Here is a 50,456-nt window from a genome sequence, read left to right as displayed (position 1 = left end):
CGAAAGAACCTCCTTTTTTTTATTTTGAAAAAAGATAAACACAACAAAAAAATATCAAAATCCGACAATTAACACGAAAAGAACACAAAACAGAGGGAGTTGTGTGGCATAATGATAAATGTCTTGAAGAACAAGACACTACCCTAATTTATATTTACGAAGTTCCCCCAAAAACTTCGTAATATTCTCTCTTTTCATCCCAATATTTATAAATCATCCCCTGTTTTGAGGTTCGAAAGAACCTCCTTTTTTTATGTCACGGTATTTTGAAATGAAGAAAAACTCGAATTATTACTTGTAAAAAATTAATATTAATGGTATAAATAGGTTGTTAATTTAAATAGACAGTTCATTCAGACCATCCTGTCTTTAAACAAAACTAGGCTCGTATAGATAAGAAACTATGGGCGCCTTTGTGCGCCCTTTTTTATTGCTATCATAGAAATAAAAGCTTCTTTTTGTATGTCTAGTTTTTCATACAAAAAGAAGCTTTTTTAAAATTAAGGGGAGAATGTTATGTTTACACTCAAAAGTGAAATTCAATTTGATATGGCCCATTATTTAAGTGGATATGTTGGGAAATGTAAGAATATCCACGGTCACCGTTATCGATTAGTTGTTAAAGTGTCTAGCCAAACTTTACATGAAAGCGGTCAATTACGCGGAATGGTAGATGATTTTTCGGAAGTAAAAGCTGTGTTAAAAGAAGTTCATGATTTATTTGATCATAAATTAGTCATTGAGGAAAATGAAGAAGGAAAGCGAGTGGTGGAAAAATTAAATGAATCAGGGAAAGTGTTTGAGATTTTATTTGTTCCTTATCGACCAACAGCTGAAGAAATGTCGCGTCATATTTTTAACGAGATTAAAAAACGAGGGGTACGAGTAACAGAGGTTGAGTTATTTGAAACGCCAACGAATAGTTGTATTTATACGGAGGAAGATTAATGTTTAATGTCATTGAAACGTTTGTCTCGATTGATGGGGAAGGGCCCACATCAGGAGAGTTAGCCACGTTTATTCGTTTTTCAAGTTGCAATTTAAAATGTATATGGTGTGATACAACCTATTCGTGGGATGGGACAGCTTGTATCACTAAGATGAGTACGAAAGAAATCTATGAGTTGATTAAAAAAGCAGGAACTAAAAATGTGACTTTGACCGGTGGTGAGCCACTCATTCAGCCAAATATCGAATGGTTATTGGATGCACTAGCTGAGGATGAGGCGCTGAGTATCCATGTTGAAAGTAATGGATCAATCGATATTACGGGGTTAAAGGAAAGGTATAAAAATTCTAATATTCATTTTATTTTGGATTATAAATGTCCTACTAGTAAGATGAGTGCGCAAATGTGTCATCAAAATTTAAATGTCGTTGATCAGCAAGATGTTTATAAGTTTGTCGTTGCTGGTTATGAAGATTTACATATGGCCTTATCGATTATTAAAAGTTATCATTTAACAAAAAAATGTCGCGTCTATTTGAGTCCCGTCACTGAGTTCATTGAACCATCAAAAATCGTTGAATTTATGAAAGAGCATCAATTAAATGACGTTCGTTTGCAATTGCAACTTCATAAATATATTTGGCCAAAAGAAATGAGAGGAGTTTAAGATGAAACGTCAGATTGATATTGAAAAAATTTCGAGTTGCATTAGAGAAATTTTAATCGCCTTAGGGGATGATCCTGACCGTGAGGGATTGAGAGACACTCCGAAGCGTGTGGCTAAAATGTATGAAGAAGTATTTGCCGGAATGACGTTGAGTAACGATGAAATTGCGCAGTTATTTGGAACGACCTTTGATGAAGAGGACATGGTTGAGCAATCATCTAATCGCTGTGTGATCGTTCGTGATATTCCAATTTTTAGTTACTGTGAACATCACCTAGCGTTAATGTACAACATGAAAGTTAGTGTCGCTTATTTACCGAAAGAAAAAATGATTGGATTAAGTAAGATCGCACGTATTGCTGATATGGTCGGACGACGCTTACAACTTCAAGAACGTATTGGTGAGGAAATTGCCGAGATTGTTGAAAAAATAACAGAAAGTGACGCCATCATTGTTATGATTCATGGTGAGCATAGTTGTATGACGTCAAGAGGAATTAAAAAGCCAGGAACGTTAACGACAACGGTGACTTACCGAGGCGAACGAATCAATCAGGATTCAGATTTAAGGCAAGAATTATTAATGTTAATGAAATAGGGAGTGAGAGAAATGAATCAAAAAGCGGTCGTGGTCTTTAGTGGAGGGCAAGATTCGACAACGTGTTTATTTTGGGCGATGAAGCAATTTGAAGAAGTGATTGCTGTTACCTTCGATTATAATCAACGTCACCTGGCGGAGTTAGATTGCGCTAAACGAATTTGTGAAGAGTTCGAAATTGAACATCATCTATTAGATATGTCATTATTAAACCAATTAGCGCCGAATGCGTTGACACGTCAAGATATTGACATTAAGACAGGAGAAAATGGCGGGTTGCCTTCGACGTTTGTTGAAGGGCGAAATTTGTTATTTTTAAGCTTTGCGGGCGTTTTAGCTAAAGTTAAAGGCGCAAAACATATCATCACAGGCGTTTGTGAAACAGATTTTTCTGGTTATCCAGATTGTCGAGATATGTTTATTAAATCATTGAATGTGACGCTTAATTTGAGTATGGATTATGATTTTGTCATTCATACACCGTTGATGTGGTTAGATAAAGCACAGACGTGGGAGCTAGCTGATCAGCTTGGGAAGTTTGAGTATGTTCGTGAGCATACTTTAACATGCTATCGTGGAATTAAAGGAAATGGGTGTGGAACATGTCCAGCTTGTGAACTTAGACAACGAGGACTTGAGACGTATTTAGCACGAAAAGGAGAGGGAAAATAACATGGCAGGACGAACAAAAGAAGAGTTAAAAGACATTACGTTACTAGGGAATCAAGGAACAACTTATCAATATTCGTATGATCCAACTATTTTAGAGGTGTTTGAGAATAAACATCCAAATAACGATTATTTTGTGAAATTTAATTGTCCGGAATTCACAAGTCTTTGTCCAATTACCGGACAGCCTGACTTTGCAACCATCTATATCTCGTATATTCCAGGAGAGAAAATGGTAGAAAGTAAGTCATTAAAGTTATATTTATTTAGTTTCCGTAATCATGGTGATTTTCATGAGGATTGCATGAATATTATCATGAAAGATTTAGTAAAGTTAATGGATCCAAAATATATTGAAGTTTGGGGGAAATTCACTCCACGTGGGGGAATCAGTATCGATCCGTATTGTAACTACGGTCGCCCAGGAACGAAATACGAACAAATGGCAAACTATCGCTTAATGAATCATGATTTATATCCAGAAAAGGTAGATAATCGTTAGTTAAATCTAGTTTAATACTCCTAAAATGTGGTAAGCTATCACGTAGAAGCCTAAAAAAGGAGGAGTATGTCATGAATAAAGAAGAAGCATTAAATTTTTTAAAAGAACAATTAAAAACGATGAATTATCTAGGTTCAACGTTAAGCATCGTATCATGGGATATGGAAGTTATGGCACCTAGTCAGTCCATTGATTATCGAAGTGAAGTGATGGGGTATTTATCGACACAATATCATCAATTAGCAACGGATTCTCGTATTGGAGAGGCTTTAGAGGCGCTTAGTAGTGAAACAAGTCTCACTCAACATGAGACGAAGCTAGTGGAAAACTTTAAAGATTCTTATGAAAAAAATAAAAAAATTCCTGAATCTTTACAGCGTGAACTAACAATTGCGATCTCAAAAGGAAGTCAATATTGGAAAAAAGCAAAAGAACAACAAAATTATGAGATTTTTAAACCGTACTTAAAACAGGTGATTGATCTTGCCGTAAAACAAGCTGAATGTGTAGGGTATGAAGGGCATATTTATAATGCTTTCTTAGATGATTTTGAAAAAGGAATGACGGTAGAAGAGTTAGATCGTATCTTCCCACCACTTCGAGATGGATTAGTAGCGTTGTTAGATAAAATCATGAAAGCGAAGCAAGATGAACCTCATCATCCAAAAGGGGAATTTGATAAAGGTCGTCAGGAGCAGTTATCCCTGATGCTTTTAGATGCGATGGGGTATGATTATAAAGAATCAGGACGTGTGGATGAGACGGAACATCCGTTTACCACATCTTTAGGACCCAAGGATGTTCGTATTACGACACATTATTATGAAGAAAGTATCGAAAGTGCGATTTTTAGTTCAGTTCATGAAGGGGGACACGCGATTTATGATCAAAATATGCCCCATCAGTTAGCGGAGTATGGAATAGATGAAGCACCATCGATGGGGATTCATGAATCGCAGTCTCGATTCTATGAAAATATAATCGGCCGTAGCCTTTCATTTTGGCGTGCGTTTTATCCAAAGTTACAAAAAATCTTCCCTGAGTATCAAGAGATTTCGTTAGAAGACTTTTACCGAATTGTTAATAAAGTGACACCATCACTTGTTCGTACAGAAGCGGATGAAGTGACGTATTCGTTACATGTGATTATTCGTTACGAAATCGAGAAGCTCATGGTTAGTGGTGCAGTAAGTGTAGATGAGTTACCAGCACTTTGGAATCAAAAATACGAAGAGTATTTAGGTATCACACCGCCGAATGATTCAGAAGGGTTAATGCAGGATGTTCATTGGTCGGAAGCTTTAATTGGGTACTTCCCGAGTTACGCTTTAGGGAATTTATATGGTGCTCAATTTTATCATCAAATGAAAAAAGATATTCCAAATGTCACTGAGCAGATTGAAGCGGGGGATTTAACAGAAATCTTTAACTGGTTGAAAACGAATGTTCATGAACAAGGAAATCTCTATACGCCAGCTGAGTTAGTCGAACGTGTGACAGGGGAACCATTGAATCCACAATATTTCCTAGATTATTTAAATGAAAAATATTCAAGAATTTATCATTTCTAATTTAATTAATTGAAGCGGGCAATGTATCATATACTCCAGTGAGGATTTATTTTATCACTGGAGTTTTTTTGATGGATTGGAGTGAGGATATGAAGTTAAAAATTAGAAAGATGAGTGAATTAGATGCCTTTAAAATATTATTTTGGCAGTATTCTCCCCCGTATGATTGGTATAATCTTGAAGGTTGTGAAGAATATTTAGAAGAGTTATTATATGATGAGTATTATTCAGTACTTAATCAGAAAGAACAGCTGATTGGCTTTTTCTGTTTTGGCCAATCGGCTCAAGTGTCAGCTGGAAAGATGGAAGGTTTTTATCGTGATCATGAGTATTTAGATATAGGGCTTGGTATGAATCCTTTATTATGTGGAAAGGGACATGGGGCAAGTTTTGTTCAAGTAGGAATGGCTTACGCTAAAAATCATTTTAAGGCTAAAAAGTTGAGGTTAACTGTGGCCGATTTTAATCAACGTGCCCTCAAGACTTATCAAAAGGTAGGGTTTAAAGAAATTGGGGAGTTTAATAGTCAAAATATTAAATTTAAAGTGATGAGTTATGAGGATTGAGTCGTCCAATAGACGACTTTTTTTGGTAATTAAATAGTGAAAAATTAACTAAAATTTTAATAAAAAAGTTGATAAAATATTAAAAATCTTATAAGATAAAAGGGTACCTAAAACGCTTTTATTAAAAGAAGGACTTTTCAGAGGAAGTGGACGTTTTTGGGGAGTAAGAAAAAGGAGTGTGGATAAAATGTTCATTGAAAAGGAACAGTTATTACAGGGAACAAGTGAAAAGTTACAGCAAGCTCGTGACTATGTAGAATCTAAAAAAGATGAGATTTTATCATTAAAGGAGCGCAATCAGTTTCATCATATGCCCGAAGTAGGATGGATGAATGATCCAAATGGTTTCTCAGTGTATCAAGGCGAGTATCATTTGTTTTATCAATACTTCCCATATGATGTCAAATGGGGACCGATGCATTGGGGCCATGTAAAAAGTCGTGATTTCATTAAGTGGGAGTACTTACCAGTTGCGATGGCGCCTGATCAAGAGTATGAAACAGGTGGATGCTTCTCTGGAAGTGCCTTAGAAGTGGATGGAAAACACGTTTTAATGTATACAGGACATACTAATCCAAATCCTGATGATGAATCTTGGGTCCGTCAAGTTCAGTGCTTAGCTGTTGGGGATGGGGTTAATTATCATAAGTATGTGAATAATCCAGTCATTAAGACCGAAGAAATGCCGGAGCATTCAAGTTTAACTGACTTCCGTGATCCAAAATTATGGGTTAAAGATGGAGTCTACTATTGTGTTTTAGGAAGTAAGAGTGATGAGAACAGTGCACGTGTGTTACTTTATAAATCAGTAGATTTAGTCCATTGGACATATGTTGGAATAGTAGGGGAAAGTAATCATGAATTTGGCTATATGTGGGAATGTCCAGATTTATTCCACTTAGATGGACAAGATGTGTTAATCATGTCACCACAAGGGGTTCCTGTTGAAGAATTTCGCCATAAAAATACGAATACAACGGTTTACTGTTTAGGAGAGTTAAACTATGAAACGGCTCATTTTGAGCGTCGTGTGATGGAAGAAATCGATTATGGATTAGACTTTTATGCTCCACAAACAACAGAGAGCTTAGATGGGCGTCGGATTATGATTGCTTGGATGCAATCATGGCATCAAAATATGCCAACCGATAAATACGGATGGGTGACGTCAATGACGATTCCCCGTGAATTAAGCATTAAAGGCGATGTCATGTATCAATGGCCAGTTCGTGAAATTGAGAAATATCGTAGTGGTCATATTGGTCATGAGTCAGTCATATTTGAAGGAAGTAAAACATTAGTAGGAGTAAAGGGACGTCATTTAGATCTGGAAATGGTCATTGACTTCAAAGAGGCAAAATATTTTGAAATTAAAGTCATGAAAGGTGAAGATCAAGAAACAAATATCGTGTATGACGTGGATCGTCATGTCTTAAGTTTTGATCGTCGTCAAAGTAGAAGTGGTATTGATGGATTAAACTATCGTGAAATGCCAGTTCCATTAGTAGACGGTAAGTTATCACTTCGTTTATTAATGGATACTTATTCAGTTGAGTTATTTGCTCAAGAAGGTGCACATACGATGACTTCAACGGTTTATTCGGACTTATGTGCAGAAGGAATTGAATTTATTGCAGATCGAACAGTAGAAATGACGGTTCATAAGTGGGAATTAAACGTGTAAAGAATCTATTTTATTAACTTAGTAAAATCGACTAAAGTACTTCCCCCTTAGCTTTAGTCGAAGTGCTAGGTTCGGAGATAGAGAGATGAAGATTTATCATGAAAAAATCAGATTTTGATAACTAAACTTTAACGTTAGTTGTCATGTCTTTTTTTAGTCTGTCAAAAAACGTAGAAATGTTTAGTTTGAAAAAGTTGGAATTACAAAATCAAAAATGGTAATATAGGTGTACGCCTAAGGAAACCATGTGAAATGAGGGTGAAGAACTTGGAACTAAATGTCGCATTAATCGCACACGATAAAATGAAAGATCAAATGGTGAATTTTTGTTATGCATATCAACATATCTTAAGAAACTATGGGTTGTATACAACAGGAACAACTGGAAAACGAATTGAAGAAGGGACAGCTTTAAGTGTCCATAAATTAGCATCTGGACCATTAGGTGGAGATCAACAAATCGGAGCGATGATTGTTACAGAAGATATTGATCTTGTCATTTTCTTACGTGATCCATTAACACCACAACCGCATGAGACGGATATTCAAGCTTTAATTCGTTTATGTGATGTTCATTATGTACCGATTGCAACAAATATAGCATCAGCAGAAATTTTTGTAAGAGCACTCGATAATGGCGATTTAGATTGGCGAAAATTAAGAAAAAAACATTCGTAACAAATGTGTTTGATAGGGGGGAAAACATGTTACAGGTCGTAAATATTAAACAAAGTCCTATCGGGACAGAGAAAGCTATTCAATATATTCAAAATGTTTGGAATCATCAAAATCAAGTGTCCCAGTTTTATGATGAAATCTGCCATTTATCACTAGCAGGTGACTCTTTAAATGATTTTTATGTGCTAGTCAATGATGAAAAAATTATTGGATGCTGCGGATTAATTAAAAATGATGTCTTAAAAAAGGCTGATCGATATCCTTGGATTACATCATTATATATCGATGAAGTTTATCGAGGGCGTAATTATGGGCAGTTATTAATGAATCATGTCATTCATCGTGCCCAATTACTAGGGTATCCTAAAGTTTATCTTACAACAGGGAAAACCGATTATTATCGCCGTCATGGATGGCGAGAATTAGAGAGCGACTTAAATGAAAAAACAAATAAGATTTATTACAAAAAATTAACTGAACAACGTTAATTATTTTTTTGAAGTTAACGGTAACCGGTTACTTTAGGTAAAGATCTTATGTTCAAAAATAAAAAGAAACTATGATTTAGAGTCTTCACCAGAAATGGTGCTTGACTAAATAAATGCTTATATTTACCTATAAAAAAAACATCTAAAATCTTGTACTTTAGTAAGTGCGACCAAACCAAAGTTAGGAGATTTTAGATGCACTTACATCATATCAATGATTTAATTCAATTACAAGATGTTACAGTCAGTAACTATTATATTTCAGAAGATCATGTTTTATTTTTAAGCCTGTGTCCAACAAAGAGTAAACAACCTTGTCCTTGTTGCCGTACTCAAGCATTTGTTATTTGTAAAGGTAGCCGTCAAAAACTACGTCAAGTTAGACATTTACGTTGTTTCAATCGTGAAACCATTTTATTGATTCCGATGAAGCGGCTTTTCTGTAAACAGTGTGAAGTTTCCTTTACCTATCAATATGCATTTTTGACAGGTAAAACTCGTTATACAAACGATTATAAACGTGAACTTTCTAAACCGTTAGTCGGTACCACTGTTAAACAACTAACAGATACGTTCAAGGTCCCTTACTCAACCGGTGAACGCTTCATTAAGCAACATCTTGCTCATTTAATTCCGTCTATTCAAAGAAAAGTGATCGCTGCTGCTCAAGGATCAACTCGGCTCATATTAGGCATTGATGATTTTGCGATTCGAAAAGGTCATACTTATAATACAGGATTTCATGACCTAAGAAATGGTAGCCTGTTAACATTAGTCATGGGAAGAACTTATCAAACGTTAATTCAAAATCAAGGCTTAATGAATCAACTCAAAGAATTGAAACCCTACGCTGTTGTGATGGATTTAGCACGTTCTTATCACAAATTTGTCGCTGAAGTTTTTCCTGATGCTATCCGAATTGCTGACCGATTTCATGTGAATCGTTATCTAACAGATGCCTTACAGGCTGTGAGAAGACGGATTAGTTTATCGCTAACACCGGAAAGTCGTAAATATCTGAAACGAAATAAAAACCTTATCGGTAAACGATATGATTCTTTGAGCGAGAAAGAAGAACGAAAATTAGGAAAACTTCTAAACTATTCAAAAGAACTGACGGAAGTGTATGCCATTAAAGAATCACTGATTAATTGGTATGAATTAAGTGATGAAACAAATTCTTATAGACGTTTAATTCAATGGATTGCTCGAGCTAAAGCCCTAAATATTCCTGAATTAACTGAAGCGCTTAAACCTTTTGAAAATTGGACAGAAGAAATTTCTAATTACCATAAGTGTCGTTACACAAATGGTTCAGTAGAAGGACAAAATAATCAAATTAAAACATTAATTCGAAGAAGTTATTTTCTTCCGAATCGAATGATCTATGAGAATAGAATCTTCTTAGAATGTAATGAACGATTTTTTATAGATGAATTAAGTGTCAAGAACCAATTTTGGTGTTGATCCATGATTTAAATCGTTTCTTTTTGATGTTCATCGTAATGGTCTTTTTTGGTATGAGAAAATAGATTAAATAAACAAAGGAGAATAGAAAAAACTACTATAGAGGCAAGCCAACCGCCTAATACATCTCCTACATAATGAACGTTAATGTAAACACGGCTAAATCCGATTAAAAAGGTATAAGCTAACAAGAAGGCACTCAATAAGTAAGCAATGAGCTTACGAGATAAAAAATGAAAAGAGAGATAGCTAAGTAACAGGGCTAGTGCTAAACTAATCATTGAATGACCACTTGGAAAACTGAAACCTGTTTCATGAATTAATGAACCAACGATTGGGCGCTGACGAAGATACAGGTGTTTTAAAAGGGTATTTGTTCCTGCGGTTAAAAGGATGAGTAAGAAGCTAAATAGAGCTTCTTTTTTTTGATGTTTGAAGACGAGAATAAACGTCAATATTAAGGTTAATACACTAATGGGAAATGGATTAGCGGTCTTTGTTAGTATGATCATGAGGGTATTTAAATGTGGGTTACGAAGACGGCTAATAAAGTTAAAGACAGACTGCTGGAAGTTTGTTAAATCTGATGTGAAAATATAGTCTGCCAGGATAAAAAAGCAGCCGCTTGAAATAACGGCGATTAGAAAAGGAATCATAGGATTCAATTGACGTTTCATAATGACGCTCCTTAGTTATGATATAGTTTTAGTATAACAAAAACTATCGAATTCACTCCAATGGATTTATTACATAATTGAATGCAGGATGTCTATACTAATATAGCAATTGATTAAAATCGAGGTGGCCACATGAAAAAGTTATTATATATCACAGTCAATTCCAAGCCAGAGACATTATCGGCAAGTCGAACTGTTGGACGTGCGTTAGTCAATGAGATTACCTCAACCTATCCTGAATTTGAAGTTGAGGAGTTAGATTTATATAAAGTCCATATTCCGAGACTTGAGTATCAATATTTTGCCTCACGTAATTGCATGGTTGAAAAAGAAGCTTTAGAGAAATTACCTCCAAAAGAGCAAGAAGAAGTTCATAAAATTGTAAAGCTATGTGATCAATTTAAAGAGGCTGATGTCGTTGTTATTGCCACTCCAATGTGGAGCTTGTCTTTTCCCGCTCCTTTAAAAGAATATATGGATTGTATTATTCAAGTGGGTAAAACAATCTCTTTTGAGGGAATGATGCCAAAGGGATTACTCGATGATAAACCAAGAACAGTTGTTTATGTTCAATCCTCAGGTGCTAATATCATGTGGATGATGAATCCATTATTTAATAAAGGCCTACATTACATTGAAGATATGATGAAATTCATGGGAATTAAGAAATTTGAAGAATTATTAGTTGATGGAACAGGTGAGACACCGGAAGAAAAAGAAAAAGCAATTGAAAAAGCGAAAAAGAAAATTAAGGCAGTTGTGAAACATCTAGAATTCGAAAAAGAATAAAGGAGGTATTTGAATGCAATTTTGTGTAAGAGATGAAGTTGAACATTTTGAAGAGAGTTTCCACCCTTATTATGATGCTATAAAAATTGATGAGGAGTACTTTGAAGATCGTGAAGGTCACGAGCGTGCAGCTATCACACTCGTTAAACAGTTACAAGAAAGAGTACACTTATATGGGATTATTACGTTTCCAGACGGTGGCGGTTATGATGTAGATTTTGTTTATGAAAATGATAATGCGGTTCCTGGAATCACAAAAAATCACTTTGGTAGCCGTGAAGAACTCTTAGAGGGCTGGAAAAACTTTTTAAGGTTATATAAATAAACGAAGAGGCTATCTCATGGAGGTAGCCTCTTTATCTAGGGAAGGTAGTCAAAAATAGAACTTTCATGATATAATGCTCATACGTATGAAATTTTTATATAGAAATTTTTAAAATATAAAAGTTTTGGAGGTTAACATGAAAATAGGATTTTTTGATTCAGGAATTGGGGGACTAACGGTTTTAAGCGAGGCTTTAAAACGACTTCCCAATCATGAATACTTATATTATGCAGATACAGATCATGCCCCTTATGGACCAAAGCCAAAGGAAGAAGTTCGTGAGTATGTCTTCAAGGCCATTGAGTTTTTAGTAAATGAGGGAGCCCAAATCATTGTGATTGCTTGTAATACGGCAACAAGTATTGCTGTATCCGAGCTACGCCAAAAATATTCTATTCCGATTATTGGAATGGAACCTGCTGTAAAACCCGCCATTGAATCTGTAGAAAACAGTACAAAGCGTGTCTTAGTCACTGCAACACCCCTCACATTAAAAGAAGAAAAGTTAAAACAGTTAATTCAGCGTCTAGATAAACACCATCAAACAGATTTATTGCCATTACCCGATCTTGTTCGTTTTGCAGAGTCGTATGAATTTTCGGATGAAGCGATTCTTCCTTATTTGAAACAATGTTTACAATCCTTTGATATTAGTGAATATGGAGCAGTTGTTCTAGGATGTACACATTTCCCATTATTTGCTCATCATTTTGAAAAAATCTTCTCTAGTGAGGTTCGATTAATTGACGGAAGTAGCGGGACGGTTTCTCACTTAGAAAAATTAATCTTATCACAAAAGGTAGAGCCTTGTTTCAATGCTTCACTTACGTTTTACCGTTCAGGCGAGAAGCTTGAGTCATGTCAAGAGATTGAACCTTTCACAAAAATCTTAAAACAATTAAAGGCAATTTAATTGTCAGAATTTTAATCAACAGTCATATGTCGTTAAACCCTATCATAAAATTGTCTTGAGTTGTCAGATTATTTTATAAAAAATGTGGTGATAACATGGACTTTCAAAACGTAAATCCTGAGTTGTTTATCGTTGTTGGTGAATTACTTGGAAATGTCATTGCAAATGAATTACCGTTTAACGTACAGAATGCTGTTGGCAACTGGCTACAACTTGTTGGACAGGCAATTGAAACTTATAATGCACAACAACAATATTATCAACAAGGGCCGGGGCGTTATTTTACACCTGATAGTTTTAATGTGGATAATCCATTTTGTCAAAATAATGAACAAGGTTCACAAAGTGGATCAACTGTCAGTAGTTCAGGTCAAGCGCCAGAGCAAGAGGAGATTTTACCGAAATCATCACGTGGAGCCGATGATTCACACACCGACATGCGCTCAACAGACGATAAGTTACATATCATAAAGTTACAAGAAACCATTGAAAAGCTCATGATTAGAATGGAACAATTAGAAGAGGAAATAAAAAACTTAAAAGCAATGAATGATAGTGATTAACTCATGTTAAAATGAATTTTTAACATGAGTTTTTTTTCTTTGCACATACTAAGTATGTCGGAGGTGATTATGCATGAAACACTACAGTCATCAAGCTTCTCCTTATAAACATCAGCAACTAGATGTTGAGTTTGGTTCTGACTTTGCCCCATTAGACCATTATTTGGATCAAGAAGCCCAACGTGCCTTTTTATCAGCAAAAGCAGGAGGAATGATTACAAAACGCTTGGTTGAAGTCGGTGAAGAAATGTTAATGAATAACAAAGACAATAAATAAGCTTAAATAGAAAATCATAAAGAACGACTGTTTCTTTATGATTTTTTTATCTTGATAAAAGGAAGAATGATCAGATTTAAAAATGGCTTAAAATTATTAAGCTATTTTAGAGAAAGATCTGTTAACGTCAATTTAATGGTCTCTGAGTGAACAATCTTATCTATCTCTAAAACAGCTAATCAAATGAAACGTGATTGAGTGATGGATTCAAGTTGGCGATTGAAAAATATAGGTCGAGGGATTCGATGCAGAGAACGTAGGTATATTTCGATAGTGAGGGGTGAACTGGCATTGTTCTGAAGTGAGATGAGACAGTTGTCAAAGCGTCATCGGATGATATGATTCTGAATCATGAAAAGACGTTGGGTTGCAGTAGATAACGATGATAAATATTTCAAGTTATATGCAAAGAATAAGCCCTATCTAAACGATAAGGCGTTATTCATTCCGTATTCAACTTCAGTTAAACATTACACAGAATCAAAAGGAATCCCTTATAGTGACTATATGGGTTGATGGATTATTAAGTTCAAAATTGAATACGTTCTGATGAGATGGTGGCATAAGCAGAACGAGAGGTAGTAAGAGTTGAATGATAAGTAATTTTAGCAAATAAAATTGGATCGTGATTAGTTTGTACTGAGAATGAAACTTAATTTAGACAGTGAGCAGCAATAACACTACTCAGTATGTTTTTCAGTTTTGGAATGAGATTTGAAAAAGGGGGAATCTCCCTTATGTTGACAACTGACAATTGAATCATTTTTAACCGTTTCATAACAAAAGATTAAAAAATCAAATTTATTAGCGTGCGCTCCAAAATCAGAGAAAAATTGAGGTTATGTATAGTATAAAATAATAAAAAAGAAATAATTAATTTATAAGAAATAAGATGATTTAATAGAAAGAACATGAATTAGACACATTAAAAACATTAAATAGTCATTAAATAACCATATTTTTTACACTTGAAAGCGATTTTATCACTAAAGACTATTTACTTTTACAAATATTGGAAATATAATACACAATAACATCACAAAAAATAGTGATGAGATTGAAGGAGGGACCAGAAATGAATAAGAAACATTTATGGTTAGCTGGAGCATGTTTACTTGCTGTTGGGGGATGTAGTAATGACAGTGAGACGCCAGCTGACACACCAGAAAACAGTGGAACACCAAATGAAACACCAAAAGAAACAGAAGTTTATCGAAATGATTATAACTATGTCTATAGTGAAGATCCAGATACGTTTGACTATGTATATTCATTCCAAGCTGCTGATAATGAGCACACAGCTAACTTTGTTGACGGGCTTTTAGAACATGATCGTTATGGACAATTAGTTGGAGCGATTGCAGAAAGTTATGAAGTCAATGAAGATGCAACTGTTTTTACTTTCAAGATTCGTGAAGGTGTAAAATGGGTGACAGATGAAGGTGAAGAATATGCTGATGTAACAGCACATGACTTTGTGACTGGATTACGTCACGCAACAGAATTTCAATCACAAACCATGTACTTAGTCCAATATGCAATTAAAAACTTAGATGCTTATGTGAATGGCGAAGTGGAATGGGAAGAAGTTGGAATTAAAGCGTTAGATGATTATACATTAGAGTATACACTTGAAGCCCCAACCCCATATTTCCATACCATTACAACTTATTCAGTTTTAATGCCAGTCAATCAAGAATTTTTAGAAAGTAAAGGTGAGGGATGTAAATTAGGTGCACCGGATCCAGGTAACTGTTCATTCGGAGAAGTTGCAGCGGACGGAATTCTTTATAACGGTGCTTATATCTTATCAAACTATGTATCTAAATCAGTGATTGAGTATACAGCTAATCCAGATTATTGGGATGCAGAACATGTTTATATTCCAAAAGTTAAGTTAGTTTATTATGATGGAAAAGATCCAGATAACTTATTCACAGGATTTGATAATGGTGATTATTCAGCTGCTCCTGTTTATACAGATAATGCAGCGATTTATAAAACGGCTAAAGATAAATATGGAGATTCAATTTATGTTTCAGATTTAAGTTCATCATCATTCTGGATTTCATGGAACTTTGACCGTAATGCTTATTCATCAGTGGCAGATGAAACAGTCGATGCTTCACCACAAACTGATAAACAGCGTCAAGATACTACAGCAGCAAAATTAAATCGTGCCTTCCGTAAAGCGGTTATGTACGGATTAGATGTTTCTAATTTAACTGCGCAAGTCGTTGGAGATGATTTAAAACTTGGACGCTTACGTAATACATTAACTCAACCAGGATTCGTTTTAACAAGCGAAGGGGTACCATATGAAGAGTTAGTATCAGCAGCTTTAACAGAGATTAATCCAACAGAATATCCAGAAGGATTCGATTTATCAGATGGACAATTAGCTTATTATAACTTAGACTTAGCTAAACAATATGCGGATCAAGCAAAAGAAGAATTAAGTGCAGAAGGGGTCGAATTCCCAATTCAATTAGATATTTCAGTGGATGGGACAAGTGAAAAAGGGGTTCGTGTCGCACAAGCCTTTAAAAATACATTAGAAACAAATTTAACTGATTTTGTTGCAGTTAATATCATTGTTTCAGATACAGATACATTAAATGCAGCTAAACAAGCTGAACAAATGAACTGGGATATGTTGATTGGTCGTGGATGGGGTCCAGACTATGGGGATCCAAAAACTTACGTGGATGTCTTTGACCCAGATAGTGGAGACATGTTAGCTTATCAAGGATTAAACTGGACAGGCTCAGAAGTAGGTAACGATGCAGCAGCGAAAGAAGCCATTGGCTTATATGAATTCCAAGCGTTAAAAGATGCAGCAGATGCTGTGGTAGATGATAACGATAAACGCTTTGAATTATATGCCAAAGCAGAAGCATTCTTATTAGATAATGCCATCTTCATCCCATATTGTTCAAATGGTGGAGGATACAGTGTGTCAAAATTAGTTCCACGTAGTGGTTTATATGGGGCTTATGGTTTATCAGATGATAAATACAAATATAAACAAGTGGCCGATGAAGTTGTAACAAAAGCACAACGTGATGAAATCATTGCAGAGTGGCAAGAAGAGTTGAAAAAATAATACAAGTTTAAAAGTATACAAAAAGATTGGGGTGAAACCCTAATCTTTTTGTATATAAAAATAAGGGGGGACAGCCAATGAAGCGTTATATGTTTAAAAGATTTCTAAGATCGTTATTCTCAATTTTCATGGTTTTAACGATTGTTTTTACTTTAATTTACTCAGTTATCCCTCGTGATCGTGTGTTCTTTTCGGATACAAATATTGAAAAGATTCAAAAAAGACCAGACGATTATGCTAACTATAAATATGTTCAATGGGAAAAACTTGGGTACTTAAATTATGATACGATTCAAGATTACTGTAAACAATTATATGGATCAGCTAATGAACAATATTCAAACTGTATCTTACCTGAATCGTCTGAAACAGCAGATTATGTTGCGTTGAAAGAAAAAGAAGGTTGGGACGTTGACTTCTTTGAAGTCTCAAAACAAGCGTATGCAGTCGAAGAAGTTCCGATCTTAAGACGGGCATTAAATTGGTGGGCAAATTTAATTGAAATTGACTATCCAGGAAAGGTTCAAACAGAGAATACAGAATTAGAACGTAAAGTTTATGTTGGCCAAGACTTTAATGGGCGTCCTGCCTTAATGTGTACAGGATGTGAAAATAAATATCTCGTTTATTTTGATGGGAACTTTCCATTTATTCATCAAAACTGGATTAGTATTAACTTAGGGACTTCGTATCCAACCTATAGTGGACAAGGCGTATTGGAGGTTGTGACAAGTTCACAAGGAGAAAAAGTCAAAAAAGAGGTCATGATGCCAAATGGTCAGGTTAAAGAATCTTCAACAAATTTTTACACCTGTAAGTATAAGGAAACCTTAGATAATATGGATCAGAAAAACTTTACCGATCACTATGCAGATTGTGAAACATTAAAAAGTGATCCATCTATGATGCAAATTTCATTTACGATGGGAATTATTTCATTACTTTTAACTTATGTCATCGGTTTACCACTTGGAATTCAAATGGCGAATCATAAAGGTAAATGGGGCGATAAGCTTGGTCAATGGTATATTGTATTCATGAATGCTATTCCAGGGCTTGCTTATATTGTCTTAGTTCGATTTATTGGAGGAAAATATTTTGGGTTACCATCAATGTTTCCTATGCTGGGAGCAAGTCATCCAAAATCGTATATTTTACCAATTATTTCATTAACGTTAGGGTCAGTAGCCGGTCGTATGATGTGGATGCGTCGCTATATGATTGATCAAAGTACGATGGATTATGTGAAATTTGCTCGTGCTAAAGGATTATCTGAAAATGAAATTTTCTATAAACATATCTTTAGAAATGCCATTGGTCCAATTGCTCATGGACTTCCAGCTGCGGTTATTTTGTGTATTTCAGGAGCGTTAATTACAGAAGGTGTCTACAGTATTCCGGGGATGGGGAAAATCTTACCTGATTCTATCTCGATTTATAATAACTCAATGGTCATTGGATTAACGTTTATCTTTACTTCATTAAGTATCTTATCAACTTTCCTAGGTGACTGGTTATTAACATTAGTTGATCCACGTATTAGTCTAGATGAAAAAGGAGGAAGCCGATAATGAGTGATTCAAGATTTGAATTTGTTACCCATGATGCGAGTGCATCTGAACATATTGCAGCGCCTTCATATTCTTATTGGCGCTCAGTTTCAAGGCAGTTTTTTGGAAAAAAATTAACTGTATTTTTATTAATTGTAATTGTTTTATTGAGTTTGATTGCTCTTATTCAACCAGCTTTATCGGGTTATGATCCAATGATTTCACCGAATATTAATAATCCCGAAATGCGATTTTTAGGAATATCATTCCAGTATCCTTATGGAACGGATGGGGTCGGAAGTTCAGTTTGGGACGTCGTTTGGGCTGGAACAAGAACATCTTTACTAGTTGGATTTATTGTCACAGGGGTGAATACCTTTATTGGTGTCTTAGTTGGAGCGATTTGGGGGTTCTCAAAAGCAATCGATAAAGTCATGCTTGAAATTTATAACATCATTTCCAGTGTGCCTTATATTTTAATTGTTACCGTATTACTTTATGCATTTGGACGTGGATTTTGGCAATTAGTTTTAGCGATGTGTTTAACGGGATGGCTGGGAACTGCCTATTTTATTCGAACACAAGTAATGATTATTCGCGATCGTGAATATAACTTAGCTTCAAAGTGCTTAGGAACACCAACGCTTCGCTTAGTCACTCGAAATATTTTACCTTATTTACTTTCAGTCGTGATGACCAGTGTTTCACTTGAAATTCCAGCTGCCATTTCAACAGAAGTGACTTTATCATTCTTAGGAATTGGGTTAAACGTTTCAATTCCATCACTAGGACGTATGATCAATCAATATTCAAATTATTTTAATGGATATCCTCATTTATTCTGGGCTCCAGTTTTAACATTAGCCGTTGTAACGGTTTCGTTATATGTGATTGGTCAAGCATTAGCAGATGCATCAGATCCAAGAACTCATATGTAGGAAAGGGAGTGATAGTATGAGTACAAAAGAAGCTGTCTTAACAGTCAGGGATTTAGAAATAAAATTTAGAGTACGTAATCATTATTTAAATGCGATTCGTCGAATTTCATTAGATTTATATCAAGGAGAAACGTTAGCGATTGTCGGTGAATCAGGATCAGGGAAATCAGTTCTCATTAAATCATTTACCGGAATGCTAGAGTCAAATGGAATCATCAGTGGAGGAGAAATCCTGTTTGAGGGTGAAGACTTAAGTAAAAAGACGAAAAATAAAGAATGGGAAGGGATTCGTGGAGCAAAGATTGCAACAGTTTTTCAAGATCCGATGACGTCATTAAACCCAGTTCGTACGATTGGATCACAAATTGCTGAGGTTATTATTAAGCATCAAAAAGTATCTAAAAAAGAAGCGAAAGCACAAGCCATTGATTTAATGAAACGTGTTGGAATAAACGATCCTGAGAAGCGTTTTGGAGATTATCCACATCAATATTCAGGAGGGATGCGCCAACGGATTGTCATCGCCATTGCTTTAGCTTGTCGTCCGAAAATTTTAATTTGTGATGAACCAACGACGGCGCTTGATGTCACCATTCAAGCACAAATTTTACAGTTAATTAAAGATTTACAAAAAGAGTATGGATTTACAACCATCTATATCACGCATGACTTAGGGGTGGTAGCAAATGTTGCCGATCGTGTCGTGGTGATGTATTCTGGGCAAATTATTGAGTATGGTGAAGTAGAAGAAATTTTCTATGAACCCGCTCACCCTTATACTTGGGCCCTTCTTTCATCACTTCCTCAGTTAGGGAAAAAAGGGAGTGAGTTATTTTCAATTGATGGAACACCGCCATCTTTATACAATGAGATTATCGGAGATGCCTTTGCCCCTCGTAATCAATATGCGATGCGCATTGATTTTGAAGAAGAACCCCCATTTTTTGAGATTTCACCGACTCATTTTGCAAAAACTTGGCTACGTGATCCGCGTGCTCCAAAAATAGAGATGCCAGAACCTCTTCAAAATTTACATGAAAAACTTGTTTCAATTTATGGGTCAGTACAAGGAGGTGCGAACTAATGGCACAAGAGCGTGAAGTGTTAGTCTCAGTTCGTGATCTTGAAATTAAATTTAAAGATTTCGTAGCTGTTTCAGATGTGAATTTTGATATTTATAAAGGAGAAACGTTTTCACTCGTCGGAGAATCAGGATCGGGAAAAACGACAATTGGACGTGCCATTATCCGTATTAATGAAACATCTAAAGGTGATATTTTATTTAAGGGTAAAAAAATTAATGGAAAAATTACACGCGATATGAATAAATATATCGTTAAAAATATCCAAATGGTTTTTCAAGATCCTGCTGCTTCATTAAATGAACGTGCAACGATTGATTATATCGTTTCTGAAGGATTAATTAATTTCAATTTATATAAAGATGAGGCAGATCGTAAACAAAAAGTGGTTAATGCCTTAACGTCAGTTGGATTATTACCAGAGCACGTCACACGTTATCCTCATGAATTTTCAGGTGGACAACGTCAACGAATTGGGATGGCCCGTGCCATGGTCATGGAGCCAGAATTTATCATTGCAGATGAGCCGATTTCGGCACTGGATGTTTCAATTCGTGCCCAAGTGTTAAACTTACTAAAAAAATTGCAAGCTGAACGTGGGCTTACTTACCTATTCATTGCTCATGATTTATCAGTCGTTCGCTTTATTTCAGATCGTATTGCGGTTATTCATAAAGGACGTATTGTGGAATTAGCAGAGGCAGAGGAATTATTTTTAAATCCATTCCATCCATATACTAAATCTTTATTATCTGCTATTCCAATTCCGGATCCACGTCTTGAGAAAAATAAAAAATTGATTGTTTATACAGGTGAAGAACACGATTATAGTGTAGATAAACCAAAATGGACAGAAATTACAGCTGGTCACTTTGTTTGGGCAAATGAAGCTGAAGCAAAGGCGTACCGAAAAGCGGCTAAAGTTAAATAAATTCAAAAAAAACGACTCATTGAGTCGTTTTTTTGTCTTAAATAGATCATGCTAGAATAAGGTTATATAGAAAGGAGTGATAGTGGTGCAACTTAAACGTTATGAGCGTCAGAAAGCTATTGATTATGCTAGAGCATGGGCGTTAGGGCGAAATCCTGTGTATCATGATTATGAAAAATATGGGGGTGATTGTACGAATTATATTTCTCAGTGTTTGCATGCAGGAGATATCCCATTTGATGAATCAGGGCGAGATGTGACAACGAAATGGTATTGGTACAGTGATTACTCACGGACACCCTCTTGGACGGCAGCTCAACCATTTGAGACCTATTTATTAAATAATAATAAAGAAGGGACAAAAAATTATGGGATTTATGCCTCATTTTGTGAATATGATGAACTTGAACTTGGGGATTTAGTCCAAAAACGGGTGAATGGTGTTTTAACACACACGATGATTGTGACTTCAAAAGTATTAGATCGATACGGGAATATTGTTGACTATTTAGTCTGTCAACATTCTTATGATTTAAAAGATTTTCCGTTATCACAAAAAGATGGTGTTCATAGTTATATTAAAATTCATGGTTATTATGCCTAATTCTTTATAAAAAAATAATCCAATTATTCTATAAAATATCTCGTTGAACTGTTGAAAAAGAAGAATGATTTCGAATTTTGGACTCATACTATTACTGTTGTTTAAGACAACAATAAAGAAAGTGAGGAATTCAAAATGAAAAATAATAATAACAGCAACAATAAAAATCAAGCAAACTATAATGCAAATACAAATGCAAATGTAAATGCAAAATCTAACCGTAACAAATCTAATGCAAACACAAATGCTAATGTAGAGTTTGCGACTGATTTTGCTACTTCAAACAATTGCAGAAACAATTCAAACAACAAAGAATGCTAGTTTAAGCAATCCAAATCCTAAAATGTTGAAATAAAAAAATCATGACAAATGTCATGATTTTTTTATTTGTGATTGATTAATAGGAAAAAATAAGCTTTATAGGGTTGTTCTGACACGAATGATTCTAAGTCATTTTCTCATACTAATAGTGTCGTTTTTCGACAAGAAAGTGAGGTTACGATTATGAGTTGTAAATCTAAAGCAAAAGCAGCAAAAACAGAAACAAATAATCAATGGTGTGGTCAAGCAGCAATTGGAAATAGCAGTGATCATGTAGAAAAAACTGAATTTAGTAATGAGTGGGCGTCAACCAATAAATTAGCGACTCAAGAACATCCAAATAAAAACAAAAAAACTTACTAAATCTTTAAGGTTAGTGACACAAAGCGCGAATGATTTTCTCATAGCGTTTTGTGTCTTTTTTTAGTATAATGATAGATAACAACATGAAGGAAGGGTGAGGATATGGAACTATTCGTTTCTGATTTAGATGGTACCTTATTAAATAAAGCAAGTGAAGTCTCTGAAAATAGTCGCACGATTATTAATGAGTTAATTGAAAAAGGGGTAAAGTTTACAGTAGCAACTGCTCGTACACATGCTACAGTTATTGAATTATTAGAAGGATTAAATATTCAAATGCCTATCGCCATTATGAATGGAGTAGGAATTTACGATTTAAAAAATAGAAAATATCTTGAGATTGTTGATATTTCAAAAGTAGCGGCGCAGCAAACGTTAGAAATTTTTGATCAATTAGGATTAGAGCCAATGGTTTACGGCATTAAAGATGATCAATTATCAGTCTTTTATCGTCAAATTAATAATCCGGTTTCAACAAATTTTTATGAGCAACGTAAAGATAAAACTCTAAAGACGTTTACCTCTGTTGATGAGTTTGAATCTGTTGTGGCGACTCACCAAATTGTAAATATACTTGTCTTTGATAAGTTAGAGTTAATTGAAGAAGCTTATCGTCAAGTTCAAAAAGTTGAAGGAATTAATGCGACTTATTATCCGACTCGTGAAGAAGGATTTGGATACATGGAATTATATAGTGCTAATGCCTCAAAAGCAAATGGGATTAAAGCATTAGCAAAATATGTTGAATTTGAAAAAATTATTGGATTCGGAGATAATTTAAACGATTTACCGATGTTTGAACTAGCAGATGAAGCATACGCTCCAGCAAATGCAGTAGATGAAATTAAGGCAGTGGCAACTAATGTTATTCGTCATCATGATGAAGACGCTATTGCCCTATACTTAAAAGAGCGTCATGAATCTACTCAAAAATAAAATTAAGTGGTTGTCAAATTGCTAACTAAACTGATTTCGTTAGCGGTGTGACAACCCTTTTTCTTTTGCTCCGATATTAAAACGCTTCAAATGTATTTATCTATTTTCGTAATGGCTAGTTATCCATGGACATTGTTCTTGTTCTCTCTGTTTTTAAGACCATTAATAAAATGAACGAGGAAGTGACTTAATAAAAAAGAGTCGCTCTTGCTTAATTAAATGCGATTAGTCAGGTTAACGACTCGGTTTCATTTAGGCCCATCCAAATAAATGGAAAATCACAGTGGTAACAAAGCAGAGGGCAATCCCAATTAAAGTTGGAATGATAAACGCGAGGGCTGCCCATTTATAGCTTCCAGTTTCTTTTTTGATCGTCATTAATGTGGTCGAACAAGGCCAATGACATAAGGTAAACAGCATGACATTAAGTCCAGTTAATAATGTCCATCCGTTATCTTTTAAGATTTGACTTAAAGTCGTGATACTATCAAATTCCACCATGGAACCACTTGATAGATACGCCATTAACAGAATAGGGATAACGATTTCATTAGCAGGTAATCCAAGAATAAAAGCCATTAAAATGAAACCATCTAGTCCGATGAATTGGGCAAACGGATTTAAGAAATTGGCGATATAAGTTAAAATGCTTAAGTCACCAATATAGAGATTGGCCATGCACCAAATGATAATTCCTGCAGGAACCGCAATCATGATGGCACGTCCTAACACGAAGAGGGTACGGTCAATAATCGATGTATAAAGGATGCGTCCTACTTGTGGGGTACGATATGGAGGAAGCTCAAGGGTAAAGGATGAGGGAACTCCTTTTAAAATGGTTTTAGATAACCCATAAGAAACAAGTAGCGTAATGATGACACCTAAAATAATAATTAAGCTTACGACAAGTGCGCTCATTAAACTGTTTTGAAAAGTGTTTAAGTTTAAGGTGAGTAGTAAGACACTTGCAATCGCGATAATAGTGGGAAATCGTCCATTGCAAATGACAAAGTTATTGGTTAAAATGGCAATCAATTTTTCTCGAGGGGATTCGATAATCCGACATCCAATAATTCCTGCTGCATTACATCCAAATCCCATACACATGGTTAAGCATTGTTTCCCATGAGCACAGGCTTTTTTAAATAAGTGATCGAGATTAAAGGCGACGCGAGGAAGGTAGCCTAAATCTTCGAGTAAAGTGAAGAGTGGGAAGAAAATAGCCATTGGTGGTAACATGACAGAGACGACATTTGCTAAGGTTTGATAAACACCGGATAAAAGCATGTTATGAAGCCAAGTAGGTGTGTGAATCCAATCTAGGAATTGATCAATATAACCTTCTACCCAAGAGAAAAAGTTAGCTAGTAGTTGGGATGGACCATTCGCACCTACGATGGTCAACCAAAAAATTACCAATAAAAGAAGAAGCATTAGTGGGATTCCGAACCATCTTGAAGTGATGACACGGTCAATTTTTAAATCGCGTTCGCGTGCGAGTTGCTTTTGATCAAGTGTATAAACATAATCGTTTTTGATTTGTTCAGCTTTAGCATAACTAACTTCAGTTAAGTGATCACGAATTTGTTCCTTATTAAGAGGCAATGGGATGTGAGTAGCAATTTCAGTTAGGGATTGAGATTGTACAGGGCTTAAATATTGATTCATAGATTGGTAGATGCTCTCATTACCATCCATGAGACGAAGGGCTAACCAGCGTGGATTAAGATTGGGGAATTGCTTGTCAAGAAGCGGCATCAGTTCGTTCACATAAGCTTCAGTTTCCTGATTATAAAGCAGAGGTTGTTGATGAAAGTCATAGTTTTCATCAATGACTTGATCGATGGCAGCTTTTAGGTCATTGATTCCGACTCCGTTTCGAGCCGAGGTTAAAACAACTGGAATGCCTAAGTCTGCTTCAATTTCCGCTTTATTCACGACAATTCCTTTTTTCTTTGCCTCATCGATTAAGTTAACACATAAAATCACACGATCAGTTAATTCCATAATTTGAAAGGCCAGATGAAGATTACGCTCTAAGGCAGTGGCGTCTGTGACCACAACGACGAGGTTGGGTTTTCCAAAGCAAATGAAATCACGAGCCACGATTTCTTCTTCTGAGGTCGCAAATAAAGAATAGGTTCCAGGGAGATCCACTAAGACATAATCGTGGGTGGCTGTTTTAAACTCTCCGCGAGCATTGGTCACCGTTTTTCCTGGCCAGTTTCCGGTATGTTGATGTAGTCCTGTTAACGTATTAAAGACTGTACTCTTTCCGGTATTCGGATTCCCAGCTAAGGCGATCACGAATTGGTCGTCTCGTCTATCAATATTAAATAAATCTTGTAAAGCCTTCCTTTTAGTTGAACTATACGTCAATCCCATTGAGTCATTCCTCCTTATTAATCATGAATGGGTTTAACCATAATTAAACTTCCTTCCTCTTCTCGTAGTGCAATCATCGCTCCGCGAATGTTATAGACGGTAAGGTTGTTTTTAGGTCCTTTTTTAATGACATCGATTAAAGCACCAGTCGTAATTCCTAATGCTAATAAACGTTCACGTAATAAGCCTGTTGCTGTGAGTTTTGTAACTTTAACTGTCGTTTGGCATTCAACTTCGTTTAATTTTTTCATTATCATCACTCCAATTAATATTTTAGCTATGGCTAACTTTTAGAATAAAAGAGAAGATAATCGAATGAGAAGGTGATTCTTCATTGACTCTTGGATCTTTTATTTCATTGACTTGTATAAAATATGATATAAAACGTATGTTTGCACATCGTTTCGTGTCATTTTATAAAAATGGGCAGATTCGTCAAAAGCAGGGGAGAACTGAAGGGAATTTAGAGGGTTCTGGCTCTCTATCAACCATTGATAAATCTTAGCCGGGGCTAACTTTTGAATGCTAGTCCCTATATCGTATGAGAAAGGTGAGAAAAGGTGACAAAAAACAAAATCATTCATTTTTTACAGTTTTTGTTTAATGGATGGGATAGTATTTGCACAACGGTTCAAACTATAGTATTATTATAGTAGTTGCATATGATTGGAGGAGAATATTGATGGCTGTGTCAAAATATTATCGTATTGAAGAAGCAAACCAAGAAATTGGGAATATTGAAATTCATTCACAAGTTTTTGAAGTGATTGCCCATAACGCCACAGCAGAAATTGAAGGGGTTTCAAAGATGTTTGAAAGTATCTCACAATCAATTGCCGATACTTTTAATAGTAAAAAACACCGTAATGGTGTTGAAGTTGAATTTGATGAAAATGGATTAGTTATTGATGTATATGTGAGTATTAAAGTGGGTTATGCCATTAATGAAGTCGCTGAGAAAATCCAAAAAAACATTCATCAAATGATTTATCATATGACATCTGTCAAAACGTCTGAAATTTACGTTCATGTCGTATCGATTGATTTTGATTAAAAAAATAAACCACTAAAAGTGGTTTATTTTTATTTTTTTCGGCAAATTCTTGATAAATATGATAACATATATAGTTGAAACCTTTAAAAATAGTATACAATATAGTTGTAGCAACTTAGAAGATTTGAATAGAAAGAGGGATTTTTGTGATTCGTCATGTATTACGTCAATTTGCAGTACAAACATTATACCAAATGGAAGTAGGGCAGATGACCAAAGAAGAAGCCATCGAAAACGTTGAATGGATGGTTGAAGGTTTAAAAGAAGAAGCTATGGAATTAATGGCTGAAGAAGTAACACCACATCAAATTCTTGAAGTCGAACGTCAATTTACATTAGATGAGTTCTATTTTGAATTAGTAAACGGTGTTTTAACTCATAAAGAAGATTTAGATCAAATCATTGATGAAAACTTAAAAGGATGGAGTTTTTCACGTTTAAATAAAGTTGATAAAGCCATTTTACGCTTAGCAACATATGAGATGAAATTCTGTCAAGAGACACCTCATAAAATTATCATCGATGAAGCGGTAGAATTAACAAAAGAATTCTCAGATACTGGAGATGGAAAAGCACGTAGCTTTAATAATAAAGTATTAGACCAAATTAGTAAGCACTTTGCATAGTAGGATGTGAAACCGATGGAGGAGAGACAACCCTTAACCGTTAAGGCGTTAACGAAATATATTAAGTTAAAATTCGATTATGATAAAAATTTACAACACCTCCTTCTAAAGGGAGAATTATCAAACGTCAAACGACATTCACGTGGACATCTTTACTTCACATTAAAAGATGATGAGGCACAAATTAATGCGGTGATGTTTGCCAGTGCGGCTTCACATTTAACTTTTGTGCCGACCGAGGGAATGCAAGTGGTTGTCAAAGGCCATATTACCGTTTATGAAGCGGGCGGTTCTTATTCAATGTATGTTAAAGAAATGACGGAAGACGGAGTTGGAAATCTTTATGTTGCTTTTACGCAAATGAAAGAGCGTTTAGGGGCCGAGGGATTATTTGATGCAAGATTCAAGCAACCTATCCCAACTTCCCCTCAGGCGGTTGGGGTGATTACTTCACCCACAGGTGCTGCGATTCGTGATATTCTTTCCACGATTAAACGTCGTTTCCCACTGGTCAAAGTTTATGTGTACCCAGCACTTGTTCAAGGTGAACAGGCAGAAGCTTCGATTGTATCATGTATTAAACAAGCGAATGAAATGAAGTTGGTGGATACGTTAATTGTTGGTCGTGGAGGAGGTTCAATTGAGGATTTATGGGCGTTTAATAAAGAGGGTGTAGCTCGTGCAATCTTTGAATCAAAAATTCCAATTATTTCAGCCGTAGGTCATGAAACAGATTTTACCATTGCTGATTTTGTGGCAGATCATCGTGCACCGACTCCAACAGGAGCGGCAGAGATGGCCGTTCCCAATTTACCAGATGTGTTAAAGCATTTTAATCAACTAAATGTTCGACTCAATCATAATTTCAATGTTCAATTTGAACAAAAGAAGAATCAATTAGCACAGCTAAGTAATCATTATATTATGAAAAATCCACATGCTTTATTTGAGCAACGATTAATGCATGTGAATCAATTGAATGATAAGTTACAATTTGTTTTACAAGATCAGTTAACTAAACGGAAAGCTCAGTTTGCAACGGATTATCATCGATTAATTCAATTTAATCCAATGGTCAAGGTTGACAGTTCTAAACAACACGTCGCCTTTTTAACTCAACAGTTAAAAGCATTGATGAGTGAGCACCTATCAGAGCATAAGCAAAACTATCACGTGCTATTAACGAAACTTGAGATGTTAAATCCATTATCCATTTTGAAAAAAGGATATTCAGTGATTACTGATGAAAATGAAGAGATGATTACAACGGTTCAATCTATGAGGGTAGGTCAGATCATTTCAGTTGCCTTAGATGATGGAACCGTGAAAGCATCGATCAAAGAAATTCAACCAAGTGAAAGCAATTAAAGGGGTGATTTTGAATGAGTGAATCAAAAATGAATTTTGATGAAGCATTACAGCAATTAGAACAAGTCGTGCGTCAATTAGAAGCAGGAAACTTACCATTAGAGCGCTCAATTGAGTTATATAAGCAAGGAATGTTGCTTTCAAATGAGTGCCATCAAAAATTACAACAGATTGAATCAGAGGTTGCTAAGCTCGTGGATCCAACTGGTTCGATGACTGATTTTGAGGTATCGGGGGAATAATAGATGTTAGCACAGTATATTGCAAAACATAAAACACCATTCGATGCGTACATGATGAGTTTAATTGAAGGTGAAGCCATTCCAAACCAGTTAAAAGAATCGATGCTTTATTCGCTTTCTGTGGGTGGAAAACGATTAAGACCAATTTTGTTATTTGCTGTTTTAGATACATTAGGATTAGAGGCAACCTGTGGTTATCAAACCGCTTCTGCTCTTGAAATGATTCATACGTATTCACTTATTCATGATGACTTACCTGCTATGGATGATGATGATTTAAGACGTGGAAAACCAACTAATCATAAAGTGTTTGGTGAAGCAACTGCGATTTTAGCTGGAGATAGTTTGCTTACGCATGCGTTTAAGGTGATTTGTAGTGATGAAGGTTTATCGTTACAACAACGTTTAGAGCTTGTTTCAATGTTATCAATGGCAGCTGGGCCTATGGGAATGGTAGCTGGACAAATGTTAGATATGGAAGCAGAGACGAAGCCAATTACACTTGAACAGTTAAAGCAGATTCATGTCAATAAAACGGGACGTTTAATCGAGTTTTCAATTGTTGCCGCAGCTGTTATTGCACAGGCATCTGAAGAGACGATTCAATTGCTGCGTCAATTTGCGGGGCATGTTGGATTAGCCTTTCAAATTAAAGATGATATCTTGGATGTGGAAGGTAAAGGTGATTTAATTGGGAAAGATGTTGGAAGCGATATGGAAAATGGGAAAAGTACCTATGTTTCATTAACTTCATTAGATGAAGCTAAAGTGATGCTCAATGAAGAAATTGAAGCAGCTCTAGCGATATTAGAGGAGTTACCATATGAGACTTCATTATTAGCGGCGATCACCGATTACGTCAAAGAACGTCAAGCATAAATTAGGGGGCGATTTTTATATAATCGCCTTTTATTATGTTTAAAGTCAATGATCTACCGAGGAAAAGAAGAGGTAGTTTATAGGAATTAAGGTCGAAATATGGTATGATAAAAAGAGATAGAAAAATAGAATTTTTATCTAAAATGACAGATAATAAATATGTGAAACAAGGTTGGAGTGATTAAGATGTATGACATCGAGAAGATTACAAATCCTTCATTCATCAAGAATTTGTCAACTAAAGAAATGCAAGTGTTATGTCAGGATATTAGAACATTTTTGATTGATTCTTTATCAAAAACAGGTGGTCATGTATCATCAAATCTTGGGGTAGTAGAGTTGACAGTGGCGATGCATAAAGTGTTTAATTCGCCAGAAGATAAATTCATTTGGGATGTTGGACATCAAGTATATATTCATAAAATGTTAACGGGAAGAGCAAATCAATTTTCAACGTTAAGACAATATAAGGGATTATCTGGTTTTCCCAAGCGCAAAGAATCAGAGCATGATTGCTGGGAAACAGGACATGCTTCAACTTCGATTTCAGCAGCAGTCGGGATGGCTTATGCTAGAGATTTAAATGATGAAAATTATCACGTAGTGGCAGTGATTGGTGATGGATCCTTAACAGGTGGGATGGCTTATGAGGCATTAAACCATATCGGTCATACGAATAAACGTTTAATTGTCATCATTAATGATAATGAAATGGCCATTTCACCAAATGTAGGGGCGCTTCATAATATTTTTGGAAGTATTCGTACGAATGAATCGTACTTAAATACGAAACGTCGTCTGAAAAAGTTATTGAAAAATACGCAATTATTAAATCGTGTGATGTATCGTGCGAAAGGAAGTTTAAAACGTTTTGTTATCGGTGAGACACCATTTGATGCGATGGGATTCAAGTATTTTGGACCCGTAGATGGACATAATCTAGATGATTTAATTAAAAATTTAAACTTTGCTAAAAAAGCAGACAAGCCAGTCATTGTTCATGTGAAAACGAAAAAGGGAAAAGGTTATTCGTTTGCAGAAGCAGATAAAGTTGGAACGTGGCATGGTGTTGGGAAGTTTAATAAAGAAACGGGTGAAGTTTCAGTTCATAAAAAAGAAAATTGTGTTTCTTGGAGTAAATTAATGTGTAACGGATTAATTGAGTTAACTAAACATGACTCACGCGTTTCAGTGATTACACCTGCTATGATTAATGGCTCAGCATTAAATGATTATCAAATGCTTTACCCTGATCGATTAATAGATGTAGGGATTGCAGAAGAACATGCGGTAACAATGGCTGGTGGAATGGCAACTCAAGGAATGAAGCCATTTGTTTCCATTTACTCAACGTTTTTTAAGCGTGCGTTTGACCAAGTTCACCATGATGTTGCAAGACAAAATTTAAATGTTGTATTTGGCGTGGATCGTGCAGGAATTGTAGGGGCTGATGGAGAAACTCACCAAGGGCTATATGATATTCCAATGTTACGCCCCATTCCCAATATGACAATCATGATGCCGAAAGATGCGAAAGAAGCGTATGATTTATTGTATACGGCATATGAAATTAATGGACCAGTTGCGATTCGTTATCCGCGTGGTGATGTTTTCAATGTGGTACCACATTATGAGTCGTGGCAATCAGTACCTGTTGGTTCTTGGACGACGCTTAAATCAGGAGCAGATGCTTATCTTCTTTCGATGGGACCGATTCTTGATGATTTAGTTCAATTAGCGGAAGATTTAAGTGAAGCCGAAGGAATTAACGTTGGAGTGATTAATACCCGCTTCATTAAGCCACTAGATACTCGTCTTTTAGATGAGTTAGCAAAACTTGAGGTTCCGCTCATTGTTTATGAAGAGTCAGCGATGATTGGTGGACTAGGAACAGCCATTTTAGAGTATTATAATGAAACAAACCAAACAGTTAAGGTGAAACGATTAGGAGTTCCAGATGTTTATGTTCAACATGGTAGTGTCCCAGAGGTGCTGGCAGAACTCCATCTTTCATTAGATGATATTAAAGCAGAAATTAATCAAGTAATTAAAAAGTAGGTCGGTGTCAAAAAACATGAAAAAAGAACGTATTGATGTGTTATTAACACAATTAGGATATTTTAATTCACGTGAAAATGCAAAGCGTGCAATTATGGCGGGTCTTGTTTTAGTCGATCAAGAACGCGTCGATAAACCAGGAGAAAAAGTGCCTGTAGAAGCAAAAATTACGGTTAAAGGAAATGTATGTCCATATGTTAGCCGCGGAGGATTTAAACTTGAAAAAGCGATTAAAACGTTTAATATTGATTTAACCGATAAAACGATTATCGATATTGGGGCGTCAACAGGTGGATTTACGGACTGTGCCCTGCAAAATGGAGCTAAGTTATCGTATGCTGTTGATGTAGGATACAATCAATTAGATTGGAAGATGCGTCAGGATGAGCGTGTTATTTGCATGGAGCGTACGAACTTCCGATATATGACACCTGAAGACTTAAAGTTTGGAGCTCCTCAGTTTGCATGTATCGATGTTTCATTTATTTCGTTAAAAATCATTCTCCCTGTCTTAAAGCAATTACTGGCTAAAGAGGGTGAGATTGTTGCATTAATTAAACCTCAATTTGAAGCCGGAAAAGATCAAGTTGGTAAAAAAGGAATCGTTCGTGATGCTAAGGTACATATTAAAGTTATTCAAGACATTCTTGAATTTATTACAGCCCTTGATTTAAGTGTGCTTGGATTAACTTACTCGCCCATTAAAGGGGGAGAAGGAAATATTGAATTTTTAGTACATATAGGCTATAATGAAAATATGCGAACAAACGTTTACGAAAAAGATATTATTCAAATCGTAAGCGATGCACATAGTCAGTTATAGTAGGTGGTTAATATGTTATCGCATTTGTCAATTCAGAACATGGCGATTATCGAATCTTTACAATTAGATTTAAATAAAAATATGACTGTTTTAACGGGTGAAACAGGTGCAGGGAAATCAATTATTATTGATGCTATTTCTTTATTAATCGGCGATCGTGCGTCAACTGATCTTATTCGTCATCATGAAGAGATGGCAGTAATTGAAGGTATTTTTGAAATTGAACAAAATAAGCCATTAAAAGCTTATCTTTTAGAACAAAATATTCCAGTTGAAGAACAATTATTAGTTAAACGAACGATTAAACGAGTTGGAAATGGTCAGATTCGTGTTAATGGTGAATTATTATCGGCGAATCAATTAAAGGAAATTGGACAATTTTTAGTTGATATTCATGTACAGCATGATACGCATCGGTTATTCCATAACGAGTATAACTATCAATTAATTGATAATTTTGATTTAACGGAGCAAGTTAGTGTAACGAACGACGTTTATCAACAAGCACTTAAAGAATATAATCAAGCTAAACAGGCTTACATTAATTTTAAAAAGAACGCTGAAGAAATTCAAAAACGACTGGATTTAATTCTGTTTCAAAAGAATGAAATTGAGAAGGCTAACTTAAAAAAAGGTGAGCTTGAAGAGTTAGAAGAGCGTCGTCACCTCATATTGAATTCAGATAAGCTTCACAAAACATACGGTCAGATTTTACATGGTTTAAATTGCGACGGTGGGGCAGTAGAACGACTATATCAAGCATATAATGCGACGCAAACCTTAGCTAATATTGATGAAAGTCTTTCTTCTGCTGTGACGCAAATGGGTGATATTTATTATGGGTTAGAGGAGTTTGTTAATTTAATCTCATCTAAATTAGATGAATTGAATTACTATCCTGAAGAACTTGAAGAAATTGAATCGCGCCTCAATGAACTCCAACAACTCAAACGTAAATATCGTTTAGAAGTTGATGAAATCATGGCTTATTATGATCAAATTGTAACTGAACTAGCGCAGGTAGAAGATTCAGAACACTATGAGCATTCCTTGTATCAAGTTTTAGAAAAAGCGTATCATCACTTAATTGAAGCGGGAGAAGCATTAAATCAAAAACGTTTAGAAATCTCAAATAGAATTAAGACACAGCTGATTGCTGAACTACAAGACCTTCAATTATTTAATGCTCAGTTTGATATTGAATTTACACGTTTAAAAACAGATGATATGATTAATACTATTTTTTCGACACATGGAATTTATGAAATTCAGTTTTTATTAAGTACAAATAAAGGTGAGCCAATGAAACCACTGAATAAAGTTGCTTCAGGTGGTGAATTATCTCGTATTATGTTAGCTTTAAAAACGATTCTCAATCGAGGGCAATACATATCTACCATTATATTTGATGAAATTGATACGGGGGTCAGTGGTCAAGTGGCATCAAGTATCGGCTCAAAAATGAAAGAAATTGCTAATCAAAAGCAAGTTCTGTGTATCACCCATTTACCACAAGTTGCTTCACTTGCCGATCATCATATTCATGTTAGTAAATATGAAAAAGAAGGACGAACAGTGACGGCCGTTAAAAAATTAACAACAGATGAACGAATACATGAAGTTGCAAGAATGTTAAGTAGTGATAATGTGACTGAATCTGCCTTGTTAAATGCTAAACAACTCCTACAACAACTTTAATAAAAAGAATTCCAATTTTTTTATTCATTTGAACAAAAAAATTGGAATTCTTTTTTTTCTATATTTAGTGTTGAAAAAGCCATAATAATAGCGTAGTTCGTGTCGGATAAAGTTGAAAGGAGGCGCAATATGAATAAAAAAATAAATAAAAAAAGCTTTTTAGCTCATAATATATTAATATTTGTCTTCTCTTTATTAAGTATTAGCGCTCCTGCACAAGAGTATGCATGGGCACAATCTAATAATGAACAACTTTTACATATTGATGAAAAACGAAAAATCTATGAGGTTTCTTATTCTTCAAGTGAAGAATCGACACCAGTTAACCAAACTGAAGGACGCTATATGTTAATCCCGGGTGGTGACGCGATTGGGATCAAAATTCAGACAGATGGTCTTGTGGTGGTAGATACGTATCAAGTCAATACAGCAGAAGGAACTATTAATCCAGCTAAAGATGCTGGGATTATGAAAGGTGATTTAATTTTAGCAGTTAATAATCAGAAGGTTTCAACGATTGAGGAGTATAAAGAGCAGCTTTTACTCGCAGAGCAAAGTAAACAAATGATTTTAACCATTAACCGTCAAGGAAAGACATCACATTTAACTGTTCACCCTGTGATCTCTACAGATGGAGTGATGACAACTGGGCTATACTTAAGAGATAAATTAGCGGGAATCGGAACTTTAACTTTTATTGATCCGAATTCACATAAATATGGAGCATTAGGTCATGAAATAATCGATCAAGATACGAATCAGTTAGTTAGTATAAAAAATGGTGAAATTATTAATTCGAATGTAGTTTCTGTTCGTAAAGCAACAAGTGGTAAACCTGGTGAAAAAGTCGCCGACATCTTATTTGATGATAAGTTAGGGACATTAGAAAAAAATAATAATTTTGGTATTTATGGTGTTATGAGTTCAGAGTTACATAATCAAAAAGATTTAATGCCCATTGCTTATATTAATGAAGTAAAAGCAGGTCCCGCACAAATTTTAACTGTCTTAAATGGAAATAAAGTGGAAGCGTTTGATATTAATATTACCGAAGTTAATATGCAAACACAAAAAGCAATAAAAGGAATTAAATATACGGTAACAGATGAACGTTTAATCAATCAAACAGGTGGAATTGTCCAGGGGATGAGTGGAAGCCCTATTATTCAAGATGGTAAAATTGTTGGTGCTGTGACTCACGTTTTAGTTCATGATTCAACGATGGGATATGGTATCTTTATTGAATGGATGTTACAAGAGTCGGGAATCAACTATCGTAGCGAAGAAGCACAATCTGATGCAGCCTAATAAGTGAGATTCGTTTTTTCGACATAATCAGACAACAACAAGATAAACTAAACCGAAACGAAATAAAAGACAAAACATGATAAAAAATATTTGTCGAATATATTTATGAAAATTTATAATCTCTCAAAAAATGAGAAGTAATTATTGAAAAATGTAAGGAACTGTAATTTAATAGATATATAACCGGAAAAATTAGGGGGCCAAAAAATGAATAAATTAAAAGTTCTATTAGCTGACGACAATAAAGAATTAATAACGGTATTATCTGAGTATATTTCCTTACAAGAGGACATGGAAGTTGTAGAAGTAGCGGGAAATGGAAATGAGGTATTATCTGTTTTAAGACAACGCGACATCGACATTTTATTATTAGATGTTGTTATGCCTGATCTAGATGGGGTAAGTGTATTAGAAGAATTAAAAGAAAATCCAACCCTATATAAACGTCCACGACATATTATTATGTTTACTGCATTCAATCAAGAGAAAATCATGATGCGTGCTGCTGAATTAGGGGCATCGTATTTCATTATGAAACCATTTGAAATTAATAAAATTGTTAAAATCATTCGTGATATTAATGTTCGTTTCGATACGACAGAAGTATCAAAGCCGGTCAACCATTTATATGGAAATCGTCCAGCAGTAAAAGAGTTTGATTTAGAGTCAGAGATTACAAATATTTTACATGAAATGGGTGTACCAGCACATATTAAAGGGTACTTATACTTACGAGAATCAATCAATATGGTTTATAATGATATTGAACTTCTTGGATCAATTACAAAGGTATTGTATCCAGACGTGGCTAAAAAATATAAGACAACAGCTTCACGTGTTGAACGTGCAATTCGTCATGCGATTGAAGTGGCATGGAACCGTGGAAATATCGAAGCTATTTCAAATATCTTTGGGTATACAGTAAGCGTTTCAAAATCAAAACCAACAAACTCAGAGTTTATTGCGATGATTGCAGATAAACTACGTTTAGAACATAAAAATAAAGTTGCATCTTAATTGTCTAATCCTTGAGCATTGAGTTCCAATGCTCTTTTTTTTATAGTATTCACCATCGTTGTACTTTTATCATATATTAATTCAGAATGGAAGTAACTCACATCAAGAGACTAACATGACTGAAAATGATAATGAAAGGAGGAATAAGATGATTGATGAATAAACTTCATCAATCTCTTAAAAGAGAAGATGGGATATTATAAAATTCATACTTATCAATTAACGTGTGATTGTCCATATTGTCAACGAATTCGTTCATCAAACGCATCCGTGCAATCGAATACAGAGGTGGCACAAGAAACCAGTCATGAGTTAATGAGACAAACGGCTCGACAAGATACATCCGAAGGCAATTTAATCACCTTGAACAATGCCTTTACACAGGCACCTATTACAGTTGGTGGAGAAGTGGTTTATGTACCGAAAGTATTAGGACCTAAAAAAGAGGAATTGCGTGGGGTTTGGATTACAACGGTACGTAACAATGACTTTCCTAGTAAGGCAGTTTATGAGAATGGGTTTAATCTGGAATTATTTAAATCTGAATTTTTAGCAATTCTTCGTCGCTGTAAAGCATTAACTTTAAATGCAATCTTTTTTCAAGTTCGACCTGAAGGAGATGCCTTTTATGAATCAGGTGTCAATCCATGGAGTGCTTACTTAACAGGTGAACAAGGCGTGAAACCCGATTGGGGTGACTTTGATCCCTTAACATGGATGATTGAAGTGACCCATCAAGAAGGGATTGAATTTCATGCCTGGTTTAACCCGTACCGCTTAACACCAGTGGGTGATCCAAACTCAACGAAACAAAGTCTATTAAATTCATTGAGTGATACACATTATGCGAGACGTCATCCTGATTGGGTTTATTATTTTAATCGTCAAATCTATTTAGATCCAGGTGTTCCAGAAGTTCGTGAGTTTATTGTTCAAACCGTCATGGAAGTTGTTCAAAACTATGCCATTGATGCCGTACATTTTGATGATTACTTCTATCCGTATTCATATGAAGCAGAAGTTAATGGACAGCCAACGGTCATTAGCTTTGCTGATGAAAGTCCAGATTATGCGACTTATGAAGCTAATCATGAACCTAATCAAGATATCGATACCTGGCGAGAACAAAATATTAATCAGTTAGTCTACACATTATCACGCACCATTCATGAATATGGTGTTGAAAATGGAAAAAGTATTGCATTTGGAATCAGTCCATTTGGGGTTTGGGCCTCAGCTGAAGAAACGGAGGGCGTAGGTTCGAATACTTCATCAGCCCAGTTATCCTCTTTAAGTGAATACGTGAATTCAAAACTATGGGTGGATGAAGAATGGTTAGATTATATTGTGCCACAAAATTATTGGTCATTGTCAGATTCTCTTTCATCGTTTGCGGAAGTAGCTGCCTGGTGGAATAAAGTGGTTGGGAATTCTCGTACCCAACTTTATATGGGATTAGGTTTATATCTTTATAATGAAGACTATCAGCACCCAGCTTGGCAAAATCCTGAAGAAATCGTCGACCAAATACGTTATCTTCGCACCCTTTCTGATAATGATGGTTATGTGTTCTTTACTTATCATAATTTAATTGCTTATGATAATAATGAGCCCGGTCAACAAGTGTTAAATCAGGCTCTTTCTCGTTTAGAAAATGAAGTCTTAACCACTTATAGTCTTGTACCCCCTCGACCATGGTTACAAATGCGTGTGACTAATCCGGTACAAAATTTAATGGTGACACCATGTGATGAAGAATGTACTTTAATTCAATTTGAAGATTCACTTGAAAATAATAGTCAATACTATGTGATCTATCGGGTTCCTCGAGCAAGATATCGTGAAACGATCGATTTTTCAGATGCAAGTTATATTTTAGATGTCATTGGAAAAAATAAAGGAGAAGTTGTTCAACATTATACAGATACAACTGCTGATCCAAATGCCGTTTATACTTATGCGGTCACCGCGTTATCACAAGCGCAAGTAGAATCAAGCCCTGTTTCATTTGTATATATTCCTTAAATAAAAAAAATCATTTACTAAGTCAGTAAATGATTTTTTTTTATTAAAAGAAAGGCATATCGCGAAGATTGATAATACTTACGATTAATGAAATTAAAGGGACAACGACGAATGATAATGCTAAAATTAATAATAAGATTTTTGTGCCCTTCATCTTGTTTAAATTATGTTGTGCTTTTTTAGCCATACTAAATTCACCTCATAGACAAAATTTGCTATAATGTATACTGTAACTTAGTCTATTATAATATAAATGCTTAGAAAAAGGAAGAGGATTTAACTTTGGGAACGCCGATATTTAGAATTATATTCCATATTGACTTAAACGCTTTCTTCGCTTCGTGTGAAACGATATTACGACCAGAATTGCAAAACTTACCGTTGGCTATTACAGGTGAGAAGTCTTCGAAGCGTGGAATTGTGGTTACTGCAAATTATGTTGCTCGTCAATATGGGGTTCATAGTGCCATGCCACTGATGCAAGCTAAAAAAAAGTGTCCACATTTAGTGGTTGCATCGGCGAACTTTGATTTATATCGAAAAATATCTCAGCAATTTATTCAGTTATTACATGAATATAGTGATCAAGTTGAAAAGGCATCCATTGATGAGGCGTATGTGGATGTCACTCACCTTTATCAAGAGATTCACCCGCTTCACTTAGCACAACAAATTCAACAACGCATATTCAATGAATTAAAGATTGGATGCAGTATTGGTATCGCACCGAATAAGTTTTTAGCAAAGATGGCTTCTGATATGAAAAAGCCGAATGGGATAACGGTTTTAAGGAAACGAGATTTGCCACACATCCTATGGCCGATGCCGATTGAGGAGATGTTTGGGGTAGGTAAAGCCTCTTCACCTAAATTAAAGCAATTAGGGATAAATACAATTGGCGACTTGGTGCATTATAAAGACGTTGATAAAATTGAGCAACTCTTTGGGCATCATGCACTCAAATGGATTGAGAATGCAAAAGGAAATGATCAAAATCCAATCAACCCAAATAAGTATGAAGTTCCATCTAGCATCGGTCATTCGACGACCTTTTCTAAAGACTATTGTTTTGATGAGGAAATAAAAGCAGAGGCCAAGCGAATGTGTATTAAGACGTCGAATCGATTAAAAAAATATGGTTTATACGCTAAGACGATTAGTATTCAATTAAAAGATACGTCATTTAAACAAATCACACGGAGTCAAACGGTTCAAGTTCCGATTCAAAGTGTCAATGAACTCTATCCAATCATTGAAGAGCTATTTGATGAACATTGGGAAGGACAAGCCCTGCGCTTAATTGGAGTGAATACGACGAATTTAGTCAATACGAATAAAGTGACTCAACAATTAAATCTCTTTAATTATCAGTCGTTTGCGAGTGAAGAGAAGTTAAACCAAACCATTCAACAAATAAAAACAAAACATGGCACCCATCTTATTCAAAAAGGGATTCAGAAAGGACAAAAGTGATTATGAAAAAATTGGAAGAAAAACAATTAACAAGTCAGGAGTATTACCGCAACTCATTTTTAAAGGTGACAGAGGATGAGGTCATTTTACCGAATGATAAACAGGCCAAACGTGTCGTTGTTCATCATCCAGGAGGAGTAAATTTAATCGCCCTAGATGAGGCGAATCGTTTAATGTTAGTCGAGCAATATCGTTATCCGATTGAAAAAGCGACCTTGGAAACACCAGCTGGTAAAATTGAACCCGGAGAAGAAACTAGTGTGACAGCTAAGCGTGAATTAGAGGAGGAGACAGGCTACACGTGTGAATCGTTAAAAATGATTGGTCGTTTCGCCACGTCACCAGGTTTTTGTAATGAATATATTGAAAACTTTTTAGTCATTAATCCCCAAAAGCTAGATTATGAAGTGGCTGGAGATGAAGACGAATTTATTAATTTATATCATGTTACAAAAGAGGAAGCCTTAAAGTTCGTAGAGGAAGGGCGTATTTGTGATTTTAAAACGATTTATGCGATTCAATACTTGATCCTTCATCATCAGTGGTAATCAGCATTCTTAAACTGACAAGAGTTGTCATAGGGGGAGAAACCATCGTTAAATTAGAACATATCATTGAGGAATATTAAGCGAATGTGTCGGCAGTCTTTGATTTTAAAAAATAACCATAAATCTTTACTATTTTTTAGCATAGTTTCTCTTTTTCTTTCATAAAGTTAGAAAAGAAAGGGGGAAGTGCTCATGGTCGCACAAAAACGTCGCAAAAAATCGTTCTCTTATGTCTTATATGTCATGTATGTTCTACTACTACTCGTCATCATTGGTGATATTATTGGGTCTTCACTTTATATTAAATTGGAACAATCGTCACAAAGTTTAATGGTGAACTATGTGAATGAAAATATTAATGCGTTTGATCAAACTCAATGGTCATTTAATCAATTATTTTATAAACAATTCATGTATCAAGGAAGTATGTGGGTGTTAGGATTAACTGTCATTGGTGTCGTCGTCAATTTGTTTTTAGTTTTCTTAAAAGGAGTCATCGCTGGATTTAATGTCTTCTTTATCTTTCAAACATTAGCACCTATGCAAGCCATTTGGACAAGTTTTCTTTGGTTAATTCAGTATTCACTTATTTTAGGTGTTACCATTTTAAGTGGTTATTTTAGTGTTCGTTTTGTAATTATGGCGGTCAAAATTATTTTCTTTAAGAAAAATACGACTCTTTTAAAAAAGCATTTACTATATTACTTTTATCAGTTATTCATTATTATGGTTTTAACATTGGTGACTTCAGGAGTGACGTACTTAATCCAACCGATTGTCTACCATCAGTTTGAAAAAGCAGGTCAAGCTCAGCCCGTAGAACAGTCAGCTGATGACTTTATTTCGACGTCTTCTGATGCGACATCAAATCTAATGTTGCAAATAAATATTAATTTTGAAAGAGAAGTGTTATAATAAACTATAACTAAATTTAGATTTTAATAGCAAGATGGTGAAAAAATGACACAACTTTCAAAATATGAAGCAATGATCGTTAAATCAGGTTCGAAATTAACAAAACAGCGTAAACAAATTTTAAAAGTCATTGTTGATCATTCAGATGAACACTTTTCTGCCGAAACGTTATATGATTTAGTGAGACATATTGACAGCTCGATTGGAATTGCAACCGTCTATCGAACGTTGGAGCTGTTTGAAAAGCTAAAAATTGTTCGCAACGTTAAAATAAAAAATGATGGGGTTAATTATTATGATGTAATTGATTTAGATGAGCAAAATCATTTTCATCACCATTTAATTTGTACCACGTGTAATCGCATCATTGAAATTGCGGATGAATTAGAAAGTTATGAGGCCTTTATCAAAGAAAAGTATGGATTTAATGTCACTGATCATGACCTAACCCTTTATGGAACATGCGCATCATGTCAAGAATCAAAGGAATGTTAAGAGCTTTTACTTAAGTAGAAGTTCTTTTCTTTTTAAGGAGAGAAATAGATGAACTATCAAATGGAATTGGACGGATTTTTAACATATTTAATGATTGATCGTGGATTAAGCTTAAATACAAAAGAGAATTATGAACGAGACTTAAGAAGTTACTTAAGCTTTATCAAACAGCAATCTGTTGAGCAACTCAATCAAATTGAGCGCGAGCAGATTCAGCTTTACTTGATTGAACTATATGAGCGAGGGCTCAATACTAAGTCAGTCGCTCGTCATTTGTCAGCGATTCGGGCGTTTCACCAGTATTTAATTATTGAGAAAGTTTGTGTGAAAAATCCATGTGATTTAATTGAAAGCCCGAAGTTAACACGTGATTTACCGGAAATTCTAAGTATCGAGGAAGTCGATGCATTACTTGAAAGTTTTAAACAAGATACACCAGGAGACCTTCGAAATCGAGCGATGGTCGAATTATTATATGCCTCAGGTCTTCGTGTCACTGAACTTTTGAATTTAAGACTTGAAGATTTACATTTATCGATGCAATTTATTAAATGTCAAGGAAAGGGAAATAAGGAACGAATCGTTCCGATTGGTGAAGTAGCTGCTGAGGTGCTAGATCTTTATTTAACAATTGCCCGACCTAAACTTTTAAAGAAACCGACAGATGTCTTGTTTTTAAATCGTTTCGGTGAGATGATGACACGCCAAGGTTTTTGGAAAATTTTAAAAAAACAAGCTCAACTGGCGGGGATTACAAAAGAATTATCTCCCCATAAGCTTCGCCATTCCTTTGCCACACATCTAATTGAAAATGGGGTCGATTTACGTTTAGTACAAGAAATGTTAGGGCATTCTGATATTGCAACGACTCAAATTTATACGCATATTAGTAAAGATCATTTACGTGGGGTATTTGAGCAAGCGCATCCACGAAGCGGGAAAACAAGTGCTGAAAATGAAGGCTTTTTCTCGCAAAGTTTGGAAAAATGAAATATAATAAATAAGTAAACGGGATTGATTAATACTAAGTTTGTATTAGTTTGTACGTTAGAAAGGAAGTTATTTATGAAGTATAATCGTATATTTTTAGTTATTATGGACTCTGTAGGGGCTGGGGAATTACCAGATGCAAAAGATTATAATGATACAGGGGCAAATACGTTAAAACATATTGCAGAGACTGCTAAAGGATTAAATATGCCTCATATGCAAGCATTAGGACTAGGAAATTTAACTGAAATTGAAGGTGTGGCACCGATTCGACCAGAAAAAGGATATTATACGAAGTGTGAAGAGTTATCAGTAGGGAAAGATACGATGACTGGACACTGGGAAATCATGGGGCTTAAAATTACAGAACCGTTCCGTACCTTCACGGACACGGGATTCCCTAAAGAGTTAATTGATGAATTAGAGGCGCGTACAGGTCGTAAAGTAATTGGAAATAAATCATCATCTGGAACGGAAATTTTAGATGAATTGGGAGAGCAGCACATGACAACAGGTGATATCATCGTTTATACATCAGCGGATTCTGTGCTACAGATTGCAGCTCATGAAGGTGTTATTCCAGTTGAAGAGTTATGGAATATGTGTAAGGTTGCACGTGAGATCACAATGAAAGAAGAATGGAAAGTTGGACGTATTATTGCACGTCCATTCGTTGGGCCGAAAAGAGGGGAATTCAAACGTACACCAAATCGTCATGATTATGCGTTAAAGCCATTCGGACGTACGGTCTTAAATGAATTAAAAGATGCAGGTCAAGAAGTGATTGCGATTGGTAAAATCAATGATATTTATGTTGGAGAAGGTGTAACAGAAGCTATCTTAACGAAATCAAATGAAGATGGAATGAATCAATTATTAAATGTGATGAAACGTGACTTCAATGGATTAGCCTTCTTAAACTTAGTTGATTTTGATGCGATGTATGGACATCGTCGTGACCCATTAGGATATGCGAAATGTTTAGAAGAATTTGATGTTCAATTAGGAGAGGTGTTATCAGAAATGAAAGCAGATGATTTATTAATTATCTCTGCTGATCACGGAAATGATCCAATTGCATCAGGAAGCGATCATACACGTGAGTATATCCCAGTCATTATGTATTCACCATCGATGCAAGCAAGTGGAGAGTTACCAATTGGTAAATCATTTGCTAACATTGGAGCAACAGTGGCCGAAAACTTTGATGTAGAAATTCCCGCCATTGGAGAAAGTTATTTAAATCAATTAAACTAATTTGAAAAACTCAAGGGTAACCTTGAGTTTTTATTCAGAAGTAGACATGGTTTTAAATTTTTATTAAAATAAAGAAAAGCTTTAATGTAAGAGGGTGAGAAATATGGAATCAGTAACACGTCGCGAGGCGATTTATGAGACGTTATCGAAGGCCATCCAACCAATCAAAGGTAGTGAATTGGCTAAAATGTATCAAGTGAGCCGTCAAGTTATTGTGCAAGATATCGCATTATTACGTGCGAAAGGAATCCAAGTAGTGGCAACTCCTTCTGGATATATGATTCAAGAACCTGTAGCCTCAGGTCTTTTGAAAACGATTTGCTGTAAACATGGACATACAATTGAAGAGTTACAAAAGGAATTAGAGTTAATTATTTCGTATGGTGGAAAAGTGATTGATGTGATTGTTGAACATCCGGTTTACGGTGAGATTCGAGTCGTTTTAAACTTAAATTATTTAAAGGATGTCAAAACGTTTATTGAAAAAGTGAGTCAAGCTCAAACAAAGCCTCTATCTTTGTTAACAGAGGGGATTCATTATCATACGTTAGAAGTCGAAAATGAACAGATGTATGAAGAGATTATCAACGAATTAAAACAACATCATTTCATTCATGAGCGATTGAAATAATAAATAGGATAAATTTATCATTAATGAATTTCATGGCTTGGTCATGAAATTTTTTGAAAAATTTAGTGACAAGACATCGATATATATAAGGGCGATTGAAGTGAAGAATAATTTGATTTCAACGTTAAATTGAATTGGATTGCTGCCACTTTAGTGGTGAGAACTATTATTATTAAAATAGGAACACTTTTAAACCTTTCTTTCTAACTGAAGTGGGAGGAGTTGAGAAAGTCTTCATGGCAGCTGCTATTGGAGTAGGGGTCACTTATGCTTAAAATGCTAAGCTACTTGTAATTTTGCACGTTATTGTTCCTGTTGTTTTTAGTTTAGTCGTTTCAAAAGTAATGCATCAAAAAGGATTAATTGAGCAAGCTGATTTAAAATGATGTTTAAATTAAATGCGATTAGAGGCTATTTCTCATCAGAAATAGTCTTTTTCTATTAAAATTTTAAAAAAATAATGAACTTTTTATCCGTTTGTGTGTCTTATTAGTGAGAGAAAAAGTTTCAGGAAGCTATAAAAATAGCAATGAACTTTTTTAAATGGAGGGACCTCATCATTCAAGTAATCTAGTTTTAATAAGTAGAGAGGAAAAAATAAATAACAAAATGAGGTCTAGAGGGTGAAAGAGGGTGAGAGTTTTGGATGAGGAGCAACTCGTCAGACGAGCTAGAGATGGTGATCGACACTGTTTAAATATTTTGTTCGATATGCATTATAAAATGCTTTTTGGCTATTTAATTAAATTGTGTGGAAATGTTCATTTGGCAGAAGATTTAGTACAAGAGTCATTATTAAAGGCAACGCTAAATATAAAAAAATTTCGAGGTGATTGTAAATTTTCAACCTATTTAATTCAAATTGCAACAAATTGTTATAAAAATGAAGTCCGAAAACAACAACGGATGATTTATGATGAGGAGGCGTTGCAGCATTTGAGTGTTAATGCTGAAGGTGAAGTGTTTACTCAATTACAATTTAGAGAGGCATTAGACACCTTACAACAAATGAATGAGGAACAACGAGTGAGCTTCATTTTGAGGCATTATTATGGTTACAGCATTGAAGAAATATCAACTTATTTTAATGTCGCTCACGGAACAACGAAGTCAAGAATCCATTCTGTGATTCAATCGATGAGAAAAAAATTATTAGAATAGGAGGAATAGTTATGGAGTGTTTGAAAGATGAAAAATTAGAAGAAGCGGGATTGATTCATAAAATTGATACGTTAAAAATTATCCAAGAGGCCAATCAACAACAAATCAAGAAACGTCAAAAACAATTAAAACTTTTGATTATACTTATGATTGGATGTTGCTTTTTTGGGCAATGGATTTGGTTTGAACTCTTTGGATTTCAAAAAGAAGTGTTTTTAATAGGTGGGGGGTATCTTTTAATAGGAACCATTATTTTGTTAGTTCGTGTCTTAGTTGAGGGAGGAAATGTATTGTGATAATCGTAACTTTACTGATGTGTTTATTCTTATTTGTTTGTATTTGTTTTGGAATTGGTCAAGTTGTTTGGATTTATTTAGATGCTAAAGAACGAGGAGATCGTTTGAAGATTGTTTGGGCTCTTTTTGCGGTATTTCCTATTTTTATACCTTATTTATTACCCCTACCACTTATTGTTTATTTACTTATTAGTCGTAGCTATGCGTCTTCATGTCCAACTTGTAATGAAAAAATTAGACCAGATTATGTCACTTGCCCACGTTGTGGTCAACACTTAAAAGAAAAATGTTTAAATTGTGGACGTTCAATTGAAAAAAGTTGGAATTATTGTCCGAGCTGTTCAAAAGAGTTATAAAATAAAGGAGAAAAAGAGATGAAGATTATTTTAAAATATAAAAAAACATTTATAGCAGTTGTGATGGTGTCTCTTTTGCTTGCAATTTTACCCGCTATATCGATGTGGATGTTTGGGGTTATGTGTGAGCAGGACACGATGGTAGAGATGTTTAATGGCTATCTAAATGATTATGATTACCAAAGTTCACTTCCAGAAGATTATGTCTATCAAGCAGTGAATTTAAAGATGGATTCAACAGCTAATCTAGAACACCCAAGTTGGAATGGTAACCAAGTTCAGTTGACAAAAGAAGAAACGTTTTCTAAAATAAAAAGTAAACAATTGATGGTACAGGAATGGTATTTAAAAGAAGGGACTACTCTTAAATGGAGAGCAACGGGTAACGTAGAAGAAGGTTATGCAGAATATTGTTTATTAAGTGAAAATGGGGTAGAGGAGTATTTAGCGATTGGTGGAGAAGGCGAATTTAAGATCGAAAAATCAGGGAATTATGGAGTTTTATTAAATGCTAATTTTTTTAAAGGTAGTGCAACCATTCATTTAGATCTCATGAAGTAAAACACCTTTCATAGTTATTCATGATAATAAAAAAGCAATCGATAATGGATTGCTTTTTTTATGAGTGATGAATAAATGAGGCATTAACTGGGTAGAGTAGAGTGGAATGTTGAAATTTAAAGGTGATATTGATGAGACGCTGGATTCATAGTTTAATGATACTATATTCAATCTTAGGTTTATGCCAACTTCAACCCCTGATTCAAGAAAGTGAGCAATTGGCTTCTCAATGGGTAGAAATTGTACAAGGAGAGGTAAAGGGAAGTATTGTGGGAGAGGATGGAAAGCCAGTCATTGCTCAATTGAGGTTTTTTGATAGTGATGGAGCACTCATTAAGCGAATTCAAACGGATATAGACGGAAACTTTGAAATCCTATTAGATGAAGGCCATTATAACTTAGAAGTATCTAAGGGTTATGAATATGAGATGAAACAAGTGCCGATTGAAGTAAAGAAAGAAAATCCTCTTAATTTAAAGTCGATAAGTCTTACACGATTAATGGATTGGACAGCTAAAAGTTATTTGTGTGGTGATTTACATCAACACTCTCAGTTTAGTGATGATGGACTTAATACAGTTGAAGAAGTTCTAATTGCAAATCTGGCCAATGGTTTAGATTTTGGAGCAATCGCCGATCATAACACAGTGGATGGAAATGACGAATGGCTATCATTATCACAAAAGCTAAGTTATTTAGCGATTCCAGCACAAGAGATTACAACAAATCAGGGACATTACTTAGCTTTAAATACGTCGAATTTAATTGATGTGACCGCTCTTACTTCCGAAGATGAAATAGATCAAATGATTGATGAAACTCATCATCAAGGTGGGATGATACAAATTAATCATCCAGGAAGAAATTTCCCATTTTGGAACGTAGGGGGGCAATTTGATGCGATAGAAATTTGGAATGGACAGGCCATGCCACCCATTCCGAATTTGAACGATATTGATGAAGAATTTGCATATAATCAAATAAGTAAACAGAAGTGGTTTGATTTATTGTCAGAAGGAGCTAAACTAACGGCACTTGGTAACTCAGACAATCATGATATTAGTAGTGAAAGTATAACGGCACCAATTAGTGAAAATGAGCAGTTTAATGAATGGATTGCCCAAGGATTATATAATGGAAATCCTAGAAACTATGTAAAAGTAGAGGAAGAGAGTGTTGAGGGCATTTTAAAAGGAATTAAAGAAGGACATGTTTTTATTACAAATGGTCCGTTAATGGATGTAACGTTAAATGAAGCAACTTTTGGTGATCGAGTGGTTAATACGAATGAAGTAGAAATTTCGTATCTTATCGCTTCTAATCAGGGCTCATTAGAATCATTAAATGTCATCGCAGATGGGCAAGTGATTGAAACCATTCCATTAGCGGAAGATGTTCCGACACTTGGAACCATTAATTTAAATTTGTCAAACTATCAATGGGTTGTGTTCGAAGTGATTAGCAAATCTTATGAGTATGCGATTTCAAACCCAATTTATTTAAAATGATAAGAAAAAAATAAGCCAAAAGTCGTCGAAGTATTGAATATTGTGTAAATTTTCAGTAAAATAAAATTAAGTAAAAATAAATGGAGGTACATGATGGTTAAACATATCGTTATGTGGAAGATTCAAGGTGTTAATGGTCAATCTAAAGAAGAGACTGCACAAGAAATTAAGCGTACATTAGAAGATTTAAATGGAAAAATCGAAGGATTAATTCATTTAGAAGTTGGAATTGATTTCTTACAATCAGATGCATCTTATGATGTTGTTTTATATTCAGAGTTAGCAAACAAAGAGGCATTAGATTTTTATCAAAATCATCCACTACATGTTAAAGCAGCAACAGAGGTTGTTAAACCAGCTGCGACTTCTCGCATTGTCGTTGATTACGAAATGTAATAAATAACAAGCAATGACGACTTGTTGTTATTGCTTGTTTTTTAGTGGAGAAAGGTGAGATGACTTGTCGGTTATCGAAAATTTAATATAATGACAGAATAAGTAGAATTCACTTTGATCTACCATTTTAACTAAAGGGAGAGGCTAGCAAGCATGAAAAACAATCAAGAAGCATATAACTTAGTCTTTGGTATATCAATTTATGATATTTTTGGATTTACAAATATGAACTATCGTTCTCATGATTCAAATCCTGGACGTGTGAAAGTATCCTTTGGAGGAGTATGTCGTAATATCGCCGAAAATATGGCTCGTGTCGGTGCGAATACGAAGTTTATTTCTGTATTAGGAAATGATGAAAAAGGAAAGAGTATCTTAGAACATTCAAAACTAATGAATGTGGATATGTCTGATTCACTTATTGTTGAAGGAGCTTCAACACCAACATATGTTGCGATTTTAGATGAGCATGGTGAAATGGTTTCTGCGATTGTTGATATTAATGTTGATCACCATATCACGGAAGCGTTTATTGATTCAAAAGCGTCAGTTATTGAAGAAGCAGAATATATGTTCTTTGGTGCTGATAATCCTGAAATTCTTGAATATATTGTAAAAAAATATGAAGGTAAAACAAAGTTTGTTTTAGACCCAGTATCTGCTGCGAAAGCAGTAGAGGTTAAACATTTATTACCTTACTTCCATACCGTTAAACCGAATCGTCATGAAGCAGCAGTTTTATGTGGATTTGAGATTAATACAGTTGAAGATGTTCGTAAAGCAGGTCAGTATTTACTTTCATTAGGTGTGAAACATGTCTTTATTAGTTTAGATGCTGATGGTGTCTATTATTGTACAGCTGATGAAGAAGGAATTGTTAAACCGAATCGTGTAGAGGTCATCAACGTAACAGGTGCTGGTGATTCGTTTATTGCAGGTGTAGGTTATGCGTATTTAAATCAGTTATCAATTTTAGAAACAGTTAAATTAGCACAAACCATGTCAATCATTACAATTTCACACGAAGAAACGATTCATCCGGAGATGGCAGTTGATTATGTTAAGGAAAAAATAGATGCTATTGAATGGACTGTTACAACATTCTAAAATCTTATAGACCTTTGAAAAAAGATGTCGTTATTTATAACGACATCTTTTTTATGTGCGCCCGG

At 35.0% G+C, this 50,456-nt stretch carries 55 protein-coding genes; 51 read left to right on the top strand and 4 right to left on the bottom strand.

Annotated elements, in window-relative coordinates:
* Positions 1-516: 516 nt before the first annotated feature.
* From queD to NEH74_RS01135, 11 genes are all read left to right on the top strand, one after another.
* Complete coding sequence (gene queD, locus NEH74_RS01185) at positions 517-948, top strand: 6-carboxytetrahydropterin synthase QueD (protein WP_055244484.1); 432 nt, start codon at positions 517-519, stop codon at positions 946-948.
* On the top strand, positions 948-1,616 hold the full coding sequence (gene queE / locus NEH74_RS01180; RefSeq protein WP_055244486.1) for a putative 7-carboxy-7-deazaguanine synthase QueE: 669 nt from the start codon (positions 948-950) through the stop codon (positions 1,614-1,616). The genes queD and queE overlap by 1 nt, the downstream gene beginning before the upstream one ends.
* Position 1,617: 1 nt before the next feature.
* Complete coding sequence (gene folE, locus NEH74_RS01175; RefSeq protein ID WP_055305405.1) at positions 1,618-2,214, top strand: GTP cyclohydrolase I; 597 nt, start codon at positions 1,618-1,620, stop codon at positions 2,212-2,214.
* A 12-nt stretch (positions 2,215-2,226) separates the two neighbouring features.
* Positions 2,227-2,886 (top strand): 7-cyano-7-deazaguanine synthase QueC, encoded by a 660-nt coding sequence (queC, locus tag NEH74_RS01170; protein WP_055275419.1) that lies wholly within the window; start codon positions 2,227-2,229, stop codon positions 2,884-2,886.
* Between the two features lies 1 nt (position 2,887).
* Complete coding sequence (gene queF / locus NEH74_RS01165) at positions 2,888-3,385, top strand: preQ(1) synthase (protein WP_055244492.1); 498 nt, start codon at positions 2,888-2,890, stop codon at positions 3,383-3,385.
* Between the two features lie 71 nt (positions 3,386-3,456).
* Positions 3,457-4,956 (top strand): carboxypeptidase M32, encoded by a 1,500-nt coding sequence (locus NEH74_RS01160; RefSeq protein WP_055305406.1) that lies wholly within the window; start codon positions 3,457-3,459, stop codon positions 4,954-4,956.
* A 71-nt stretch (positions 4,957-5,027) separates the two neighbouring features.
* Positions 5,028-5,522, top strand: coding sequence for a GNAT family N-acetyltransferase (locus NEH74_RS01155; protein ID WP_238581285.1), 495 nt, complete (start codon positions 5,028-5,030; stop codon positions 5,520-5,522).
* 187 nt (positions 5,523-5,709) lie between these two features.
* Positions 5,710-7,206, top strand: coding sequence for a glycoside hydrolase family 32 protein (locus NEH74_RS01150; RefSeq protein WP_055305407.1), 1,497 nt, complete (start codon positions 5,710-5,712; stop codon positions 7,204-7,206).
* 267 nt (positions 7,207-7,473) lie between these two features.
* Positions 7,474-7,884, top strand: coding sequence for a methylglyoxal synthase (locus NEH74_RS01145; protein ID WP_411040358.1), 411 nt, complete (start codon positions 7,474-7,476; stop codon positions 7,882-7,884).
* A gap of 26 nt (positions 7,885-7,910) precedes the next feature.
* On the top strand, positions 7,911-8,372 hold the full coding sequence (locus NEH74_RS01140) for a GNAT family N-acetyltransferase (RefSeq protein ID WP_055244500.1): 462 nt from the start codon (positions 7,911-7,913) through the stop codon (positions 8,370-8,372).
* Positions 8,373-8,567: 195 nt separating this feature from the next.
* The gene (locus tag NEH74_RS01135; protein WP_262940949.1) at positions 8,568-9,839 is read left to right on the top strand and encodes an ISL3 family transposase; all 1,272 of its coding nucleotides are present in this window, start codon (positions 8,568-8,570) and stop codon (positions 9,837-9,839) included.
* An 8-nt stretch (positions 9,840-9,847) separates the two neighbouring features.
* On the opposite strand, the gene NEH74_RS01130 is transcribed toward NEH74_RS01135, so the two are convergent.
* The gene (locus NEH74_RS01130) at positions 9,848-10,516 is read right to left on the bottom strand and encodes a phosphatase PAP2 family protein (RefSeq protein WP_055305581.1); all 669 of its coding nucleotides are present in this window, start codon (positions 10,514-10,516) and stop codon (positions 9,848-9,850) included.
* 132 nt (positions 10,517-10,648) lie between these two features.
* Here NEH74_RS01130 and NEH74_RS01125 point away from each other — a divergent pair, with 132 nt between their 5' ends.
* The 15 genes from NEH74_RS01125 (at position 10,649) to NEH74_RS01055 (ending at position 23,214) form a co-directional block, all read left to right on the top strand.
* Positions 10,649-11,305 (top strand): FMN-dependent NADH-azoreductase, encoded by a 657-nt coding sequence (locus NEH74_RS01125; protein ID WP_055244505.1) that lies wholly within the window; start codon positions 10,649-10,651, stop codon positions 11,303-11,305.
* Positions 11,306-11,318: 13 nt separating this feature from the next.
* Positions 11,319-11,630 (top strand): hypothetical protein, encoded by a 312-nt coding sequence (locus tag NEH74_RS01120; RefSeq protein ID WP_055305580.1) that lies wholly within the window; start codon positions 11,319-11,321, stop codon positions 11,628-11,630.
* Positions 11,631-11,766: 136 nt separating this feature from the next.
* Positions 11,767-12,543, top strand: coding sequence for a glutamate racemase (murI, locus tag NEH74_RS01115; RefSeq protein ID WP_055305579.1), 777 nt, complete (start codon positions 11,767-11,769; stop codon positions 12,541-12,543).
* A 95-nt stretch (positions 12,544-12,638) separates the two neighbouring features.
* The gene (locus NEH74_RS01110; protein ID WP_055305578.1) at positions 12,639-13,106 is read left to right on the top strand and encodes a hypothetical protein; all 468 of its coding nucleotides are present in this window, start codon (positions 12,639-12,641) and stop codon (positions 13,104-13,106) included.
* Between the two features lie 73 nt (positions 13,107-13,179).
* Positions 13,180-13,383, top strand: coding sequence for a hypothetical protein (locus NEH74_RS01105; protein ID WP_055244513.1), 204 nt, complete (start codon positions 13,180-13,182; stop codon positions 13,381-13,383).
* 351 nt (positions 13,384-13,734) lie between these two features.
* Positions 13,735-13,899, top strand: a complete 165-nt coding sequence (locus tag NEH74_RS01100) for a hypothetical protein (RefSeq protein ID WP_156344113.1) — start codon at positions 13,735-13,737, stop codon at positions 13,897-13,899.
* A 559-nt stretch (positions 13,900-14,458) separates the two neighbouring features.
* Positions 14,459-16,489 (top strand): peptide ABC transporter substrate-binding protein, encoded by a 2,031-nt coding sequence (locus tag NEH74_RS01095; protein WP_055305577.1) that lies wholly within the window; start codon positions 14,459-14,461, stop codon positions 16,487-16,489.
* A gap of 77 nt (positions 16,490-16,566) precedes the next feature.
* Positions 16,567-18,060 carry an ABC transporter permease gene (locus NEH74_RS01090; protein ID WP_055305576.1) on the top strand — a complete coding sequence of 498 codons (1,494 nt, stop codon included), beginning with the start codon at positions 16,567-16,569 and terminating at the stop codon, positions 18,058-18,060.
* Positions 18,060-18,977, top strand: a complete 918-nt coding sequence (locus NEH74_RS01085; RefSeq protein WP_055244520.1) for an ABC transporter permease — start codon at positions 18,060-18,062, stop codon at positions 18,975-18,977. The genes NEH74_RS01090 and NEH74_RS01085 overlap by 1 nt, the downstream gene beginning before the upstream one ends.
* 16 nt (positions 18,978-18,993) lie before the next feature.
* Positions 18,994-20,061 carry an ABC transporter ATP-binding protein gene (locus NEH74_RS01080; protein ID WP_055244522.1) on the top strand — a complete coding sequence of 356 codons (1,068 nt, stop codon included), beginning with the start codon at positions 18,994-18,996 and terminating at the stop codon, positions 20,059-20,061.
* Complete coding sequence (locus NEH74_RS01075; protein ID WP_055244523.1) at positions 20,061-20,990, top strand: ATP-binding cassette domain-containing protein; 930 nt, start codon at positions 20,061-20,063, stop codon at positions 20,988-20,990. The genes NEH74_RS01080 and NEH74_RS01075 overlap by 1 nt, the downstream gene beginning before the upstream one ends.
* 85 nt (positions 20,991-21,075) lie before the next feature.
* Positions 21,076-21,594: an amidase domain-containing protein gene (locus tag NEH74_RS01070; RefSeq protein ID WP_055245327.1), complete on the top strand. Its 519-nt coding sequence runs from the start codon at positions 21,076-21,078 to the stop codon at positions 21,592-21,594.
* Between the two features lie 135 nt (positions 21,595-21,729).
* Positions 21,730-21,915, top strand: a complete 186-nt coding sequence (locus NEH74_RS01065) for a hypothetical protein (protein ID WP_055305575.1) — start codon at positions 21,730-21,732, stop codon at positions 21,913-21,915.
* Positions 21,916-22,098: 183 nt separating this feature from the next.
* Positions 22,099-22,278 (top strand): hypothetical protein, encoded by a 180-nt coding sequence (locus tag NEH74_RS01060; protein ID WP_055243440.1) that lies wholly within the window; start codon positions 22,099-22,101, stop codon positions 22,276-22,278.
* A gap of 102 nt (positions 22,279-22,380) precedes the next feature.
* The gene (locus tag NEH74_RS01055) at positions 22,381-23,214 is read left to right on the top strand and encodes a Cof-type HAD-IIB family hydrolase (protein ID WP_055243441.1); all 834 of its coding nucleotides are present in this window, start codon (positions 22,381-22,383) and stop codon (positions 23,212-23,214) included.
* A 252-nt stretch (positions 23,215-23,466) separates the two neighbouring features.
* On the opposite strand, the gene feoB is transcribed toward NEH74_RS01055, so the two are convergent.
* Both feoB and NEH74_RS01045 read right to left on the bottom strand, forming a co-directional pair.
* Entirely contained in the window at positions 23,467-25,599 is a 2,133-nt protein-coding gene (gene feoB, locus NEH74_RS01050) for a ferrous iron transport protein B (RefSeq protein ID WP_262940948.1), read from the bottom strand.
* Positions 25,600-25,616: 17 nt separating this feature from the next.
* Positions 25,617-25,850 (bottom strand): ferrous iron transport protein A, encoded by a 234-nt coding sequence (locus NEH74_RS01045; protein ID WP_055243443.1) that lies wholly within the window; start codon positions 25,848-25,850, stop codon positions 25,617-25,619.
* 431 nt (positions 25,851-26,281) lie between these two features.
* Here NEH74_RS01045 and NEH74_RS01040 point away from each other — a divergent pair, with 431 nt between their 5' ends.
* From NEH74_RS01040 to NEH74_RS00990, 11 genes are all read left to right on the top strand, one after another.
* Positions 26,282-26,653 (top strand): Asp23/Gls24 family envelope stress response protein, encoded by a 372-nt coding sequence (locus NEH74_RS01040; RefSeq protein WP_055243444.1) that lies wholly within the window; start codon positions 26,282-26,284, stop codon positions 26,651-26,653.
* A 146-nt stretch (positions 26,654-26,799) separates the two neighbouring features.
* Positions 26,800-27,279: a transcription antitermination factor NusB gene (gene nusB / locus NEH74_RS01035; RefSeq protein ID WP_055243445.1), complete on the top strand. Its 480-nt coding sequence runs from the start codon at positions 26,800-26,802 to the stop codon at positions 27,277-27,279.
* A gap of 15 nt (positions 27,280-27,294) precedes the next feature.
* The gene (gene xseA / locus NEH74_RS01030; RefSeq protein ID WP_055305574.1) at positions 27,295-28,647 is read left to right on the top strand and encodes an exodeoxyribonuclease VII large subunit; all 1,353 of its coding nucleotides are present in this window, start codon (positions 27,295-27,297) and stop codon (positions 28,645-28,647) included.
* Between the two features lie 14 nt (positions 28,648-28,661).
* The gene (xseB, locus tag NEH74_RS01025) at positions 28,662-28,889 is read left to right on the top strand and encodes an exodeoxyribonuclease VII small subunit (RefSeq protein ID WP_055275441.1); all 228 of its coding nucleotides are present in this window, start codon (positions 28,662-28,664) and stop codon (positions 28,887-28,889) included.
* A 3-nt stretch (positions 28,890-28,892) separates the two neighbouring features.
* A complete protein-coding gene (locus NEH74_RS01020; RefSeq protein WP_055243448.1) occupies positions 28,893-29,768 on the top strand; it encodes a polyprenyl synthetase family protein in 876 nt (291 codons plus the stop codon).
* A 186-nt stretch (positions 29,769-29,954) separates the two neighbouring features.
* The gene (dxs, locus tag NEH74_RS01015; protein WP_055305573.1) at positions 29,955-31,826 is read left to right on the top strand and encodes a 1-deoxy-D-xylulose-5-phosphate synthase; all 1,872 of its coding nucleotides are present in this window, start codon (positions 29,955-29,957) and stop codon (positions 31,824-31,826) included.
* A gap of 16 nt (positions 31,827-31,842) precedes the next feature.
* Complete coding sequence (locus NEH74_RS01010; RefSeq protein ID WP_055305572.1) at positions 31,843-32,649, top strand: TlyA family RNA methyltransferase; 807 nt, start codon at positions 31,843-31,845, stop codon at positions 32,647-32,649.
* 12 nt (positions 32,650-32,661) lie between these two features.
* Positions 32,662-34,347: a DNA repair protein RecN gene (recN, locus tag NEH74_RS01005; protein ID WP_055305571.1), complete on the top strand. Its 1,686-nt coding sequence runs from the start codon at positions 32,662-32,664 to the stop codon at positions 34,345-34,347.
* A 129-nt stretch (positions 34,348-34,476) separates the two neighbouring features.
* Entirely contained in the window at positions 34,477-35,655 is a 1,179-nt protein-coding gene (gene spoIVB, locus NEH74_RS01000; protein WP_055305570.1) for a SpoIVB peptidase, read from the top strand.
* 207 nt (positions 35,656-35,862) lie between these two features.
* A complete protein-coding gene (gene spo0A, locus NEH74_RS00995; protein WP_055243453.1) occupies positions 35,863-36,672 on the top strand; it encodes a sporulation transcription factor Spo0A in 810 nt (269 codons plus the stop codon).
* Between the two features lie 189 nt (positions 36,673-36,861).
* Positions 36,862-38,697 (top strand): glycoside hydrolase family 10 protein, encoded by a 1,836-nt coding sequence (locus NEH74_RS00990; RefSeq protein ID WP_055305569.1) that lies wholly within the window; start codon positions 36,862-36,864, stop codon positions 38,695-38,697.
* A gap of 43 nt (positions 38,698-38,740) precedes the next feature.
* Here NEH74_RS00990 and NEH74_RS00985 read toward each other — a convergent pair whose 3' ends face one another.
* On the bottom strand, positions 38,741-38,884 hold the full coding sequence (locus tag NEH74_RS00985) for a hypothetical protein (protein WP_172676275.1): 144 nt from the start codon (positions 38,882-38,884) through the stop codon (positions 38,741-38,743).
* 95 nt (positions 38,885-38,979) lie between these two features.
* Between NEH74_RS00985 and NEH74_RS00980 the strand changes: the two genes are divergently transcribed.
* From NEH74_RS00980 to NEH74_RS00915, 14 genes are all read left to right on the top strand, one after another.
* On the top strand, positions 38,980-40,170 hold the full coding sequence (locus tag NEH74_RS00980; RefSeq protein WP_055305568.1) for a DNA polymerase IV: 1,191 nt from the start codon (positions 38,980-38,982) through the stop codon (positions 40,168-40,170).
* 2 nt (positions 40,171-40,172) lie between these two features.
* Entirely contained in the window at positions 40,173-40,718 is a 546-nt protein-coding gene (locus NEH74_RS00975) for an NUDIX hydrolase (protein ID WP_055243456.1), read from the top strand.
* A 192-nt stretch (positions 40,719-40,910) separates the two neighbouring features.
* A complete protein-coding gene (locus NEH74_RS00970; protein WP_055243457.1) occupies positions 40,911-41,633 on the top strand; it encodes a stage II sporulation protein M in 723 nt (240 codons plus the stop codon).
* 45 nt (positions 41,634-41,678) lie between these two features.
* Positions 41,679-42,128: a Fur family transcriptional regulator gene (locus tag NEH74_RS00965; protein ID WP_055243458.1), complete on the top strand. Its 450-nt coding sequence runs from the start codon at positions 41,679-41,681 to the stop codon at positions 42,126-42,128.
* 48 nt (positions 42,129-42,176) lie between these two features.
* The gene (gene xerD / locus NEH74_RS00960; RefSeq protein WP_055305567.1) at positions 42,177-43,118 is read left to right on the top strand and encodes a site-specific tyrosine recombinase XerD; all 942 of its coding nucleotides are present in this window, start codon (positions 42,177-42,179) and stop codon (positions 43,116-43,118) included.
* A 75-nt stretch (positions 43,119-43,193) separates the two neighbouring features.
* Positions 43,194-44,375 (top strand): phosphopentomutase, encoded by a 1,182-nt coding sequence (gene deoB, locus NEH74_RS00955; protein WP_055305566.1) that lies wholly within the window; start codon positions 43,194-43,196, stop codon positions 44,373-44,375.
* A 103-nt stretch (positions 44,376-44,478) separates the two neighbouring features.
* Positions 44,479-45,006: a transcription repressor NadR gene (locus tag NEH74_RS00950; RefSeq protein ID WP_055305565.1), complete on the top strand. Its 528-nt coding sequence runs from the start codon at positions 44,479-44,481 to the stop codon at positions 45,004-45,006.
* Positions 45,007-45,639: 633 nt separating this feature from the next.
* Positions 45,640-46,167 carry a sigma-70 family RNA polymerase sigma factor gene (locus NEH74_RS00945; protein WP_238581293.1) on the top strand — a complete coding sequence of 176 codons (528 nt, stop codon included), beginning with the start codon at positions 45,640-45,642 and terminating at the stop codon, positions 46,165-46,167.
* A gap of 11 nt (positions 46,168-46,178) precedes the next feature.
* Positions 46,179-46,463 (top strand): hypothetical protein, encoded by a 285-nt coding sequence (locus NEH74_RS00940; protein WP_055305563.1) that lies wholly within the window; start codon positions 46,179-46,181, stop codon positions 46,461-46,463.
* Positions 46,460-46,819, top strand: a complete 360-nt coding sequence (locus NEH74_RS00935; protein WP_055305562.1) for a zinc ribbon domain-containing protein — start codon at positions 46,460-46,462, stop codon at positions 46,817-46,819. Before NEH74_RS00940 ends, NEH74_RS00935 begins: the two co-directional genes overlap by 4 nt.
* Before the next feature lie 18 nt (positions 46,820-46,837).
* Entirely contained in the window at positions 46,838-47,380 is a 543-nt protein-coding gene (locus tag NEH74_RS00930) for a hypothetical protein (protein WP_055305561.1), read from the top strand.
* A 131-nt stretch (positions 47,381-47,511) separates the two neighbouring features.
* On the top strand, positions 47,512-48,888 hold the full coding sequence (locus NEH74_RS00925; RefSeq protein ID WP_055305560.1) for a CehA/McbA family metallohydrolase: 1,377 nt from the start codon (positions 47,512-47,514) through the stop codon (positions 48,886-48,888).
* A gap of 93 nt (positions 48,889-48,981) precedes the next feature.
* Positions 48,982-49,284 carry a Dabb family protein gene (locus NEH74_RS00920; RefSeq protein WP_055243468.1) on the top strand — a complete coding sequence of 101 codons (303 nt, stop codon included), beginning with the start codon at positions 48,982-48,984 and terminating at the stop codon, positions 49,282-49,284.
* Between the two features lie 153 nt (positions 49,285-49,437).
* Positions 49,438-50,391 carry a carbohydrate kinase family protein gene (locus NEH74_RS00915; RefSeq protein ID WP_055243469.1) on the top strand — a complete coding sequence of 318 codons (954 nt, stop codon included), beginning with the start codon at positions 49,438-49,440 and terminating at the stop codon, positions 50,389-50,391.
* Positions 50,392-50,456: the final 65 nt, after the last annotated feature.

The sequence above is a fragment of the Turicibacter sp. GALT-G1 genome (genome assembly GCF_025594995.1).
GTDB lineage: Bacteria > Bacillota_I > Bacilli_A > MOL361 > Turicibacteraceae > Turicibacter > Turicibacter bilis.
This window is presented reverse-complemented; position numbering and strand designations above follow the sequence as displayed.

Excerpts from the sequence above, each read along its gene's own strand:
- dxs (WP_055305573.1), top strand. The coding sequence starts at position 29,955 with ATGTATGACATCGAGAAGATTACAAATCCTTCATTCATCAAGAATTTG.
- xseB (WP_055275441.1), top strand. The coding sequence starts at position 28,662 with ATGAGTGAATCAAAAATGAATTTTGATGAAGCATTACAGCAATTAGAA.
- NEH74_RS01105 (WP_055244513.1), top strand. The coding sequence starts at position 13,180 with ATGAAACACTACAGTCATCAAGCTTCTCCTTATAAACATCAGCAACTA.
- NEH74_RS01110 (WP_055305578.1), top strand. The coding sequence starts at position 12,639 with ATGGACTTTCAAAACGTAAATCCTGAGTTGTTTATCGTTGTTGGTGAA.
- NEH74_RS01090 (WP_055305576.1), top strand. The coding sequence starts at position 16,567 with ATGAAGCGTTATATGTTTAAAAGATTTCTAAGATCGTTATTCTCAATT.
- NEH74_RS00930 (WP_055305561.1), top strand. The coding sequence starts at position 46,838 with ATGAAGATTATTTTAAAATATAAAAAAACATTTATAGCAGTTGTGATG.
- queE (WP_055244486.1), top strand. The coding sequence starts at position 948 with ATGTTTAATGTCATTGAAACGTTTGTCTCGATTGATGGGGAAGGGCCC.
- queC (WP_055275419.1), top strand. The coding sequence starts at position 2,227 with ATGAATCAAAAAGCGGTCGTGGTCTTTAGTGGAGGGCAAGATTCGACA.
- NEH74_RS01040 (WP_055243444.1), top strand. The coding sequence starts at position 26,282 with ATGGCTGTGTCAAAATATTATCGTATTGAAGAAGCAAACCAAGAAATT.
- NEH74_RS00990 (WP_055305569.1), top strand. The coding sequence starts at position 36,862 with ATGGGATATTATAAAATTCATACTTATCAATTAACGTGTGATTGTCCA.
- NEH74_RS01150 (WP_055305407.1), top strand. The coding sequence starts at position 5,710 with ATGTTCATTGAAAAGGAACAGTTATTACAGGGAACAAGTGAAAAGTTA.
- spoIVB (WP_055305570.1), top strand. The coding sequence starts at position 34,477 with ATGAATAAAAAAATAAATAAAAAAAGCTTTTTAGCTCATAATATATTA.
- NEH74_RS01120 (WP_055305580.1), top strand. The coding sequence starts at position 11,319 with ATGCAATTTTGTGTAAGAGATGAAGTTGAACATTTTGAAGAGAGTTTC.
- xseA (WP_055305574.1), top strand. The coding sequence starts at position 27,295 with ATGGAGGAGAGACAACCCTTAACCGTTAAGGCGTTAACGAAATATATT.
- NEH74_RS01160 (WP_055305406.1), top strand. The coding sequence starts at position 3,457 with ATGAATAAAGAAGAAGCATTAAATTTTTTAAAAGAACAATTAAAAACG.
- NEH74_RS01125 (WP_055244505.1), top strand. The coding sequence starts at position 10,649 with ATGAAAAAGTTATTATATATCACAGTCAATTCCAAGCCAGAGACATTA.
- NEH74_RS01075 (WP_055244523.1), top strand. The coding sequence starts at position 20,061 with ATGGCACAAGAGCGTGAAGTGTTAGTCTCAGTTCGTGATCTTGAAATT.
- recN (WP_055305571.1), top strand. The coding sequence starts at position 32,662 with ATGTTATCGCATTTGTCAATTCAGAACATGGCGATTATCGAATCTTTA.
- feoB (WP_262940948.1), bottom strand. The coding sequence starts at position 25,599 with ATGGGATTGACGTATAGTTCAACTAAAAGGAAGGCTTTACAAGATTTA.
- NEH74_RS00940 (WP_055305563.1), top strand. The coding sequence starts at position 46,179 with ATGGAGTGTTTGAAAGATGAAAAATTAGAAGAAGCGGGATTGATTCAT.
- queF (WP_055244492.1), top strand. The coding sequence starts at position 2,888 with ATGGCAGGACGAACAAAAGAAGAGTTAAAAGACATTACGTTACTAGGG.
- folE (WP_055305405.1), top strand. The coding sequence starts at position 1,618 with ATGAAACGTCAGATTGATATTGAAAAAATTTCGAGTTGCATTAGAGAA.
- NEH74_RS00920 (WP_055243468.1), top strand. The coding sequence starts at position 48,982 with ATGGTTAAACATATCGTTATGTGGAAGATTCAAGGTGTTAATGGTCAA.
- NEH74_RS01130 (WP_055305581.1), bottom strand. The coding sequence starts at position 10,516 with ATGAAACGTCAATTGAATCCTATGATTCCTTTTCTAATCGCCGTTATT.
- NEH74_RS00965 (WP_055243458.1), top strand. The coding sequence starts at position 41,679 with ATGACACAACTTTCAAAATATGAAGCAATGATCGTTAAATCAGGTTCG.
- NEH74_RS01135 (WP_262940949.1), top strand. The coding sequence starts at position 8,568 with ATGCACTTACATCATATCAATGATTTAATTCAATTACAAGATGTTACA.
- NEH74_RS01010 (WP_055305572.1), top strand. The coding sequence starts at position 31,843 with ATGAAAAAAGAACGTATTGATGTGTTATTAACACAATTAGGATATTTT.
- NEH74_RS01085 (WP_055244520.1), top strand. The coding sequence starts at position 18,060 with ATGAGTGATTCAAGATTTGAATTTGTTACCCATGATGCGAGTGCATCT.
- NEH74_RS01080 (WP_055244522.1), top strand. The coding sequence starts at position 18,994 with ATGAGTACAAAAGAAGCTGTCTTAACAGTCAGGGATTTAGAAATAAAA.
- NEH74_RS00985 (WP_172676275.1), bottom strand. The coding sequence starts at position 38,884 with ATGGCTAAAAAAGCACAACATAATTTAAACAAGATGAAGGGCACAAAA.
- spo0A (WP_055243453.1), top strand. The coding sequence starts at position 35,863 with ATGAATAAATTAAAAGTTCTATTAGCTGACGACAATAAAGAATTAATA.
- NEH74_RS01065 (WP_055305575.1), top strand. The coding sequence starts at position 21,730 with ATGAAAAATAATAATAACAGCAACAATAAAAATCAAGCAAACTATAAT.
- NEH74_RS00925 (WP_055305560.1), top strand. The coding sequence starts at position 47,512 with ATGAGACGCTGGATTCATAGTTTAATGATACTATATTCAATCTTAGGT.
- NEH74_RS01155 (WP_238581285.1), top strand. The coding sequence starts at position 5,028 with ATGGATTGGAGTGAGGATATGAAGTTAAAAATTAGAAAGATGAGTGAA.
- NEH74_RS01140 (WP_055244500.1), top strand. The coding sequence starts at position 7,911 with ATGTTACAGGTCGTAAATATTAAACAAAGTCCTATCGGGACAGAGAAA.
- NEH74_RS01060 (WP_055243440.1), top strand. The coding sequence starts at position 22,099 with ATGAGTTGTAAATCTAAAGCAAAAGCAGCAAAAACAGAAACAAATAAT.
- NEH74_RS01100 (WP_156344113.1), top strand. The coding sequence starts at position 13,735 with ATGAAAAGACGTTGGGTTGCAGTAGATAACGATGATAAATATTTCAAG.
- xerD (WP_055305567.1), top strand. The coding sequence starts at position 42,177 with ATGAACTATCAAATGGAATTGGACGGATTTTTAACATATTTAATGATT.
- NEH74_RS00915 (WP_055243469.1), top strand. The coding sequence starts at position 49,438 with ATGAAAAACAATCAAGAAGCATATAACTTAGTCTTTGGTATATCAATT.
- NEH74_RS01045 (WP_055243443.1), bottom strand. The coding sequence starts at position 25,850 with ATGAAAAAATTAAACGAAGTTGAATGCCAAACGACAGTTAAAGTTACA.
- murI (WP_055305579.1), top strand. The coding sequence starts at position 11,767 with ATGAAAATAGGATTTTTTGATTCAGGAATTGGGGGACTAACGGTTTTA.
- NEH74_RS00950 (WP_055305565.1), top strand. The coding sequence starts at position 44,479 with ATGGAATCAGTAACACGTCGCGAGGCGATTTATGAGACGTTATCGAAG.
- NEH74_RS01095 (WP_055305577.1), top strand. The coding sequence starts at position 14,459 with ATGAATAAGAAACATTTATGGTTAGCTGGAGCATGTTTACTTGCTGTT.
- NEH74_RS00975 (WP_055243456.1), top strand. The coding sequence starts at position 40,173 with ATGAAAAAATTGGAAGAAAAACAATTAACAAGTCAGGAGTATTACCGC.
- NEH74_RS01020 (WP_055243448.1), top strand. The coding sequence starts at position 28,893 with ATGTTAGCACAGTATATTGCAAAACATAAAACACCATTCGATGCGTAC.
- deoB (WP_055305566.1), top strand. The coding sequence starts at position 43,194 with ATGAAGTATAATCGTATATTTTTAGTTATTATGGACTCTGTAGGGGCT.
- NEH74_RS01055 (WP_055243441.1), top strand. The coding sequence starts at position 22,381 with ATGGAACTATTCGTTTCTGATTTAGATGGTACCTTATTAAATAAAGCA.
- NEH74_RS00970 (WP_055243457.1), top strand. The coding sequence starts at position 40,911 with ATGGTCGCACAAAAACGTCGCAAAAAATCGTTCTCTTATGTCTTATAT.
- queD (WP_055244484.1), top strand. The coding sequence starts at position 517 with ATGTTTACACTCAAAAGTGAAATTCAATTTGATATGGCCCATTATTTA.